This window comes from Tractidigestivibacter sp., from assembly GCF_050946515.1.
Taxonomy (GTDB): domain Bacteria; phylum Actinomycetota; class Coriobacteriia; order Coriobacteriales; family Atopobiaceae; genus Tractidigestivibacter.
On the sequence record NZ_JBMNUX010000007.1, the window covers coordinates 57,672 to 115,342 of the forward strand.

Annotated in this window: 49 protein-coding genes and 1 tRNA gene (2 of these 50 cut by a window edge); 17 read left to right on the forward strand and 33 right to left on the reverse strand. The window is 60.1% G+C overall.

Going from position 1 to position 57,671, the window contains the following annotated elements; translation table 11 throughout:
- The 13 genes from ACOYJL_RS05750 to ACOYJL_RS05810 all read right to left on the reverse strand — a co-directional run.
- Positions 1-51, reverse strand: partial view of a MalY/PatB family protein gene (locus ACOYJL_RS05750; RefSeq protein WP_433569269.1) — the 5' portion only. The gene continues 1,158 nt to the left of window position 1, outside the view; 51 of the gene's 1,209 nt are visible here — the first part of the coding sequence; the start codon lies at positions 49-51; its stop codon lies beyond the left edge, outside the window.
- 62 nt (positions 52-113) lie between these two features.
- Complete coding sequence (locus ACOYJL_RS05755) at positions 114-1,808, reverse strand: ammonium transporter (RefSeq protein ID WP_433569270.1); 1,695 nt, start codon at positions 1,806-1,808, stop codon at positions 114-116.
- A gap of 9 nt (positions 1,809-1,817) precedes the next feature.
- Positions 1,818-2,600: an amino acid ABC transporter ATP-binding protein gene (locus tag ACOYJL_RS05760; RefSeq protein WP_433569271.1), complete on the reverse strand. Its 783-nt coding sequence runs from the start codon at positions 2,598-2,600 to the stop codon at positions 1,818-1,820.
- A 12-nt stretch (positions 2,601-2,612) separates the two neighbouring features.
- The gene (locus ACOYJL_RS05765; protein WP_433569272.1) at positions 2,613-3,383 is read right to left on the reverse strand and encodes an amino acid ABC transporter permease; all 771 of its coding nucleotides are present in this window, start codon (positions 3,381-3,383) and stop codon (positions 2,613-2,615) included.
- 10 nt (positions 3,384-3,393) lie between these two features.
- Positions 3,394-4,095 carry an amino acid ABC transporter permease gene (locus tag ACOYJL_RS05770; protein ID WP_433569273.1) on the reverse strand — a complete coding sequence of 234 codons (702 nt, stop codon included), beginning with the start codon at positions 4,093-4,095 and terminating at the stop codon, positions 3,394-3,396.
- 12 nt (positions 4,096-4,107) lie between these two features.
- Entirely contained in the window at positions 4,108-5,013 is a 906-nt protein-coding gene (locus ACOYJL_RS05775; RefSeq protein WP_433569274.1) for a transporter substrate-binding domain-containing protein, read from the reverse strand.
- 300 nt (positions 5,014-5,313) lie between these two features.
- Positions 5,314-6,099 (reverse strand): Cof-type HAD-IIB family hydrolase, encoded by a 786-nt coding sequence (locus tag ACOYJL_RS05780; protein ID WP_433569275.1) that lies wholly within the window; start codon positions 6,097-6,099, stop codon positions 5,314-5,316.
- 98 nt (positions 6,100-6,197) lie between these two features.
- A complete protein-coding gene (gene leuB / locus ACOYJL_RS05785) occupies positions 6,198-7,331 on the reverse strand; it encodes a 3-isopropylmalate dehydrogenase (RefSeq protein ID WP_433569276.1) in 1,134 nt (377 codons plus the stop codon).
- A 4-nt stretch (positions 7,332-7,335) separates the two neighbouring features.
- Complete coding sequence (gene leuD, locus ACOYJL_RS05790; protein WP_433569277.1) at positions 7,336-7,845, reverse strand: 3-isopropylmalate dehydratase small subunit; 510 nt, start codon at positions 7,843-7,845, stop codon at positions 7,336-7,338.
- Between the two features lie 355 nt (positions 7,846-8,200).
- Entirely contained in the window at positions 8,201-9,463 is a 1,263-nt protein-coding gene (leuC, locus tag ACOYJL_RS05795; protein WP_433569278.1) for a 3-isopropylmalate dehydratase large subunit, read from the reverse strand.
- A complete protein-coding gene (locus tag ACOYJL_RS05800) occupies positions 9,463-10,998 on the reverse strand; it encodes a 2-isopropylmalate synthase (protein ID WP_433569279.1) in 1,536 nt (511 codons plus the stop codon). Before ACOYJL_RS05800 ends, leuC begins: the two co-directional genes overlap by 1 nt.
- A gap of 407 nt (positions 10,999-11,405) precedes the next feature.
- The gene (gene nudC / locus ACOYJL_RS05805; RefSeq protein WP_433569280.1) at positions 11,406-12,284 is read right to left on the reverse strand and encodes an NAD(+) diphosphatase; all 879 of its coding nucleotides are present in this window, start codon (positions 12,282-12,284) and stop codon (positions 11,406-11,408) included.
- A gap of 147 nt (positions 12,285-12,431) precedes the next feature.
- Positions 12,432-13,349, reverse strand: coding sequence for a DMT family transporter (locus tag ACOYJL_RS05810; protein ID WP_433569281.1), 918 nt, complete (start codon positions 13,347-13,349; stop codon positions 12,432-12,434).
- Positions 13,350-13,570: 221 nt separating this feature from the next.
- Here ACOYJL_RS05810 and ACOYJL_RS05815 point away from each other — a divergent pair, with 221 nt between their 5' ends.
- Positions 13,571-14,263, forward strand: coding sequence for an iron-sulfur cluster assembly scaffold protein (locus ACOYJL_RS05815; protein WP_433569282.1), 693 nt, complete (start codon positions 13,571-13,573; stop codon positions 14,261-14,263).
- 21 nt (positions 14,264-14,284) lie between these two features.
- Positions 14,285-15,289: a GGGtGRT protein gene (locus ACOYJL_RS05820; RefSeq protein ID WP_433569283.1), complete on the forward strand. Its 1,005-nt coding sequence runs from the start codon at positions 14,285-14,287 to the stop codon at positions 15,287-15,289.
- Positions 15,290-15,787: 498 nt separating this feature from the next.
- Here ACOYJL_RS05820 and murI read toward each other — a convergent pair whose 3' ends face one another.
- On the reverse strand, positions 15,788-16,558 hold the full coding sequence (gene murI, locus ACOYJL_RS05825; protein WP_433569284.1) for a glutamate racemase: 771 nt from the start codon (positions 16,556-16,558) through the stop codon (positions 15,788-15,790).
- 322 nt (positions 16,559-16,880) lie between these two features.
- On the opposite strand from murI, the gene ACOYJL_RS05830 reads away from it, so the two are divergent.
- Complete coding sequence (locus tag ACOYJL_RS05830; protein WP_433569285.1) at positions 16,881-17,309, forward strand: FKBP-type peptidyl-prolyl cis-trans isomerase; 429 nt, start codon at positions 16,881-16,883, stop codon at positions 17,307-17,309.
- 160 nt (positions 17,310-17,469) lie between these two features.
- On the opposite strand, the gene ACOYJL_RS05835 is transcribed toward ACOYJL_RS05830, so the two are convergent.
- The 5 genes from ACOYJL_RS05835 to ACOYJL_RS05855 form a co-directional block, all read right to left on the reverse strand.
- A complete protein-coding gene (locus tag ACOYJL_RS05835) occupies positions 17,470-18,870 on the reverse strand; it encodes a TrpB-like pyridoxal phosphate-dependent enzyme (protein WP_433569286.1) in 1,401 nt (466 codons plus the stop codon).
- A 363-nt stretch (positions 18,871-19,233) separates the two neighbouring features.
- Complete coding sequence (locus ACOYJL_RS05840) at positions 19,234-20,871, reverse strand: FMN-binding protein (protein ID WP_433569287.1); 1,638 nt, start codon at positions 20,869-20,871, stop codon at positions 19,234-19,236.
- Positions 20,868-21,830, reverse strand: a complete 963-nt coding sequence (locus ACOYJL_RS05845) for an FAD:protein FMN transferase (RefSeq protein ID WP_433569288.1) — start codon at positions 21,828-21,830, stop codon at positions 20,868-20,870. The genes ACOYJL_RS05840 and ACOYJL_RS05845 overlap by 4 nt, the downstream gene beginning before the upstream one ends.
- A gap of 586 nt (positions 21,831-22,416) precedes the next feature.
- Positions 22,417-23,169 carry a BglG family transcription antiterminator gene (locus ACOYJL_RS05850; RefSeq protein WP_433569289.1) on the reverse strand — a complete coding sequence of 251 codons (753 nt, stop codon included), beginning with the start codon at positions 23,167-23,169 and terminating at the stop codon, positions 22,417-22,419.
- Positions 23,144-23,425, reverse strand: a complete 282-nt coding sequence (locus tag ACOYJL_RS05855; protein WP_433569290.1) for an HTH domain-containing protein — start codon at positions 23,423-23,425, stop codon at positions 23,144-23,146. The genes ACOYJL_RS05850 and ACOYJL_RS05855 overlap by 26 nt, the downstream gene beginning before the upstream one ends.
- A gap of 214 nt (positions 23,426-23,639) precedes the next feature.
- On the opposite strand from ACOYJL_RS05855, the gene galE reads away from it, so the two are divergent.
- From galE to ACOYJL_RS05895, 8 genes are all read left to right on the forward strand, one after another.
- Positions 23,640-24,695 carry a UDP-glucose 4-epimerase GalE gene (galE, locus tag ACOYJL_RS05860; protein ID WP_433569291.1) on the forward strand — a complete coding sequence of 352 codons (1,056 nt, stop codon included), beginning with the start codon at positions 23,640-23,642 and terminating at the stop codon, positions 24,693-24,695.
- 3 nt (positions 24,696-24,698) lie between these two features.
- Complete coding sequence (locus tag ACOYJL_RS05865; protein ID WP_433569292.1) at positions 24,699-25,760, forward strand: polyprenyl synthetase family protein; 1,062 nt, start codon at positions 24,699-24,701, stop codon at positions 25,758-25,760.
- A 42-nt stretch (positions 25,761-25,802) separates the two neighbouring features.
- Positions 25,803-26,732, forward strand: a complete 930-nt coding sequence (locus ACOYJL_RS05870; protein ID WP_433569293.1) for a peptidoglycan-binding domain-containing protein — start codon at positions 25,803-25,805, stop codon at positions 26,730-26,732.
- A gap of 123 nt (positions 26,733-26,855) precedes the next feature.
- A tRNA-Gln gene (locus ACOYJL_RS05875) sits at positions 26,856-26,930 on the forward strand.
- Between the two features lie 366 nt (positions 26,931-27,296).
- On the forward strand, positions 27,297-28,292 hold the full coding sequence (locus tag ACOYJL_RS05880; protein WP_433569294.1) for a ribose-phosphate diphosphokinase: 996 nt from the start codon (positions 27,297-27,299) through the stop codon (positions 28,290-28,292).
- Positions 28,293-29,579 carry a chloride channel protein gene (locus ACOYJL_RS05885; RefSeq protein WP_433569295.1) on the forward strand — a complete coding sequence of 429 codons (1,287 nt, stop codon included), beginning with the start codon at positions 28,293-28,295 and terminating at the stop codon, positions 29,577-29,579.
- Between the two features lie 557 nt (positions 29,580-30,136).
- Entirely contained in the window at positions 30,137-31,528 is a 1,392-nt protein-coding gene (gene glmU, locus ACOYJL_RS05890) for a bifunctional UDP-N-acetylglucosamine diphosphorylase/glucosamine-1-phosphate N-acetyltransferase GlmU (protein ID WP_433569296.1), read from the forward strand.
- A 34-nt stretch (positions 31,529-31,562) separates the two neighbouring features.
- A complete protein-coding gene (locus tag ACOYJL_RS05895) occupies positions 31,563-32,618 on the forward strand; it encodes an asparaginase (protein WP_433569297.1) in 1,056 nt (351 codons plus the stop codon).
- A gap of 502 nt (positions 32,619-33,120) precedes the next feature.
- Here the strand turns inward: ACOYJL_RS05895 and ACOYJL_RS05900 are convergent.
- The 3 genes from ACOYJL_RS05900 to ACOYJL_RS05910 are packed head-to-tail and all read right to left on the reverse strand — an operon-like array spanning position 33,121 to position 36,512.
- Entirely contained in the window at positions 33,121-34,512 is a 1,392-nt protein-coding gene (locus ACOYJL_RS05900; protein ID WP_433569298.1) for a transglutaminase-like domain-containing protein, read from the reverse strand.
- 26 nt (positions 34,513-34,538) lie between these two features.
- Positions 34,539-35,465, reverse strand: coding sequence for an alpha/beta hydrolase (locus tag ACOYJL_RS05905; RefSeq protein WP_433569299.1), 927 nt, complete (start codon positions 35,463-35,465; stop codon positions 34,539-34,541).
- 57 nt (positions 35,466-35,522) lie between these two features.
- Entirely contained in the window at positions 35,523-36,512 is a 990-nt protein-coding gene (locus tag ACOYJL_RS05910) for an AraC family transcriptional regulator (protein WP_433569300.1), read from the reverse strand.
- Positions 36,513-36,655: 143 nt separating this feature from the next.
- Here ACOYJL_RS05910 and ACOYJL_RS05915 point away from each other — a divergent pair, with 143 nt between their 5' ends.
- Entirely contained in the window at positions 36,656-38,959 is a 2,304-nt protein-coding gene (locus ACOYJL_RS05915) for a family 78 glycoside hydrolase catalytic domain (RefSeq protein WP_433569301.1), read from the forward strand.
- A gap of 155 nt (positions 38,960-39,114) precedes the next feature.
- The gene (locus ACOYJL_RS05920; RefSeq protein WP_433569302.1) at positions 39,115-40,515 is read left to right on the forward strand and encodes a PTS transporter subunit EIIC; all 1,401 of its coding nucleotides are present in this window, start codon (positions 39,115-39,117) and stop codon (positions 40,513-40,515) included.
- An 89-nt stretch (positions 40,516-40,604) separates the two neighbouring features.
- Here the strand turns inward: ACOYJL_RS05920 and dcm are convergent, their stop codons facing one another.
- From dcm to ACOYJL_RS05945, 5 genes are all read right to left on the reverse strand, one after another.
- Positions 40,605-41,885 (reverse strand): DNA (cytosine-5-)-methyltransferase, encoded by a 1,281-nt coding sequence (dcm, locus tag ACOYJL_RS05925; protein ID WP_433569303.1) that lies wholly within the window; start codon positions 41,883-41,885, stop codon positions 40,605-40,607.
- Positions 41,886-42,683: 798 nt separating this feature from the next.
- Positions 42,684-43,811 (reverse strand): hypothetical protein, encoded by a 1,128-nt coding sequence (locus ACOYJL_RS05930; protein ID WP_433569304.1) that lies wholly within the window; start codon positions 43,809-43,811, stop codon positions 42,684-42,686.
- Complete coding sequence (locus ACOYJL_RS05935; protein ID WP_433569305.1) at positions 43,811-45,172, reverse strand: Sau3AI family type II restriction endonuclease; 1,362 nt, start codon at positions 45,170-45,172, stop codon at positions 43,811-43,813. Before ACOYJL_RS05935 ends, ACOYJL_RS05930 begins: the two co-directional genes overlap by 1 nt.
- Before the next feature lie 231 nt (positions 45,173-45,403).
- Positions 45,404-46,582, reverse strand: coding sequence for a 5-methyltetrahydropteroyltriglutamate--homocysteine S-methyltransferase (locus ACOYJL_RS05940; protein WP_433569306.1), 1,179 nt, complete (start codon positions 46,580-46,582; stop codon positions 45,404-45,406).
- A gap of 77 nt (positions 46,583-46,659) precedes the next feature.
- Entirely contained in the window at positions 46,660-47,589 is a 930-nt protein-coding gene (locus tag ACOYJL_RS05945; protein ID WP_433569307.1) for a LysR family transcriptional regulator, read from the reverse strand.
- 185 nt (positions 47,590-47,774) lie between these two features.
- Between ACOYJL_RS05945 and pth the strand changes: the two genes are divergently transcribed.
- From pth to gltA, 3 genes are all read left to right on the forward strand, one after another.
- Complete coding sequence (gene pth / locus ACOYJL_RS05950) at positions 47,775-48,347, forward strand: aminoacyl-tRNA hydrolase (protein ID WP_433569308.1); 573 nt, start codon at positions 47,775-47,777, stop codon at positions 48,345-48,347.
- A gap of 163 nt (positions 48,348-48,510) precedes the next feature.
- Complete coding sequence (locus ACOYJL_RS05955; RefSeq protein ID WP_433569309.1) at positions 48,511-49,353, forward strand: sulfide/dihydroorotate dehydrogenase-like FAD/NAD-binding protein; 843 nt, start codon at positions 48,511-48,513, stop codon at positions 49,351-49,353.
- Complete coding sequence (gene gltA, locus ACOYJL_RS05960; protein ID WP_433569310.1) at positions 49,341-50,738, forward strand: NADPH-dependent glutamate synthase; 1,398 nt, start codon at positions 49,341-49,343, stop codon at positions 50,736-50,738. Before ACOYJL_RS05955 ends, gltA begins: the two co-directional genes overlap by 13 nt.
- 735 nt (positions 50,739-51,473) lie before the next feature.
- Here the strand turns inward: gltA and ACOYJL_RS05965 are convergent.
- Both ACOYJL_RS05965 and ACOYJL_RS05970 read right to left on the reverse strand, forming a co-directional pair.
- Complete coding sequence (locus ACOYJL_RS05965) at positions 51,474-51,665, reverse strand: hypothetical protein (protein WP_433569311.1); 192 nt, start codon at positions 51,663-51,665, stop codon at positions 51,474-51,476.
- A gap of 139 nt (positions 51,666-51,804) precedes the next feature.
- Positions 51,805-52,800 carry a glycosyltransferase gene (locus tag ACOYJL_RS05970; RefSeq protein WP_433569312.1) on the reverse strand — a complete coding sequence of 332 codons (996 nt, stop codon included), beginning with the start codon at positions 52,798-52,800 and terminating at the stop codon, positions 51,805-51,807.
- Between the two features lie 123 nt (positions 52,801-52,923).
- Here ACOYJL_RS05970 and ACOYJL_RS05975 point away from each other — a divergent pair, with 123 nt between their 5' ends.
- The gene (locus tag ACOYJL_RS05975; protein WP_433569313.1) at positions 52,924-54,060 is read left to right on the forward strand and encodes a glycosyltransferase family 2 protein; all 1,137 of its coding nucleotides are present in this window, start codon (positions 52,924-52,926) and stop codon (positions 54,058-54,060) included.
- Between the two features lie 128 nt (positions 54,061-54,188).
- On the opposite strand, the gene ACOYJL_RS05980 is transcribed toward ACOYJL_RS05975, so the two are convergent.
- The 4 genes from ACOYJL_RS05980 to truA form a co-directional block, all read right to left on the reverse strand.
- Positions 54,189-55,259, reverse strand: coding sequence for a glycosyltransferase family 2 protein (locus ACOYJL_RS05980; RefSeq protein WP_433569314.1), 1,071 nt, complete (start codon positions 55,257-55,259; stop codon positions 54,189-54,191).
- Between the two features lie 220 nt (positions 55,260-55,479).
- Positions 55,480-56,253, reverse strand: a complete 774-nt coding sequence (locus ACOYJL_RS05985; protein ID WP_433569315.1) for a hypothetical protein — start codon at positions 56,251-56,253, stop codon at positions 55,480-55,482.
- A 57-nt stretch (positions 56,254-56,310) separates the two neighbouring features.
- Positions 56,311-57,249, reverse strand: a complete 939-nt coding sequence (locus tag ACOYJL_RS05990) for a putative manganese transporter (RefSeq protein WP_433569316.1) — start codon at positions 57,247-57,249, stop codon at positions 56,311-56,313.
- Between the two features lie 39 nt (positions 57,250-57,288).
- On the reverse strand, positions 57,289-57,671 hold the final stretch of the coding sequence (truA, locus tag ACOYJL_RS05995; protein WP_433569333.1) for a tRNA pseudouridine(38-40) synthase TruA. Its footprint extends 430 nt past the window's final position; only the last 383 of its 813 coding nucleotides appear in the window; the start codon falls outside the window, past its right edge — the gene reads right to left on this strand; it ends in the stop codon at positions 57,289-57,291.

Below are 57,671 nucleotides of genomic sequence, written 5' to 3' on the forward strand. Positions count from 1 at the left end.
AATGGCGTCCATGCCATGCCGTTCCATAATTGATGTGAAGTCGTACTTCATAATGTGCCCCGCCCTTTCCTAATTGCTGTGTCTACCAGCGTCGCGTTTAGATGTGGCGCTTGCTAGGAAGTAACCTCGTCCACGCTTTGAACTGCATCAAAGCCATGCTCGCCAGTACGGACCTTAACCGCCTCGGCAACGCCAAAGACAAAGATCTTGCCATCGCCAATGTGACCAGTGTAAAGCGCCCGGCGCGCTGCAGTGACAACATCGGCAACAGGCACCTTTGAAACTACGACATCAACCCTAACCTTGGGCACAAGCTTCACGTCCACGGGAACTCCTCGGTACGTTTCGCGAGCCCCTTGCTGCTCGCCGCAGCCGCTCACTTCGCTCACCGTCATTCCCGTTACGCCAACCTCGCTCAAGCGCTCTCGAAGCGCAGAAAGCCGAGCTGGTCGACAGACAATTTGGACAAGCTTCAAGCTGCAACCGTTAGCCCCGCCTTCAAGCACCAAAGGGACCGCCTGGTCTACCGGCAAGTCAGGGACACGCCGAGAAGCGCCGCCACGAGAGCCGCCAACCGCCGGCATGTACGCGACAAAGGCGTTGTTCAACGTAGTGCCTGAAAGCCCAAGGCCTCCTGTCTCCTCGTCGTCCAAGACGCGCAAGTCATGCGATGAACGTACGGCGTAAAGCACCACCCAAGCAAGCGCCGCAGACCAAGCGCAGATGGCTAGGGCGCCGAGAAGCTCCACTCCCAAAAAGCCGGGATTTCCCCAGAAGAGCCCTCCCTCGCCAAAGACTCCAGTAGCGGCAAGACCAAGAAGGCCGCAAAGCCCATGCGTAGCGATGGCGCCAACGGGGTCATCAACGCGAAGGATGCGCTCGATCCACTCGGAGCCAAACACCACGACCAGCCCCGCAAAGACGCCTACCAAAACCGCCTCAAGAGGAAAGATTATGTCTGCTCCGCTTGATACGGCAACGAGCCCGCCAATAAGACCGTTAAGCGACATGGGCACGTCAATGCAGCCATAGCGAAGCTGCGAGACAGCCATAGCCATAAGCGTCGACACGCTTGCCGACACAAGCATGACCAAGTACGCATTGCCCAGCGAGTCATATGAGCTCGTGCCAAAGACAACAAGCGACACTCCCATAAGGCCGAACCAGCCGACAAATACAAGAAGCGTCCCCTCTAGACACAGCGTCATGCTTTGACCGGGAAGGGCGCTGACGCCTCCTTTCTTCTCGGCATCGTACTTTCCGGCACGAGGCCCCATGAGGGCGCAAGCCACCAAGGCGACAACGCCAGCCACAACATTCAGTGACGCGGAGCCGGCAAAGTCATGAAACCCCAGCTGGGCAAGCCATCCCGTCCCCCAGGTCCACCTGCTTACAAACGGATAGACAAGAAGGCCGACAACAATCCCAACGGCAACCATGCACCCCAGGTTGGAACGCTCTGACAAAGCGCCGCAGACCACGTTTGCCAGGACAGCCACGATCACCGCTTCAGAAGCGACAAAGAGCGAGAAGGACACTCCCTCGGGAAGGTCCGGGCCGTAGTTGCCCAGCGTGAAGAAGTCCAGGACGCCAAAGAAGCCTCCTTTGCCACCAAAGAAGAGGCCAAATCCCATAAAAAGAAACGAAAGCACTGCCACAAACGTCACCAGCAAGTGCCGCACAATGGTTCCCGAAGTGTTCTTGCGCCTAACGGACCCAAGGTCAAAGAGGGCATATCCAGGGACCATGAGGGCGGCAAGCGCAGCCATGGCAACCGTCCATACAGTTGCAGAAGTTATCTCTGGCATGGCTACCTCCTAGGACAGCGGCGCCGCGCCGACGCCCATAGGATGCGTAACGCGCTCAAGGAACTTCTGCGTGCGAGCTTCCTTTGGGTGCACCAGAATCTCCGAGGGGGCGCCTTGCTCGACAATCACGCCGCCTTCCATGAAGATCACGCGCGACGCAACCTCGCGAGCAAACGCGATCTCGTGCGTCACGATCACCATCGTGATGCCGGTCATGGCAACGTCTTTGATGGTCGAAAGAACTTCTCCCACAAGCTCCGGGTCAAGGGCGCTGGTAGGCTCGTCGAACAAGATAACGTCAGGGTCCAAGATCAGCGCCCTCGCAATGCCGGCTCGCTGCTGCTGACCACCGGAAAGCTGAATGGGATAGTAGTCGCAGCGCTCGGACAGTCCGACCTTCTCAAGCACTTCTCGAGCTGCCGTCTCGGCGTCTGCCTTGGGCACTTTCTTTACTGTGACAAGACCTTCCATCACGTTCTGAAGGATTGTCTTGTTCTTGAAGAGGTTGTAGTTCTGGAAGACCATAGCGGTCTTTCGTCGCAGCTCAATGACCTCGCGCTTGCGATGGCTCTTTGCGTCAACCGTAAAGCCGTTGATCGAGACGGTTCCCTCGTCAGCGGGGTCAAGAAAGTTGATGGTGCGAAGAAACGTCGTCTTGCCCGATCCGGATGGACCCAGAATGACAACGATCTCGCCTTTCTTGACGCTCAGGTCAACGCCACGAAGAACGTGGTTGTCGCCAAACGACTTGTGAATTCCCTTTAGCTCAAGCATGTACTCTGAATCAGACATAGGACAGACCCCCTACTCCCCAGCTCCAGCAACGGCCGCCGCGGCAGCGCCTGAGCCCGCGTCGGGCTTGGACGTGCCAACGCTTCTGTCCAAGTGACGAGAAGCGCGGCGCTCGATGGAGCGGAAGATCCGGTTGAAGATGTAGCTCAGCACCTCATAGATGATCGTCGCCATGATGTAGGCCTCGATATATGCATAGCTGCTGTTGGCAAGAAGCGTTGAGGTTGCCATGACCTCATAAACGCCAACGAAGTAGGCAAGCGACGTGCCTTGGACAAGGCCGACGAAAAGACCGTTCAAGTTGGGAAGGGCGCTTGTGAATGCTTGCGGCAGGACGATGCGCAAATATGCCGTAGTTGTGGTCATCCCGACGGATTCCGCAGCCTCAAGCTGCCCCTTGTCAACAGCCAAGATGGAAGAGCGAAAGACCTCGGAAGAGTACGCAGCTTGCTCGAGGACAAATGCGGCAATTGCGTAGACCTCGGAGGGAACCCCGCTCACATCAACGGTGCGACCGATAGAGCTTGCGTAGCTGTAGATGACAAGCGGAAGCGTGTAATACGAGGCAAACAGAATCACGATCATGGGCACGGAGCGCATGAACGAGACGAAGACGGTGCAGAGCTGGCTCAGCACCGGAACGCGAGCATTCTTTGCCAGCGCAATCAGAAGCCCCAAGGCCCATCCAATGGGGATTGAGATAAATACGAGAAGCAAAGTCACGGGAACAGAAGCCAATACCTGCGGAAACGCCTGGGCGATAAACGACCAATCAATGCTCATGGCTGCCTCCTTATGCCACCGCTGCGCGACCGTGAGAGCTGGCGCGCTCGATAATCGTTGTCAGCAGCTGCAGAAGCAGGCAGACGGCCCAATAGATAAGAGCGACGGCAACGTAAATCTCAAGGCGGGTAGTGCCGTAATTCGCAGAGGCAAGCGCTTGCGCACGACCCATCAAGTCAAGGGTGCCGATAGTAAAGGCAAGCGACGTCTCTTTGAAGATCGAGATGATGTTGTTTCCCAAGTTAGGAATCGCGATGGCAACAGCTTGCGGAAGGATGATGCGCCAAAGCGCTTGGCGCTCCGTCATGCCTACTGAAAGAGCCGCCTCAGTTTGCCCGTGGTCGACGGCCAAGTAGCTTGAGCGCATCATCTCTCCCAAGTTCGCAGACGAGATAAGCGTCATTGCCGTCACGATGAAGGCGCTCTTAGGCAAGCTTGCCAAACTGGGAAATATTTGCGGCAAGCCCATATACAGCAAAAAGATAAGAACCAGAGACGGCACGCCACGCATCAGCGAGATATAGCCATGCGCAATTTTTGCAAGGGCGGGACCGCCCTTTACCTGGGCAATCGTAAGGAGAAGCCCAATGATGATCCCATACAGAAGCGAGTACACCAGAAGATAGACGGTAACGGGCATTGCCGAGAGGATGCTGACAATGTATCCCGGCACCAGTTCTGGCGAGAACGTAAAGGTATACGAGGTGCCCATCGAACCACCTCGCTACTCATTCATGAGCTCGTTGTCCGAAAGCGAATCGGCGTACGTGGTGAAGACGTCGGTTCCAAGGTCCTGCTCGGCAATCTTGCCAAGAGAGCCGTCAGACTTCATGTCCACAAGCGCATCGTTCACGGCGTTGCAAAGGTCAGTTTGAGACTGATTGAACATGAAGTATGTCGACTCGCACATCACGACATCGGTCTTGTAAAGGCCGGTCTGTGCCTCTTCGTTTACGGTGTCAAAGTTGCCGTCATAGCAAAGGTACGAGTCGCCTTGACCCGTCGCGACCATCTTGAAGGCGTCTGCCGGCGTCAAGTTTGAGACGGTCTGCAGAACCAAGGCCTTGTCTGGGTACTTCTCGTTGTAATTCTCGAGCATGCCGTACTCATAGTTTTGCGGGCTGGTGAGGACGGAGTGTCCGGCCATATCGTCAAGCGTCTTGATGTTGGGGTCAGCAACGGCAAAGACGAGAGGCGACAGCGTGAAGGGCTCTTTGCAGAAGATGAACTTGCTGCGACGCTCGTCGTTGGGGACAAGCTGGCAGGAGACAAGCGGGGCGGAGCCAGACTCGCAAGCGGTGATCATCGCCGAGAAGTCCATTGCCTCAATGCTGAAGCTGTAGTCATCAAGGCGCTCGTCGACTGCCTTCAGGACGTCGACGTCGTAGCCAATGGGCTGCCCGTTGTCATCAACGTAGCAATATGGCGGGTTGCTGTTAGCAACCACGACGCTGATTTGCGTGCCGGAAGAGTCCGAGGCTGTGGTGGAATCGGAGCTTGTCTCGTCAGGCGCGGAGCAGCCAGCTAAGCCGAACCCCAAGAACGTAGCTCCCGCAAAACCAAAGGCGCCACGTACAAAGTCCCTCCTGCTGAAAGAGCGTGCAGCATTTCTCGTAGTCTTCTCGTTCATGGCAGCCTCCTTGTGGATGTCATCTTTGGGGAATAGACCCCGGAATTGACCGCGCATCCCAAGGCAGCAAGCAGCTGCGCCTTGGTCTTGGATGCGTGGCATGACATCATCTTGCGGAGGCTTTATTGCAATAACATGTCGGACAGCAACGCATAACGTAACGTCACTAGCAAACTTACGTGAAAAGAAATAGCAGGTAAATGGCTTCAACGTTACAAAACGATGTCTCGCCACGTCAGCGGCGAGACATCAATTGCCATCATATTGGTGTTTATTTATGCAATAAAAATTGCATCTATCCTAGATAAGCCCCAGCTTCACGCAAGCGTTCCAGATGCCGTCGTTGTCGACGTCGTCGGTCACGATGTCGGCAATCTGCTTCAAGGAGTCCATGCCGTTGCCCATGGCCACGCCCAGGCCGACGCTCCTCAGCATCCCCTCGTCGTTTCCGCCGTCGCCAAAGGCAATTGCTTGCTCGGGGCTCAAGCCCAGCATGCTCAACATGCGCTTGACGGCAGGCTCCTTGCCGCCGCCCTTGGGGATCACGTCGCAGAAGGCGTCCGTCCAGCGAGCAAGCTCCACGTTGTCGGTGGCGTCCGTCAAGATGTGGTCGTCTTTGGGCGGGAAGAACGAGTTGAAGAGATAGATGTCGTTGTCAAGCGCCTGCTCGGGATCGCCAATCTCAAAGAACATGTCAACGCGCTTCTCGTGGTTGGTCACGATGTCGTTCTTGTACGAGATGTAGCAGCGGTCCTTCTCGATGAAAAGACAGGGGTACAGGCCAGCCTCGGTCTGGCGAACGGCAATCTCGACGTCGCGCTTGTCATGCGGATGGCTGTAAAGGACCTCGTCGTGCGTGTAGCAAAGCGCCCCGTTGAACGTGATGAAGACCGAGAAGGGCTTCAAGTCAAGCGAGCCCAGCATGTACGGGGCACGGCCGGTTGCAAGAACGGGCATGATGCCGTTTGCCGCCAGCGCGCGAACTGCTCGCTTTGTTGACTCTGGCTCGCCCTTCTCCTTGAACGAGAAGAGCGTTCCGTCCACGTCGAAGAACGCCACTTTGATGTCTTTGGGGTCAGCAGCCACGCGCAATTCCTTTCTCATAGAAAGCGAGCGCCCCGCCAAGCGGCAGGGCGCTCACAAGACTAGCATTTTGCAGCAGCGCATCAGGGCAGGTAGCAGCCCTACGACAGGGCCTCCACGACCTTATCGCCCATCGCGGCGGTGCCAAGCACGTGGTCGGCAGGAGTTGCGTCGTCTGCGATGTCGGCCGTGCGCCATCCCTCGTCCAGAACGCGCGTGACGGCTGCGGCAACCTCGTCGGCAGCGTCGTCCATCTGGAAGCTGTAGCGAAGCATCAGCTCGACGGAGAGGATCTGCGCAAGCGGGTTGGCAATGCCCTTGCCGGCGATGTCGGGCGCCGAGCCGTGGCTGGGCTCATAGAGGGCCGTGCCAGCGCCAAGGCTTGCGGAGGCAAGCATGCCAAGCGAGCCCGTAAGCATGGAGGCCTCGTCGGACAGGATGTCGCCAAAGGTGTTCTCGGTCACGAGGACGTCAAACTGGGCAGGGTTGGCAACAAGCTGCATGGCGCAGTTGTCCACCAGCATGTCGGAGAAGTCGACGCTGGGGTACTCGGCGGCAACGCGGTGCGCAACCTCGCGCCAAAGGCGAGAGGTCTCAAGCACGTTTGCCTTGTCGACGGAGGTCACGCGATGCTTGGGGCGGCGCTCGGCAGCCTCAAAGGCCCAGCGAACCACGCGCTCGATCTCTGCCTCGGTGTACTCCATGGAGTCGACGGCCTTCTGGCCAGCGCCGCCGTCTGCAGCCGCTCCGGCAACGTCCTTCTGGCGGTCATGCGTGCCAAAGTAAAGGCCGCCGGTGAGCTCGCGAACAATCACCAGGTCAACGCCGTCAAGCAAGTCGCGGCGAAGCGGCGAGGCGTCCAGAAGCGCCGGGTACATGCGCACCGGGCGCAGGTTGAGGTAAAGCCCCAGCTGCTTTCTGATGGCAAGAAGGCCTTGCTCGGGGCGAGGCTTGTCGGGGTCGGTGGTCGTCCACTTAGGGCCGCCAACAGCGGCGAGAAGAACGGCGTCGGAGGCGCGAGCGGCATCGAGCGTCGAGTCGGGAAGCGCCGTGGGCTTCTCGCCGGCCTCGGTCGTCGCGTCGATGGCCGAGCCGCCAATCAGATGGTCCTCGCAGGCAAACTCAACGTCGTGCTTGGAGCCAAGCGCCGCCAGGACCTTCTTGGCCTCGGCCATGATCTCGGGACCGATGCCGTCGCCGGGAAGCGTGCAGATGCGATAAACCTTTGATGCCATTGCCTTACTCCTTTGCAGCCTTCTCGGCCATCACGCGCTTCGTGCGCGCCACAAGGCCGCCGTCGTTGATGATCTCCTGGATGAAGGGCGGGAAGGGCTGCGCCTTGAACGTCTTGCCCGTGGTCTCGTCGGTGATGGTGCCGGAGTCGGCGTCCACCGAGACGATGTCGCCGTCCTTGATGGCGTCGGCGGCCTCGGGGCACTCAAGGATTGGCAGGCCCATGTTGATCGAGTTGCGATAGAAGATGCGCGCGAAGCTCTTGGCGATGACGCAGCTGACGCCCGCAGCCTTGATGGCCACCGGCGCGTGCTCGCGGCTCGAGCCGCAGCCGAAGTTCTCGTCGGCAACGATGATGTCCCCCGGCTTGACGCGCTTCACGAACGTGGAGTCAAGGTCCTCCAAGCAGTGCTTGGCGAGCTCCGCCGGATCGGAGGTGTTGAGGTAGCGCGCAGGAATAATCACGTCGGTATCGATGTCCCTGCCATATCGAAATACGGTTCCTCGGAACTGCATTGTCATCCTTTCTTTCTGGGGGGGGCGATGGCCCTTATCGCCCAGCTGCGAACAGTCCTCGCCGCAAAATACGCGGCTGCGGAACTTGCTGGGCGATAAGGGCCATCGCCCACGCGAGAAACGCTTGCTTGCAGGTGCGTAGAACCGTCTTTCGAGCAGCTCCATCGACGCACCTCCACCATCTCACAAAAAGAGAGCGAGGGGTAAAAGACCATGCTCGGGACGACCGCCCGTAGACGGCCTGTCGCCTAGGCCCGGTCTCTACCTGAAAGGGGTGTGCCTCTTGCTCCGGCGCGAGTTTTTCGCCTCCTGCGAAACTGTCTGAGCGCAGAAGCAAGCGGCCGCCCCCTTCCGCCTAGAGATCCGACGGCAGCGCGATGTGGCCGGCCACGGCAGATGCGGCGGCGACGGCTGGGCTCGCCAGGTAGACCTCGGAGGTGGGGTCTCCCATGCGACCGACGAAGTTGCGGTTGGTGGAGCTCACGCACTTCTCGCCAGCGGCAAGGATGCCCATGTAGCCGCCCAGGCAGGGACCGCAGGTGGGCGTCGACACCACGCAGTGGGCGTTGATGAAGACGTCCATGAGCCCCTCGTGGACGCACTGCAGCCACACGCCCTGCGTCGCGGGAATCACGATGCAGCGGACGTTGGGGTCGACGGTGCGACCGCGCAGCACGTCGGCGGCGGCGCGCATGTCCTCGATGCGCCCGTTGGTGCAGCTGCCAATGACAGCCTGGTCGATCTTCACGTCGCGGCTCTCGGCCACGGGGCGGGTGTTGCTCGGCAGGTGCGGCCAGGCGACCATCGGCACGATGTCCGCGGCGTCGATGTGGATGACCTGCTTGTAGGTGGCGTCCGGGTCGGGGTGGTACTCGCGCGGCTCGCGCTCGGCGCGCTGTCTCACGTACTCGCGGCACTTGTCGTCCACCTCGAAGAGACCTGCCTTGCCGCCGGCCTCGATGGCCATGTTGGCGATGGTCAGGCGACCCTCGACGGAGAGGTTCTCGATCGTGGACCCGCCGAACTCCAGCGCGCAGTAGAGGGCACCGTCCACGCCGATCTTGCCGATCAGGTAGAGGATGATGTCCTTTGCGCTTGAGCCCGCGGGCAGCTCGCCGTCCACGATCACGCGGATGGACTCGGGCACCTTGAACCAGGCGCGGCCAGTCGCCATGCCAACGCCTGCGTCCGTAGAGCCCACGCCCGTGGAGAAGGCTCCGATGCCGCCGTAGGTGCAGGTGTGGGAGTCGGCGCCGATCACGAGGTCGCCGGGCACGACGATGCCCTGCTCGGGAAGCAGCGCATGCTCGATGCCCATGCAGCCCTGCTCGAAGTAGTGCGTGATGCCGTACTCGTGGGCGAAGTCGCGCGTGACCTTGGTCTGCTCGGCGCTCTTGATGTCCTTGTTGGGGCTGTAGTGGTCGGGCACGAGGGCGATCTTGGTGTTGTCAAAGACGCCCGCGCCTATCTCGCGCACGGTCTTGATCGCGATGGGGGCGGTGATGTCGTTGGCAAGCACCAGGTCGAGGTCGCACTCGATCAGCTGGCCAGGGGTCACCTCGTCGAGCCCGGCATGGGCGGCAAGGATCTTCTCGGCCATAGTCATGGGACGGGGCATTACTTTCCTTCCTTCGAGCGGGTGGTCTGGATCATGCGGTTGATGGCGTTGACGTAGGCCTTTGCGCTGGACACGATGATGTCGTTGTCGGCACCGCGGCCGGTATAGATCTTGCCGTCGTCGGCCGTGATGCGCACCGTGACCTCGCCGATGGCGTCGATGCCGCGCGTGACGGCCTTGACGGAGAACTCCGCGAGGTCGCCGTGGACGGCGACGACCTGGTCGATGGCCTTGTAGGCCGCGTCGACAGGGCCGGTGCCCGTAGCGGCAACCACATGCTTGGCGCCAATTTCGTCTGTGATCGTGGCAACGGCGGTCGGCACGAGCGGGTCGCCGCACTGGATCTGCAGCGCGTTCAGCGTGTAGACGGCCGTGACGTCACGCTGGCGCTCCTGGACGATGGACTCGAGGTCCTCGTCGTAGACTTCCTTCTTCTGGTCGGCAATCTCGAGGAAGCGCTGGTAGATCTCGTCGAACTCGTCGTCGGCAAAGGTGTAGCCCAGCTCGCCCAGGCGATGGCGCAGCGCGGCGTGGCCGCTGCGGGCGGAGAGGATGATCTCAGAGCCGGCGGCGCCGACGTCGGCGGGGTCGATGATCTCGTAGGTGTCGCGGGCCTTCAGCACGCCGTCCTGGTGGATGCCCGAGGAGTGGGCGAAGGCGTTGGCGCCCACGATCGCCTTGTTTGCCTGCACGTTCATGCCCGTGATGCGGCTGACCAGGTGCGACGCGCGCGTGAGCTCGGGCGTTACGATGTCGGTGTGCGCGTCCAGCTCGTCGCCGTGCATCTTGATGGCCATGACCACCTCTTCGAGCGCCGTGTTGCCCGCGCGCTCGCCCAGGCCATTGATGGTGCACTCGACCTGCGTGGCGCCGTTCTTGACGCCCGCCAGCGCCAGCGCGGTGGCCATGCCAAGGTCGTTGTGGGTGTGGACGGCGATGGTGACGTTCTCGATGCCGCGGACGTTGTCGCAAAGGCCCTTGATGCGCGCGCCGAAGTCGTCCGGCATCTGGTAGCCAGTGGTGTCGGGGATGTTCACGACGGTGGCGCCTGCATCGACGACGGCCTGAATCACGCGCTCCAGGAACTTCTGGTCGGAGCGGCCGGCGTCCTCGGCGTAGAACTCGACGTCGTCGACATACTTCTTTGCATACTTCACGCAGTGGATGGCGCGCTCGACGCACTCGTCCTCGGAGATGCGCAGCTTCTCGCGCAGGTGCTGGGGAGAGACGCCCAGGCCGGTGTGGATGCGCGGGCGCTTGGCGGTAGAGAGGGCCTCAGCGGCGCGGTCGATGTCCTTGTCAACGGCACGCGTCAGACCGACAACCACGGCGTCGTCCCCTGCCAGCCGACCGATCTCCTGCACCGAGCGGAAGTCGCCCGGGCTTGAGATGGGGAACCCGGCCTCGATGACGTCCACGTGCATGCGCAGCAGCTCCTGGGCGATGACGAGCTTCTCCTCGGTGTTCATCGACGCTCCCGGCGACTGCTCGCCGTCGCGCAGCGTGGTGTCAAAGATGTCGATCTTTCTGGTCATAGCTACCTCCGTCGGACTTGGGACCCTCTGGTTACCCGGATACCCACTTTTGCCTTGGGATGGTGGCACGACACACGACAAGACCCAGCTGCCGCTGTCCCAAGGCGGGACGCGAACGCAAGCTGGGTCTGCTGAAACGAAACCTGCTGTCTCTCGGACCTAGCGTGCGCTCGCGCACGTAAGCTCTAGGGCGAGTAGGTTGAGAGCGAGAAGGTCCATAGGCACGGTCAGCATTTGATGCGAGCTGTATGTCATGCGAACGTCCCCTCCCTATCTAGCCATGGCTGCACCGCGCAGCCGCTGAAGTTAACTTTCGCACACGTGCTGGCTCGCGGCGCGACTTTTTTGCGAGCGGTAGCCTAACGGAAACATTGCGGCTGGCGCTAGCAGCCCCGCCGCGCGGGAGCCTACAGCCCCAGCCCGGCCGCGCCCTTCTGCCGGAACAGCTCTATCATCTCGCCCGTCAGGCTCGCGTGGTCGTTGGAGCGCTCCAGCGGAATCTCGTCCGGTGCAAACCAGCGAGCCTCCGCGAGCTCCTCGTGGTCAGTGTGGATGCGCTTGCTCCCGTCGACATGGCACCAGAACCCAACGAGCAGCGTGTCCGAGAAGGGCCAGGGCTGGCTCTTGTAGAAGCGCAGGTCGCGAACCTTGAGTCCGACCTCCTCCATGACCTCGCGGCGCACCGTGTCCTCGATTGACTCGCCAATCTCGGTGAAGCCGGCGATGAGCGCCCACAGCTTGAGGGCGCGCCCGCGATAGCGTGTGAGCACGATCCTCTCGCCATCCGTCACCCCCGCGATGATGCCCGGCTGGATCTTGGGATAGACGATGCGCGCGCACTCCGGGCACACGATCTCGCGGCTCTTGGGGGCGAGCTGCATCTCGTGACCGCAGCGAGAGCAGTACCGATTGTCACGGTACCAACAGGACAGCTGGCAGCCGACGGCCGCAGCGAACGAAAGGTCCGCGGGGCCCACGCCTCGAAGCCACCCCACGCGCTCGTAGGTATAGCCAGCAGGAGCGTCAACCTCGTCGTCCAACGCGAGGAAGAAGCTGTCGTCGCCGATGCGGAAGAGGTAAATCATGTGATTTGGGGGCGTCGGATAGTCTGCGAGGCGCGGCAAGTCGACCATCTCGCCAGAGGCAAATTCCTCGGCGCTGCGCTTGCCTGCTGCAGTCACGCGCACCAAGCCGGAACGGTCACGATAGTGCAGCACATAGCTTTCGGGCGTGGGCTCCTTGGGCTCAAAGTGGTTGTCGTAGACCTTGCCGATGTCCTGAATCATGGGGCCTCCTTACGAGGTTGTGCCGTCTCTCTGCGCTCAGCACCACTGTACACAGTATGGACAGAGCCTCGCAGAGGAGCGGTCGCAGCGGCCAAAGGATTCTTGCCGAAAGGCTAAGGGGGATGCGCGCCCGCTCCCGAGTCTGCCCTAGCCCTGCTCGAGCGCGCGGCGACGCGCAAGCAGCATGGGACCCAGCTCGCTTACCAGCACGCCGGCAAATACCAGCGCGAACCCTGTAACAAGCTGGACCGTGAGCTGCTCGCCCATAAAGAGCACGCTCGCAATCACGGCAAAGACGCTTTCGAGAGACAGCAGCAGAGCCGACTGCGCGGGCGGCACCACGGTTTGCCCCACGTTTTGAATCAATGTGGTCACAATGGACGAAAGTATTGCCAGATACGCCAGCGACGCCCAGAACGACGGTCCCAACGTAGCGAGGTCTGGCGCTTGCTCGCCCAGCGCCAGCGAGAAGGCCCAGCAGGTCAGTGACATGAACGCCAGCTGGACAATCGAGAGCGTGATCATGTCATGGGCGCGAGCAAACCGGTCGACAAACACAATCTGTATTGAGAAGAACACCGAAGAGAGCAGCGACAGCCACTCGCCTAGCCCAAGAGAGGGACGCAGGTCGTCTCCCAGCGAGATGAACGCGATGCCCACGATGCAGAGAAATGCAGCAACTACGCTGGTCGGTCCCGGTCGCTTTCTCGAGATCGCCCAGTTGGCAAACGGTACGAGCACGCAGTAGGTGGCCGTCAGAAAGGCGTTTCTGCCGGGCGTCGTGTAGGTGAGACCGACGTTCTGCACAGAAAACCCGGCGCCGTAGAGAATGCCAATCAGAGCGCCCGAAAGAAGGTGGCTTCCGTCAAAGTTCTCGCGAAGGCGCTTTCGAAAGATGATGCACATCACAACGGTGGCAATGAGGAAGCGCACGGTCATCAGCCAGCATGCCGGAGCCACGTCGAGCGACCCCTTGATGATGACGAACGATCCGCCCCAAATGATGGCACAGGACAGCATGCCCAGCTGCCAGACCCACATCGGAATGTCGCGAGGATTTTTCATGGGGCCGATTATACGACCATTGCCGAGGACATCGACCTTCTCGATACGTTGGTGAAAAAATCCTTGGCAGGATTTTCTCGCAGTCATGCGGAGAGGGCCTCATCTGACATAAACTAGGGGGTGCTGGAATCGTTCCGGCAAGTATGTCTCTGACCGGCTTTGCCGGCAACTATCGATCTGGCGCAAGGGGCGCCAGCGAGAGAGTTTGGAGAGGAGAACACATGCAGTATTCGGCAGAAGTGGAGCGCATGTGCCCCGTCGCCAAGGGCGCATACCACGGCCCTGCTCCTATCCCCGAGGAGGGCAAGTGGGTACAGGCCAAGGAGATTTCTGATATCTCCGGTTACACGCACGGTGTCGGTTGGTGCGCCCCGCAGCAGGGTGCCTGCAAGCTCAGCCTCAACATCAAGAACGGCGTCATCGAGGAGTGCCTCGTCGAGACCATCGGCTGCTCGGGCATGACTCACTCCGCCGCCATGGCCGCTGAGATCCTTCCGAAGAAGACCATCCTCGAGGCCCTGAACACCGACCTCGTCTGCGACGCAATCAACGTCGCCATGAGGGAGCTCTTCCTCCAGATCGTCTACGGCCGCAGCCAGACCGCATTCTCCGAGGGTGGCCTGCCCATTGGCACTGGCCTCGACGACCTCGGCAAGGGCATGCGCTCCATGGTCGGCACCACCTACGGCACCGCTGCCAAGGGCGCCCGTTACCTCGAGCTCACCCAGGGCTACATCACGCACATGGCTCTGAACGACAAAGACGAAATCATCGGCTTTGAGTTCCTGAACCTCGGCAAGTTCACCGATGCCATCAAGGCCGGAGTCGATCCCAAGGAGGCCGTCGAGAAGGCTATGGGCCGCTACGGCCAGTGGGACAACCCCGCCAAGGTCATCGATCCTCGTACTGAGTAAATGGAAAGGAGCTGAGCATACATGGCAGTTACGTTCGAAGGCTATGAGCGCCGCATCGCCCAAATCGACAAGGCATGCGAGAAGTACGGCATTGCCGACCTCGAAGACGCTCTGAAGATTTGCACCGACCTCGGGTTCAACCCGTATGACATCACCACGGGCATCCAGTCCATCGCGTTCGAGAACGCGAAGTGGGCCTACACGCTCGGCTGCGCTATCGCAGTGAAGAAGGGCTGCAAGACCGCGGCTGAGGCCGCTTCCGCCATTGGCGAGGGCCTGCAGGCATTCTGCGTCCCCGGCTCCGTCGCTGACGACCGCAAGGTCGGTCTTGGCCACGGCAACCTGGGTGCCATGCTTCTTGGCGAGGACACCGAGTGCTTCTGCTTCCTCGCTGGTCACGAGTCCTTCGCAGCCGCTGAGGGCGCTATCGGCATTGCCAACAACGCCAACAAGGCTCGCAAGAAGCCGCTCCGCGTTATCCTGAACGGTCTTGGCAAGGATGCCGCCCAGATCATCTCTCGTATCAACGGCTTCACCTATGTGAAGACCCAGTTTGATTACTACACTGGCGAGCTCAAGGTCGTCGAGACCATCCCGTACTCCGATGGTCCGCGCGCCAAGGTCAACTGCTACGGCGCCGATGACGTCCGCGAGGGCGTTGCCATCATGTGGCACGAGAACGTTGATATCTCCATCACCGGCAACTCCACCAACCCGACGCGCTTCCAGCACCCCGTTGCTGGCACCTACAAGAAGGAGCGCCTGGCGGCCGGCAAGAAGTACTTCTCCGTCGCTTCTGGTGGCGGCACTGGTCGTACCCTGCACCCGGACAACATGGCCGCTGGTCCCGCTTCCTACGGCATGACCGACACCATGGGCCGCATGCACTCCGACGCCCAGTTTGCTGGCTCTTCGTCCGTGCCTGCGCACGTTGACATGATGGGCCTTATCGGCATGGGCAACAACCCGATGGTCGGCTGCACCGTTGCATGCGCAGTCGCCGTCGAGGAGGCCATGAACAAGTAGGTCCATGTGACCCTGCCCGTTCATAGCGCCACAAGCAAGTAACAGTGCCGCCGCCCTTCGGGCGGCGGCACTTGTTTTGAATGAAGCCAGCATGCCCAGACCCAAAACCATGCGCCCATCCCGAAAACTATTGGAGCGAATCAGCCTTTATTGCTGCCGATTTCTCTGAAATGCACCATTTTTGGGAGGACGCGCTCGAGCCCTGCAAAAATTTTTCGATTGTAGGTCTTTTTGCACGGTGGGCTTAAGTATCACCTTCAGAGTGACATTTTTCTACCTGCAGTTTCTTTCTTTTATAGCCTCTGGCTACTTTAGGGGTACCGTCAAAAAGACCTACAATCGAAATTTTTCAACAGGCACCGAGCGCGCGTCGCCCGGAAAGAGTTCCAAAAGCACCCACTGCGCGCAATTTCAATGCGAACACTTCGATTTACCTGCTGGTTTTTTTCAGGCGCCATTCCCCTCGGGTGAAGCTCTGTAGCCCATGCGTTGGCGATCCTACACCTCAAGGTCAAAAAGGCGCTCGTACAGTTTGAGCTCCTCCGGCGTGTTGATGCTCGAGCGAAACTCAACAGAGCCTTCCTGGGCTGCCGGCGCAAGAAGCCCCTCTTCTGTTAGACGGCGACGGGTCTCTCGAGCGGTTCCCTCTCCACCGTCATACAGAGGAACGTCGCCGACGACCTCGCGAATCTGCTTGCGAATGAAAGGGTAATGCGTGCATCCAAGCACGACAGAATCGACCTTCCCGCGCCATTGAGCCAGGTATTTGACCAAAAGCTCGTGTATCTGGGGAAGCGAGGGGTCACCCTTCTCGATAAGCTCGGCAAGGCCCACGCAGGCGACCTCAATGACCTCCGAGTCAGAGCCCCATCGGTCCTCAAGTCGCTGGAACTTGTCGAGAGACAGCGTGGCGGCCGTTGCCATAACCAAAATGCGATGATGATGAGGCGCGAGCGTAGCAGGTTTCAGTGCCGGCTCGACGCCGATTATAGGAACGTCTGGGTACTCAGCGCGAAGGGTTTGCGCAGCTGCAGACGTTGCCGTATTGCAGGCAATCACAATTGCCTTGGCGCCGTCAGCCAGAAGCTCCTGCACAATGTGACGAGAAAGGGACAGGACCTCGCTCGGGTCTTTGTCACCATATGGCGCGTTCGCAGAGTCGCCAAAATAGACGAAGCGCTCATGAGGAAGCTCGCGCACGAGGGGGCGCAAGATGGAAATGCCACCGACGCCAGAGTCGAAGACCCCAACGAATCCGTCAGTCGCCACCGCGCTCCTTCCGCCAAAATCACCATTCCTCGCTAGTATGCCACCGCCCGCCTCGTCCGGCAGGCAACACGGCCCGCAAGTGCAATTCCCCACACGATGGCGCAGGGAATCTTTTTCTAGTTCGTGCGACCATTGACGCGCACGCGATGGTGGCGCTGCACGCTGCCAAGTTGCGCGAGTTCTGATGCTCAACCTGGCAGCTGGACAATATGTGGGAATGGCGAAAAATGACATTGTCCATCGTGTGGGACGCACGGGACGCAACTTGGGTACAGTAAGAGGACGGTGCGCACGAGGCGCGCCTCTACATGAAGGAGAATCAATGAGCAACGCAGGCAAGAAGGTAAAGGTCCATTACGTGGGGACTCTGGACGACGGAACCAAGTTCGACTCCTCGCGCGACCGCAACCAGCCGCTTGAGTTTACTTGCATGGCAGGTCAGATGATCAAGGGCTTCGATGCGGCCGTCAACGAGATGGCCGTCGGCGAGATTCGCAACGTCCACATCCCCGCTGCCGAGGCCTATGGCGAGCACCGCGACGACCTCGTCCAGACCGTCGCAATTAAGGACATGCCCGGGTCCGCCAACCTTGAGGTGGGTCAGCAGGTCTACCTGCAGTCCTCCAACGGTCGCCCCTTCCCCGCCAAAGTGGTTGCAAAGGACCAGGGCAAGATTACCTTCGACCTCAACCATGAGATGGCGGGCAAGGACCTCAACTTCGAGATTGAGCTCCTCGAGATCGAGGACTAGCCGGCTCCAAGCAGCCATCCACACGCACAGAAAAGGGCGAGCAGGACTTCTCCCGCTCGCCCTCTTTCTTTCTCCGGCTGCGTTTGACCTGCTTGATGTGGGCCCGACCAGACGATGCCTGTTGCGTAGGATCGCCGCCACGACCCCCCGCGCCGCGCGCTTACTGCAGTCCGGGGATGTGCGGAATGGTGTCAAACCCAGCCTGAAGCTCCTCGTCAGAGGGGATGTGGTCCTCAAGCTCGCCCTTGTTGTACTTGTCGTAGGCAACCATGTCGAAGTAGCCCGTGCCGGTAAGGCCAAACAGAATCGTCTTTGCTTCGCCCGTCTCGCGGCACTTCTCGGCCTCGCGGATGGTCTGGAGGATGGCGTGCGCGCTCTCGGGCGCGGGCAGGATGGTCTCGAGCTTGGCGAACTGCTCGGCCGCGCCGAAGACGTCGGTCTGCTTGACGGCCACAGCTTCCATATAGCCGTCGTGCTTGAGCTTTGAGACGATGGGGCTCATGCCGTGATAGCGCAGGCCGCCGGCGTGATCGGGGCTGGGAATGAAGCCGTTGCCCAGCGTGTACATCTTGCACAGCGGGCAAGTCTGGCCCGTGTCGGCATAGTCGTATGCGTAGACGCCGCGCGTAAGCGAGGGGCAGCTTGCGGGCTCAACGCCAATGAAGCGCGTGTCAGGATGGGTGCCGTTCAGCTTGTCGCGCATAAAGGGAGCAATCAATCCGCCAAAGTTGGACCCGCCGCCGCAGCAGCCGATCACGATGTCGGGATACTCGCCCAGCTCGGAGAGGGCCTCGTAGGACTCCAGGCCGATGATCGACTGGTGCAGCACCACCTGGTTGAGCACGCTTCCCAGCTGGTAGCGGCCCTTGTTGCCTGGCACGTTGAGCGCGCGCTCGACGGCCTCGGAGATCGCGGTGCCAAGCGAGCCCGTGCACTCAGGATCGTCCGCGAGAATCTTGCGACCGGCCTCGGTAGTGCTGGACGGCGACGGCGTGATGGTGGCTCCGAAGGTCTGCATGACGCTGCGGCGGAACGGCTTCTGCTCGTAGGAGCACTTGACCATGAAGACGTCCAGGTCAAGACCGAAGTGTGCTGCGGCCTCGGATAGCGCAGTGCCCCACTGACCGGCGCCCGTCTCGGTCGTGATGTTGGTGATGCCCTGCGCGTAGGCGTAGTAGGCCTGCGCGAGCGCGGAGTTCAGCTTGTGAGAGCCAGAGGTGTTGTTGCCCTCAAACTTGTAGTAGATCTTGGCCGGAGTGCCCAGCGCCCGCTCCAAGTTGTACGCGCGACAAAGGGGGCTCGGACGGTACACGCGATACATCTCCATGACCGGCTCGGGAATCTCAAAGTAGGCGGTGTCGTCGTCCAGCTCCTGCTCGCAGAGGGCGCGCGCGAACACAGGTGCGATGTCATCCACCGTCGCAATCTTGCCATTGGGCAGTCGCATAGGGTCGGGCTTCTCGGGCATGTCGGCGCGCAGGTTGTACCAAGCGGTTGGAATCTGGTCCTCACGCAGGTAGACGCGATAGGGATCCTTGGTTGCAGTTTCGGTCGCGGTCATTGTCTCTTCCTTTCCCTTGTGTCTCTTGTCCAGTTGCCCAACAGTTGATTTCCGCCTCGTGGCATAAAAAATGGCCCCCGGAACATGTCCGAGGGCCAAATATGTGCGCGAGTGAGCGGCCGTCGTCAGTCCGGAATGGTTTCAGTCCTTGTCCACCACCACGCGCCAGCGCATGCGTGCACGCTGAGAAGAGCGTTGTTGTTGGCGAGACGGGACATCCGGAGAGCCTTTCTGTTGCTGACGAACGTTGCCGATAACCATAACAGAACTTTCCCGCGGATTGCCTGAGAAATTCTCGATTGCCGCTCTTTGAGTACTACTTTCCTCATTCGGCGACCAGACCAGACGGAACAATCACCCTATTTAGTGAGACCCTCCCCCATGGCTGGACGTCGGCTGAGTCGTCGGCTCGAAGCTGACCCCGAGCGCGTCGGCAACCGCCTCGAGGATGCTATTGCTGGAATACGTTGCCCCGCTCACCGTGTCGACGTCGAGGGACTGCTCCTCGATGATCTCCGAGATGACCGTCGACTCTGCCCGCGAGAAGTACTGGTCGTCGTCCTCGTAGGAGTCGACCGTAATGTCCGTGATCTGTCCGCCCTCAACCGTCACGGAGACGGTCGTCGTCCCCCTAAGGCCGGTCCCCGAGCCCTGGTACACGCCATCCGCCACGGAAGAGAGGTCAAGGTCGCCCGAAGTGTCGCTCGTTGACTCCGTGTCGCTCGTTGACTCCGTGTCGCTCGTTGACTCCGTGTCGCTCGTTGACTCCGTCTCCTCGGTCGTCGTAGTTGTCGTGGTCGTCTCGTCCGACGTGCCAAGCGCACTCGCCACAGCCTCGATGATCCCCTCGCTCGAGTAGGTGGCCCCGCTGACGGTCGCAACATCGGTGGACTGCGTGGAGAGAATCTCCTCTGTCACGCCGGCAAGGGCCTTGTCAAAGAACTCGTCGTCATCCTCGTAGGAAATCGCCGTGATGTCCGTGATGTAGCCGTTCTCGACGGTCACCTCGACCTCGGTCGTTCCCGAAAAGCCAGTTCCACTGCCTGTATACACGCCGTCGACATAGCTCCCCTGCGTGGAGGTCGCAGCCTGGGTCGTCGAAGAGGCCGATGCGGTCGCAGCCGAAAGCGCATCGCTCGCAACGTTGCCGACCGTAACCAGCCCGCAGATGGCGCCCGCCGCCGCAACCCCCACGACCGACGGCGCGGGGTCGGCCCCAAGGCTGTCGAAGCGGCAGGCGTCCAGGCACTCCATGCAGTCGACGCACTCCCCCGAGTCAACCTCCGCGTCCTCGTGAACATGGATTCCCATGCTGCAGCGAACTGTGCAGCGGCGGCATCCCGTGCAGGAGCGCTTGTCCCTGCGAATCTTGAAGAGCCTATGAGCGGATGTGGCAGCAAAGATCGCGCCAAGCGGGCAGAGGTAGCGGCAGAAGAACCGATTGACCGCCAGCGACGCCACCACAATGGCGATGAGCAGCGCGAATCCCAAGGTGGGAACCGCGGCCGCCATGACCTCGAGGTTGCCCGACACGAGCATCCCAAAGACGCCCCACGGATTGAGCGACTCGTCAATAGGCAGCTGGAGCACCCACAAGAAGATGGCGAGAAGGGCAAGCACTACGTACTTCACATACTTGAGCGCAGCGTCGACGGCGTCTGGAAGCCGCCTCCTCCTGAACATCGCCCTGCGTGCAACCCAAGAGAGAAGGTCTTGCATGGCTCCAAAGGAGCAGAGGTAGCCACAGAAGAACCTGCCCCATACGGCGCTCACAACCAACACAGCCGCTACCGTGATCAGCTGCGAGGAGAGCCCAGCGAACGAGAAGGACCCCGTCACGAGCGCCGTCACGATGTCCCCCAAAGACGCTAGCGTCGTCACGAACAGGCTAGGGAAGAGCAAAAACGCAACTAGCTGCGTGACGTGGCGAACCAGCTGCCTCGTCGACGCTCTGCCCCTCCCGGGCTGCGCGGCATGCGCGCGATACCCACGCGCGCTCATGCGACCATCCCCTCTTCTGCACGAACCGTTCCTCCGCACATCGACAGCCGCCCTGCAATCCCTGGCGTAGCCCTGACGGCTCCATCGGACGAGACGAACACCGCCTCGAGTCCCCGCGCCTGAAGCACGGGCAGCGCCCTCTCCTCGCCAAGGACCAGCGCCGCCGTCGCAATCGCGTCGGCGATGGCTGCGCTCTGCCCGACCACCGTAACCTGCACAACCCCGGATTGCGCAGGCCGCCCGGTCCGCGGGTCGATGATGTGGTGGCAGCGCCTTCCCCCAACGAGGGCAAAGCGCTCGTTGACGCCGCTTGTGACGACGCATTCGTCGCGGACAGCGAAGGAGGCGAGATAGGACCCCGTGGGCCTGAAGGGGTTCTGGATTCCAACGCGCGCCTCGCGCCCAACGGTCGCAACCGTTCCCCCGAAGTTCATGAGCCCCGAGCGCGCCCCGCCCTCACTGACAAGCTCTCGCGCGCAGTCAAGCGCCCAGCCCTTCGCAATGCCACCGAGGTCAAGGCCCATGCCGCCTCGCTCAAGAAACGCTGTCGAGCTGCCGGGGTCAAGCTCAAGCCGCTGCATCCCGCAGAGACCGCGAGCCCGTGCGACGCTCTTCTCCGATGGCTCCTTTCCGGAGCGCATCGCCACGCGCCAGACCCGGCACAGGGGACCCGCCGTCACGTCAAACGAGCCGCCGGTCAGAGTCCAGCACTCCCGGGATAGGGCGAGTATGGAGATCGTCTCGTCCGACACGCGCGCTGGAGCGATGCCAGCGCGGCGGCCAATCAGCGAGACCTCGCTGCCCTCCTCAAAGGCCGACCACATGTTATGAAGGCCGACGACGCGCATGCGCACCATCTCGGCGAGCTCGGCGACCCCTGCCCCAGGCTCTCCGGCGAGCTCGACCTTGTTGACGGTCCCCAAGGACGGAAAGCATTTTCTCACGACCTCCATGCTCATGGCGTCTCCCTCAAATCGGCTTGGGCAATGATACGAGCCCAGACCTAAAGAAATCCTCTGGACCATTGAGCCCAGAGGATTGATGCTTCAGGATTGACCGCGGTCCGATGCCAGGGCCCAGCAAAGATGTCTTCCTCGCTAGGAAGCCATTATCGTCATCCCTTTAGTCCCCCAATGCGTGAGGAGAGAGTGGAGAGCAAACGCTTTGGACCAAGCGCTCCGTCCAAGCCCTTGGAGGCTGCGGGGCGACCAAACCCCGCAGACGGAATTCCGACTGCAAATGCGTTTTCAGGTAGCGTGCCCTCGCGATGTGCAGGCGATGCCGCCTCTTGGGCGAGAGCCGCCAGCTCGTTTGACATGTTTCCCAAGAAAAGCGCTTCGGACAGAGCTCCTTTGGCAGGCGCCCCACCAACGTAGTCCCTGGAAAGCTCGACCTTGCAGCCTGCGCCGTCTCGCTCGAACGAGTACGAGGTAACGACCTCGATGGCAGGTGACTTCACCTTCCACTCAAAAAGCCTGTTGCGCTCAAAGGCAGCGAGACGGACGGACAGAAGAAGGCTGGCGTCTTCGTATCCGGAGCCAACCGTCAGCTCCTCAAAAGCCTCGCCATGCTCGGCACACTCCCTGAGAACTGTCCAAACTCCTTCTCGTAGAGGTGCTTCAGCAGTTTTGCCGTCCCGACGCCGCTTGCGCAGACAATCAGGATGCTCTTCCCCGCTTCGTGGGTCTTCTCCCTTTCGAGCGCTAGGGCGAAAGACATCGCAAGGTAGCCGATTTCGTCATCGGAAGGAGCCCGACCATATGCCTCCACAAGTGACACAGACGACTCCACAGCCATGGACCAAGCGAGGGGATAGCGTTGCTTCATCTCGTCGACCAGCGGGTTCTTCAGGTTCATGTTGTACGTGAGCCGATACGAGAGCGGAACGATGTGCCTAGCCAAGTTCATGCGCAATTCCAGGTTTTCGCGAAAGTCGAAGTGGAAGGAAGAATTGACGCGCTCGAGCATGTCAGAGACGATATTCCAGACCTCATCGCTGATAACGAGGCCTTCGTCTCCTGGGGTAGATGGCACCATCCGCTTGCTGGCAAGGTGGATTGCGATGTACTCGACCTCTTCAGGGGGCATCTTTACGGAGAATTCCTGCTCAAGCGCCAGAGCAATGTCACAGGCGACGGCATATTCGCGCGATGAGCTGATGTCCGAAGCCCCACCCCCATGCGGGACATAATGACCTCCTTTGATGCGGAACAGCGCCACGGTCAGATGGACAAGGAGGTTGCGGTAGGCCAGAGCGCTCATCGAGAACCCGTCACGCTTGACAACCTCGTCCAGCAATGAGCGACGCGCTCGAGAGTTGCCCTCCCGTCATCTCCGTTGGCATCCAGACCCTTGAGAATTCGCTCCAGTTCTCGCATGCAAGGTGATAGCCTCCGCGCTTGAGAGAAATGTGCGCAATGGACCCGAGGAAGCCGTTCAGCCTCCGCACATACTTGCGGATGGTCCGTTCGCTCACCCCTAGATAAGAGGAGAGCGTTTCCGGCGTAACTCCCTGGTGATCTCGAATGTATACCGCAAGCTCAGCGCCCTTCACGGTCCATGACCTCCTCCCGACTCGAATATAAGGAAGCGTTCACAAGGACTCCATCACCATTGCGACCAATAATTTGGAAGCTAGAATGTGCGATTCTTGGGCGAGAGCGCTGTCTTGCAGACCCCGAGCCGGGCAGAGCCCGACCGACGAAAAATCTCGACGTATACTCTTCTAGTTAGGACGTCTAACTCATCAACACACCGAAAGGACTCCCATGAGCCAGAAGAAGGAACCCAAGGATACTTGCGTGCTCGTCACCGGCGGCGCAGGGTTCATTGGCAGCCATACCGTGGTCGAGCTGCTGCAGAACGGCTACAAGGCCGTCATCGCCGACGACCTCTCAAACGCCTCCGAGAAGGTCATCGACCGCATCAAGACGATCGTTGGTCCTGAGGCAGCCTCTAACCTGCGCTTCTACAAGGCCGATGTGAACGACCGCGCGGCGCTCGAGCAGATCTTCTCCGAGAACCCCATCGACCGCGTAATCCACTTTGCCGGCTTCAAGGCCGTGGGAGAGTCCGTCTCCAAGCCCATCGAGTACTACTCCAACAACCTCGGCAACACCCTCACCCTCGTGGACGTCATGCGCAACCACGGTTGCAAGTCCATCATCTTCTCAAGCTCCGCGACCGTCTATGGCAAGCCCGACAGTCTTCCGCTGACCGAGGAGAGCCCCAAGAAGCCGGCCACCAACCCCTATGGCTGGACCAAGTGGATGATCGAGCAGATCCTGACCGACCTTCATACGGCCGACCCCGAGTGGAACGTCGTGCTGCTTCGCTACTTCAACCCCATCGGCGCGCACCCCTCTGGACTCATGGGCGAGGACCCCAAGGGCATCCCCAACAACCTGCTGCCCTACGTGGCGCAGACCGCCATCGGCAAGCGCGAGTACGTCCACGTCTTTGGCAATGACTACGACACCCCCGACGGCACCGGCGTTCGCGACTACATCCACGTCTGCGACCTGGCAACCGGCCACGTGGCGGCTCTCAAGTGGATGAACGGCCGCGAGGGCGTCGAGATCTTCAACCTCGGCACCGGCAAGGGCACCTCGGTGCTCGAAATCATCAAGGCCTTCTCCAAGGCCTGTGGCCACGAGGTTCCCTACAAGATCGAGGCGCGCCGCCCGGGCGACGTCGATGCCAACTACGCTGACTGCTCCAAGGCCAAGCGCGAGATGGGCTGGGAAGCCAAGTTCGACATCAACGACATGTGCCGCGACAGCTGGAACTGGCAGTCCAAGAACCCCAACGGCTACGAGGGCTAAGCCATGACAGAAGCCAGCGGTCGAACAGACACCAAGGGCGCAGCGTTTACGGCATATCTAGCCGAGAAGCGCCCCCTGATTGATGACTACCTCACGAGTCACCTCCCCTCAGCAGGCGAAGGCGAGCCCGCACGGGCAGACCTTGCCCGCTATCTGTACGATCCGCTGGCGCGCTTTACCCGCTCTGGCGGAAAGCGCACGCGTCCGGCGCTGGTCCTTTTGGGCTGCGAGGCCGTGGGCGGCGACGCGAGCCGCGCGCTCGCGCCCGCGACGGCCATCGAAGACTTCCAGTCTGCTGCGCTCATCCATGACGACATCGCCGACGAGGGAGAGATGCGCCGCGGCCAGCCCTGCGTGCACCGCACCGAGGGCGTGGGCGTGGCCATCAACGTCGGCGACCTCGCGCTGGTGGAGGTTATCGAAAAGGTGCTGGCTACCAGCGCCTTTGATGGCGAGCGCCGCCTGCGGGTGCTGCGCGCGCTCGTGAGCATGGAGCGCCGCACCCTTGAGGGGCAGGCGCTCGACCTCGGCTGGGCGCGCGACGAGCGCTGGGACATCACCGTTGCGAGCTACCTCACGATGGCAAGCCACAAGACCGCGTTCTACTCGGCAGCGACTCCCCTTGCCGTGGGCGCCATCGTGGGAGGAGGCAATGACGCACAGGTAGAGGGCCTGCGGGCCTTCGGCATGAGCACGGGCCTTGCGTTCCAGCTCCAAGACGACCTTCTCAACCTCGTGGGAGACGAGAGCAAGCAGGGCAAGGACTTCAGAAGCGACATCACCGAGGGCAAGCGCACCATGATGGTGTGCTGGGCCCTCGAGCATCTTGACGTCGCAAAGCGCGACGAGCTTATCAGCATCCTTTCATCGCATGCGACGGATCGGCAGAGGCTGGCTCGTGCCGTCGAGCTTATGGAGACCGCAGGCGCAATCGATGCGGTTCGAGACTACGCGCACAAGACCGCTGAAGACGCAAAGCGCGAGCTTGCCGACGTGAACCTTGCACAGAGCACGCGTGATGTGCTCGAATCAATGGCAGACTTCTTCGTGGAGCGCGCGGGATAGGATCTCCGCCGCCGCTTTACGGCATCGATAGGAGAAACAGGCATGGATCCGATTAATGAGGGCGCCGAGGGCGTTGCGGTAGAGGATATCCAGGATCGATTGAGCTCTCTGGGCTATGCAATCGAGAAGGACGAGCTGGACGAAAAGCGCTACGGCAAATCGACCGCGTCGGCCGTTGCGCGCTTTAGGCTCGACCATGACCTGCTTCTGGGCGACGAAGTTGACACTGCCACCTGGGCCGCCCTTGTCGACGAGTGCTACCAGCTAGGTGACAGAACGCTCTACCTGCGCCTCCCGAACTTCCACGGCAATGACGTCCGCCAGCTGCAGGAGCGTCTGAACGTGCTGGGCTTCTCTTGCGGCGAGGTGGACGGGCAGTACGGCGCGCACACTGAGGCGGCCGTCAAGCAGTTCCAGGAGAGCATGGGCCTGCTCGCAGATGGCATGGCCTTCCAGGACACCTTTGACGCCATCGATCGCCTGCACCACGTGTGGGAGAGCAAGAACGCCGCGGGGCCACATCCCCAGAGCGGCATTGGCTTTGCTCGAGCGCTCAACGTGCTTGAAAACGTGCGCCTGTGCATCACCGGCGACGACCCCATCTCGAGAAACGTTGCTGGTCGCATCTGGAACCTTGCAAGCGCCACCACCGCGCAGTCCGGCATCGAGCTCGTTGACTCCGCTGACACCGTCGAGCAGGAATCCCCCGATGCCCAAGCGGTCTTCCTGCTTTCCACCTCGCCCCTCCCCGAGGGTTCCACGGTTTCGAACGTGGTGATGGACGACGTCGACAGCCTGCCGCTTCGTCTTCGCGCCGCCGTCGAGGGCTCGAGAGAAGAGCGCCCCCTTGTTCGCATCGAGCTTCCGGTTGGTCCCAACTTTGATGGCACCTTCACGATTGCTGACGCTCAGACCTACGCTGTGCTGCTTCTTGACGCCATCTGCTCAGCGTTCGAGCAGATCATCCCGTAAGCGGTCTGGCGAAGCAGAGACGAGCCAGACCGAAGCATTTTGGACTTATTTAAGTCGTCGCGCTCGCTGAATGGTTCTGATACACTTTTACACGCTGGCAGCGCATCTGTCAGAGCGAGGCACTGGGGTATCGTCCAATGGCTAGGACACGGGTTTTTGGTGCCTGTAATGGGGGTTCGAATCCCTCTGCCCCAGCCAGTTACATAAAGTAGCCGTTGGTCCGGCTTTTGTGATTGACTTCCTTATCGATTTCCCGCACAAAACCCCAGTTGGTGATTTCGCACCTCTCCCCAAATAGTGCTCGGAGTAGTGCACGAATAGTGCTGGCATGACGACGTATCTCAATCAGCCCTTCCAGCAGCTTCCCACGCCACTAGCACGGCACCGCGCCCAAAATCCTTCCTGTAATGCTCCTTAAAAGATGAAATCATGACGCGCGCGAGCAAAGCATGTGCTTAGACAAAGGTCTGAGGTATAGTTTTCCATTGGTTTTGTCAGGCATCGCGAGAGCGGAACAGCGCTGCAGGATTCGCATCAAGCGCACCAGAAGGAAGGACCAACCGGATGTACGAAAACCTGAGCAAGCCCACCACCTACGAGAAGGAAATCAAGCTCTACACGGGGACCGGCAACCCCGACCTGGCGCAGAAGATCGCTGACATCCTCCACCTGCAGCTGCAGGGCCTGAAGCTCGAGAAGTTCGCCAACGGCGAGATCTACGCGCGCTTCGAGGAGTCCGTCCGCGGCGACGAGGTCTTCTTCATCCAGTCCATCGCCGGCAGGAACGTGAACGACCTGCTGATGGAGACCCTGATCGTGGCCGACGCGGCGACCCGCGCCTCCTGCAAGAGCTTCACCGCCGTCATCCCCCACTACGGCTACGCCCGCCAGGACCGCAAGGCCGCATCGCGCGAGCCCATCACCGCGCGCCTCGTCGCCAACCTGCTCGAGGCGGCCGGCGTCGACCGCGTGATCACCCTCGACCTGCACTCCGGCCAGATCCAGGGCTTCTTCGACATCCCCGTCACGCACCTGACGGCGCTCTACCTCTTCGGCGACTACTTCAAGACCAAGGGCTTCGACTGGGAGAACACCGTCGTGGTCTCCCCCGACATGGGCCGCGCGAAGGTCGCCAAGAAGCTCTCCGACTACCTCGGCTGCGAGGTCGCCATCGCCCACAAGAGCCGCCCGAAGCACAACGCGGCCGAGGTCATGGGCATCATCGGCGACATCGTGGGCAAGACCTGCATCATCAACGACGACATGATCGACACCGGCGGCACCCTGGTGGGCTCCATCAACAAGCTCAAGGAGATGGGCGCGGGCGACATCTACGTGTCCGCCACGCACGGCATCTTCTCCGGCGAGGCGGTCCAGCGCCTCGAGGCCGCCCCCATCGAGGAGTGCGTCGTCACCGACGCCATCCCCTGCGCCGTCGCCAACAGGCCCGGCTCCAAGATCAGGCAGATCTCCGTCGCCCAGGAGCTCGCCGACGCCATCTACTGCGTGTACGTGAACAAGTCGGTCAGCAACGTCTTCGGCGGCAACTCGGAGATGTAGTTGAGCGCCGAGAAGGACGACTCGAAACTCGTTATTGACGCCGTGGAGGAGAAGCCCCGCGGCGTCTCCCTATTTCGGGTCACGCTGACAATAATCATTCTTGCGCTTATCGCTGGCTTCGTCGTAGGCGTGGCATGCCTTGCCGTGCTGCGCGGCGTCGACCTCCTGCAGGAGCTCGTGTGGAGCGAGCTTCGCGGCGCGTTTCCCGAGCCGCTGCGCACGATAGCCCCTGTGCTTTTGTGCGTCGTTGGCGGCTTCGCCGTTGGCGCCTGCACCAAGTGGGCTGGGTTTAGCCTCGACACGCTGGGCGTCGTTATCAAGCGTTGCAAAACGGAGGGCGGCTATAGGCTGAAGAGCGTGCCCAAGGCTCTCCTGCTGTTTGCGCTGCCTATCGCCTTTGGCGGATCCGTTGGTCCCGAGGCGGGCGTCTCGGGCTTTACCGCCGCGCTGGTCAGCTCTGCGATGAGGGCCATGCGGCGCGGCGGCGTCGCGGCAGTGTGCGACCCGAATCGTCCGTTCGCCGCCGCCATGGAAGAGATTATGCCGTCACGACCCGGCAGCCCAAACGATGGCGAGACCGCTACCGCAAGCACCGACAGGCACTACAGGAAGAGCGTCCGATCAGCGCTCTGGGGCGTTGCGGGCATTGGCTTTGTGCTGGGCATCATGTGGCTTTCGAGCGTATTGGGCCCTGGGTCTGGCCTTCCCCGCTTTGAGGCCATCAGCTACCTGTCTTCCAACTGGCTTGTTGGCGCTCTCGCCCTGGTAATTGGCTACGCACTGGCCAGGATGTCTCTTGCCGCCGCCAGGCTTGCTAGGCGCCTTGCCCTCGGAAAGGACCATGTCGCGCGAGCCGTTGTATGCGGCCTTCTCCTGGGCGTCGTCGCCATCTTTCTTCCCGACGTGCTGTTTTCCGGACAAGCGGGAACCCGTGAGGTAATCGTTGACTGGCAGCAGCAGGGCGCGCTCATGCTTGCGGCAACCTGCGTCGCCAAGCTCGTGCTTACGCAGGTCTGCGTAGCTTGCGACTGGATTGGCGGAGAGTTCTTCCCGATGATTTTCTGCGGCGTCTGCGCTGGGTACGCAATTTCCCTTGTTACGGGCGTTGACCCGATGCTTCCCGTTGCCGTCGCAACCGCTGCCTTGGTTGCCGGCTGCATTGGCAAGCCGGTGCTCACCACCTGCGTGCTTGCGCTCTGCTTCCCGCTTAAGAGCCTGCCGGTTGTGGCAGCTGCCGCGTTCGTAGCTGCAAAGCTTCACGACCGTGCTGCCTCGCAGCGCACGTAGCGAAGCTTCTCTTTCTATCCGCCTTTTCCAGGGGTCGCTTGGTGATGTTCGCGATTTTATGGTTGCGTATCCGCCGCCAAGCGACCTTTTTCTCTACGATTTGCATTTGGCGCCACGAAAAAGCCGAGTTGGCACGCAAATTGCACTCAACCGCTCTTAGTTACACAATTCGCGAGATTTTTGCACCGAAGTGGGCTTAGTTACACTGAGAAACAGAGCTGCGGAAAGTATCGAATCTATATCTAGATGATATTTTTGATTATCACCACAATATATTGTGGTTGCCCAAGTCCATCTACTTACTGCACTCTTGAATGCCAGTGTAACTAAGACCACTTCGGTGCATTTTCTCAGAAAATAGTGTAACTAAGGCGAGTTTGGTGCAGATTGATGGCTCCGAAGGGGACTTCACCCGCTCCGAAGCCTCCGTAAGTGCTTCTCTGATGACCGCACCCCCCTCCAGCGACGCCATTCCGAGCGTTCGGGATACCGTCACCAGCCCAACACGCTCATAGGCTATCATTTTGCCGCCCAATAACCGAAATCCAGGAGGCACCATGCCCACTACCGCAATCGTCCTTGCCGCCGGCGAGGGAACCCGCATGAAGTCCAAGCATCCCAAGGTCATGCACAAGCTGCTCGATCGCCCGCTGGTCCGTTGGGCTGTTGACTCTGTCCGCAAGGCCGGAGCCGAGCGCGTCGTGGTGGTTGTGGGAAAGGGCGCCGACGAGGTTCGCGCTGAGCTAGCCGACATCCCTGGCCTTGAGTTCGTTGAGCAGAAGGAGCGCTTGGGCACCGGTCACGCCGTTCGCTGCGTGCGCGACGCGCTTGGCGCCTTCGAGGGTCCCGTCGTCGTGACCTACGGCGACTCGCCGCTCGTACGCCCCGAGACCATCAAGGCGCTCATCGACGCAAACGTCTCGGCGCACAACGCCTGCACCGTGCTCACTATGACGCCGCCCGACCCCACCGGCTACGGTCGCATCATCCAGGAGAACGGCCAAGTCACGGCCATCGTCGAGGAGAAGGACTGCACCCCCGAGCAGCGCGCCATTACTGAGTGCAACTCTGGCGTCTACTGCTTCTGCGGGCGTCGTCTCTCCGAGAACCTCGACAAGATCGGCAATGACAACGCCAATGGCGAGTACTACCTCACCGACATGGTGGGCATCTACCACCAGATGGGCGAGCCCGTGGCCGCGCAGCACTGCGACGATTACACCGAGCTTTTGGGCGTCAACTCTCGCACTCAGCTTGCCGACGCAACCAAGCTCATGCAGCGCCGCATCAACGAGCGCCTGATGAGCGAGGGCGTCACGATGCTCGACCCGTCTCTTGTTTGGGTCGGGCCCGACGTTACCGTCGGTCAGGACACCACGCTTCTCCCGATGACGATGCTGTATGGCAAGACCACCGTGGGCGAGGATTGCGTCATCGGTCCAAACAGCCGCCTGACCAACGCCACCGTGGGCAATGGCTGCACCGTGGACGAGACCGTCATCGTCGAGTCCGAGATCGACGACGACGTCAACTGCGGCCCGCGCGCGTACCTGCGCGGCCACACTCACCTGCTGAAGGGCGCCAAGGCCGGCACCCACGTTGAGCTCAAGAACTCCGTCGTGGGCGAGGGCTCCAAGGTCCCCCACCTCTCCTACATCGGCGACACGCAGATGGGCGCAGGCGTCAACATCGGCGGCGGCTCCATTACCTGCAACTACGACGGCGTGCACAAGAACCACACCACCATCGGCGACGGCGCCTTCATCGGGTCCGACACCATGATGGTGGCCCCGGTGAACATTGGCGCAGGCGCCATCACGGGCGCAAGCTCTTGCATCACGGGCGACGTTCCCGCCGACGCGCTTGCCATTGAGCGCAGCAAGCAGGCCAACATCGAGGGCTACGCTGCGAAGCGCCGCGAGCGGCTTGGCATCAAGCCCCGCAAGTAATCGCAGCTCAAAGGGCTAGGACTAGGACGGCAGCGTGAAGAAAATCCTTATCGTGGCTACCGGCGGAACGATTGCCTCGTCCGCCGGCTCCCACGGGCTCACCCCCACGCTTACGGGCGAGGAGCTTGTTGGCTACGTGCCGCAGGTGCGCGATCTGTGCAACTTCGAAATCGTGCAGGCTATGAATATCGACAGTACCAATATGCAGCCCAACGACTGGCTGCGCATTGCCGACACGATAATGGCCGCCTATGACGACTTCGATGGCTTCGTGATCCTGCATGGCACCGACACCATGGCCTACACCGCTGCCGCCCTCTCCTACCTCATTCAGGACAGCCCCAAGCCCATTGTGCTGACAGGCTCCCAGCAGCCGATGTCGAATCCCTTTACCGACGCGAAGCTGAATCTGTACCAGTCGCTGCTCTACGCCTGCCAGGATGACAGCAGCGACGTGTCAGTTGTCTTCGATGGCCGCGTTATTGTGGGAACGCGCGCGCACAAGCAGCGCACTATGAGCTTCAATGCATTTACCAGCGTGAATTATCCACTGCCGGCCATCATCAGAAACGACCGCGTGATTCGCGAGAGCCACATGGGAATGTCCATCGAGAAGGACAACCCTCCTCGCAAAGAGTCTCACCTGCACAGCATCTTGCGACCGCGCCGGCCGCGTGTTTACCACGAGCTCGATGATCACGTGGTCGTGCTTCGCCTCACGCCCGGCCTTGGCCCCGAGGTTCTCGACGCATTGTTCGCTGAGTTTGACGCCGTCATTCTCGAGGTCTTCGGAATCGGAGGCATCCCCGAGACGGACGACGCCCATTTTGAGAAGGCCATCCTCGGCTGGACTTCTGTCGGAAAATACGTTGTCATGACTACCCAAGTCTCGGAAGAGGGGCTTGACCTAGGAGTTTATGAGGTTGGAAGCACGTATCTCAACCGACCTCGCATCCTTTTGGGCGGCGACATGACCACCGAGGCCTTGGTTGCAAAAACCATGTGGGTGCTGGGTCAGTCAAACGATCCGAGGAAGGCCGCGCAGCTCTTCTATCAGCCAATCAACCACGACCGCGCAAGCGACGACTAGCGGCAACCAGGCCGCGGCAATAACAAACACCGCAGCGAGATTCGAAGTCGGCAGCTACCGCTTTGGCGCTGGCGTGTTTATTAAATGAGGGAGCCCCGAAGGGGGTTGAGCCGCTCGCCAGCCGGATCTGGCACGCTCTGTTGCAGTGGTGCCTCACGCAACGAAAACGTCAGCACAATTAATAAACACCGCAGCGGGATATCGGGCTGAAGCCTGCTATTAGCGTGGCGCCGTGTTTGTTGGTCGGCATGGCGCTGGAAGCGAGGCCGAGGCAGGCGGAGCCAAGCGAGAAGAGCGGCAATCGGTGCGACCGTGCGCCACGCAATAGGTACCGGTCGAATTAATAAACACGACGGCGAGATTTGGGGATGTCAGTAACCGTTTTGGCTCTGTCGTGTTTATTAATTGAAGCCGGAGCACCGGACGGGCCTGCAGCACCGGGAATCAACAGTACCGGGGATCAACAGCACCGGCGGGACTCAGCAACGCCGGTCGGCACAGCCTAGTGACCCCGCGCGACCGGCTCAAGGCGCTCCATCGAGACAAGCCCGACCGTGCGCTCCATCTGGTGGCGAGTCAGCCCCACGCCATCCACGCTCATCTCGCCAAGCTGGTTGTCAAACGGGTCCTCGCGCAGAGCTAGGTCAGGCGGATCTAGCTGCGCAAACAGCTGGCAATTGGCCACCATGCGCCACGGGTCGAGGTTGCCAAAGTAGAACTCGCGCCGGTCCTCGTCGCCCTCGCGTCGTGCTGCGGAGCCAAACGAGCAATCCGCCCACAGCCAGCCATGCGGCGCGATGTAAAACATCGCCCAGTCATGGCAGCCAACGCCGTCCGGACGCACAGAAAGGCCGCTCTGCCAGCGCGCGGGAATGCCCGCGATGCGACACATCGTGATGAACAGCGTCGCGAAAACTCCGCAATCGGCGCGCAGGCTCTTAGCAGCACTGTCAGCAAGCGAGTCAAGCAGCAGGTAAGGCGGCTGGAAGCGGTAGTCGACATTTTCGCAAATCCAGTCGTAAATTGCGCGAGCCCGCTCGAGGGGCGTGGAGCAGCCGCTGGTCACGCGCTCCGTGAGCCGGCGCAAGTAAGGCGTAAAGACGATGTGCGGCTCTTCTTCGCCCAAGTCAAACGTGGGCTGCTCGCCCGAGCACGCAATCTGGTCCGGAGAAACGTACTGCGCCCGAATGTCGTAGCGATAGGTCACCTCGAAGCCGCGGCGCCCGGCTCCGCGGCTCTCCCAATGAGCCGTGCGCTGCGGCGCATCTTCCGGAGCGACTCGGACACCCGGAGTTGCATCCAAAATCTCAATCCGCGACTGTTGCGGACAGCTCGCCGGCACGGGCAGCCACGCACGAACGACTCCGTTCCTCTCGACGTCTACCAGCGGCCTTATGTGGGCTCGAAGCGTAATCCTGCGCGCGGCGACGCCGTTTTCGCGCATCTCGGCGAGCAGCGCATCGCGCGCGGCAAGGTTGCGAGACTCAGGCGAATGAATGCCTGGCACCTCCGCAGGATAAAAGCGCAGCGAGTCCATCCAGCTGGGAAGAAAGCGCATCTCCCCGTCGACCATGCGCCAGTCGATCCTCCCCCGATTGACAAGAGCGTCCAGCTCGTCGGTCGAGAAGGACGCAATCTCCTTGCGCATGGCAGCGAGCGCCTGGTCGCGCGTTATGCAGTATTCCTGTGGGGTTCTCATAATGCGGCAGCGCTCGGCACGCAGCAATGGAGCAAGCTCCGCCCGAGCGTCATCGGCAAGCGCCGCGTCTATCAACCGCAGCGCACGCTTCAGATCGCCTGCCTGCTTGGCGCGCTCAATCTCCGGAGGAAGACCGTCGCGAAGATGCAGAAAGTCGGCATTCAAGTCGCAAGCCGTTGAAGTCGTAGATGGCATGACAGCTCCTCTCGACACGAACTAGCCTACCGCAAGCTGGCGTCGCTCACCACTCCTGCAGAGGCATCCCCCACAGCGCGCATCCATTGGTCAGCGAGAGGAACCCACGTGGCCACGTGCGGGTCGACCTTCTCGCCTGCCGCCGAGGATGACTCGTCCGCAAGCGCCATGCCGTGGACGCCCTCGCGATACAGGTGCAGCTCGCAGCTTACGCCCGCACCAAGCAGAAGCCGTGCGAACTCCAGCGTGTCAGACGGGCTGCACGTTGCGTCAGTCGAGGTCTGCCACATGAAGGTCGGCGGCATGCCTGGGCGCACGCCGCGGAGAAGGTCAACCGACGCGCGCTGCTGCGGAGTGGGGCACTCGGTGCCGAAGAGCGCGACGTTGCTCAGCGCCTGCTCGCGAAGCCTCTGCTCATCCCCGCGCAGCTCAAGCGCGCGCAGCATCGGGTAGCACGCGACGATTCCCGCAGGCAGAACCGAGCGCGCCTCCCCCTCTGAAAGGCCCGCGTCGCGGAGAAGGGTCGCGTCATCAAAGCGCTCCGCGAGCGACAGCGCAACGTGGGCGCCTGCCGAGAAGGCGACCACGAACACACGCGACGCGTCAACCAGCAGTTCGTCCGCATGCGAGCGCACATACGCGATGGCCTCCATGAGCTCGGAGACCTGATGGGGATAGCCCTGTGCGCCGGAAAGCAGAGGCGCGCCGTCGCCGGCGCAGTCCACGTTTTCGAAGTACGTCGAGTAGCGCAGCACAAACGCGTCGTAGCCGAGACCCAGAAAACGAGCCGCAACAGGGTCGCCCTCTCGGTGCGCACGGCGCAGGTATGCCCCGCCAGCAAGCACGATGACCGCAGGCCGCGGCTTTGCGCAGCCCGTGGCAACGAGCTTGTCGTGCAGGCAGCACTCCAGCTCGATGCCAGTCTTAGAAAGCGTTGCAACTTCAAACCTCATGAGGTCCTTCCTTCTACGTAGCCCCTAGTGCCGCTGCCGTCTCGTGCGCCCACATCGTCACGCTCGACCGTAGGACGCCTTCTCTCGAAACTCCTTGGGGGTGCAGCCGGCGAATTCTCGAAATCGCTTGTAGAACTGCGTCAGGTTCGAGATGCCGACCGCCCCAGCGACCTCGTTTGCCGGCATGCTCGTCATCTGCAGAAGCACGGTCGCGTGCTGCATGCGCTCCTCGTTCACAAGCTGCTTGAAGGAGCAGCCCGTCCCCTGCCTGATCAGCGAGCTCAGATACGTGCTGTCATACCCGAGGTCTTGGGCCATCTTCTTCAAGCTTCCCTCCGCATAATGCTGGGCGATATATTCACGCATTACGCCCACAAGCTCCGAGCGCCTCTCGTCCTGCTCGAATGCCTCCGAATCGGACTCGAACGTGCGGAACAAGTACGTGAGAAGCGCGGCGACAAAGTCGTCGATGATGTCCGCAGAGCCCACGGTATAGTCAAGGTGCTCGCACAAAATCCTGTCCACGCAGTCGCGAGCGAACTCGTCCCCGTGCGTGCGATAGATGCCAAATCGCCGATGCGGGGCGCCCGCCGTTGCAAGCTCGGTGGCAAAGCGCGTATGCAGCCGCGCGATATCCGACATCATTCGCCGCTCAAAGAATCGGTTGCTCAGAACGATGTTGACCGCCAGCGTGTCAGGGTCGGTCGCCTCAACCTTATGAGGCACATTTCTGTCCATGACCACGCAGTCGCCGGAATCAAGCGTCACGGGGCTGCCATCGATGACCAGCGGAAACACTCCTTTGTAGCAATACGTCACCACAACGTACTGGTAGATGTGCTCGGGAATCTTTGGGCTGCCGCCAAGGTGAAAGCTCACGATGTGCTTCCCCTCGCCAAACTCCCGCTGGTTCGTGAACAGAAAGACCTCGCGGTTGTCATAGGGAACCTGCTGGTACTTCTCTTTAAAATGGGCAAGGACCTCGTCCTCTGAGTAGGTGGCAGCGCCAATGGCATCGAGGGCGCTGGACAGCTCGGAAAGTTTCATCGTCGTCTCCAACTTTTGTTAGTAATAATCCAATACTTAATTATTGTCGCATGTAGATTAAGGTATTTATCATTCAGTTAATAAATAATTATAGTCTAATGCTTCAAGAGCTGCACGCACGCTCTGCTCGCTATGGAGGAACGATGGCTGACAATCTCGAAGACGTGCTCTGGATGAGCGGTCCAGACTATGGCTACGGCGCCGACGGCTCGGGGTATTACTCCGACCATAGAAATCACGTGCTGGAGAGAGACTTTGACATCAACGACCCCTCCGAGCTTGAAGGGGCAACCCTTACGATTGCCGTCCTTGGGTCATGCCGCGTGTTCGTGAACAACGAGCCGGCCGATGGCGGGGCGCCTCTGGGCATCTGGACCAACTACACAAAACGGGTCTACAGCTTTTCTCTTGATGTCTTGCCGCTGCTTCACGAGGGCAGAAACACCCTGCGCGTCGAGCTAGGAAACGGCTGGTACAACCCCTCGCCGCTTCGGCTGTTTGGAAAATACAACCTACGCGAGCGCCTCGCCGAGGTTGGGACCCCGCGCGTGGCGCTGCGCCTTTGCGCAGCTGACTCGGAGCAAACGCCCCACACGCTCGTGGAAAGCGACCGCTCTTGGAGCTGCCGAGAAGGACAGCTCCTCTTCAACAACATCTACCTCGGCGAGCGCCGCGACCTTTCCACCCCTGGTGGAAAGGTCCTTCCTTTGGTCGTGCGCCAAGAGAGCAGGGACGTCAAGCCCTGTCCCTCCCCCCGCTTCGTGCTGGGGCCTCGCGTCACGCCGTCTTCCGTGAAGCAGCGTGAGGACGGGTCGGTCTTCCTTGATTTTGGTCGCATAATAAGCGGATATTTCGACCTTTCCATGCTTGCATCGCAAGGCGACGTGATTACCCTGACCTTTGCCGAGGCGATGGACAAATCTGGCAACCTTTCGTGCGACTCCAACCTCGCCGGGCTGGTGGGCATGGTCACGCCAGAGGGCCTCACGATCACGGGCGGCCCCGACGCGCCCAAGCGCGCCATGGAGCGAGACCAGATTATCTGCGCGGAGGGCGAGAACCGCTTCGTCAACGAATTTACGGTGCACTCCTTCCGCTACGTCCTGCTCGAAGGCGCCCCAGCAAGCGCCATCATCCAAGCAGCCGCAATCTACATGCACGCAGACCTGAAGCGCGTTGGCAGCTTTGAGTGCGACAACCCCGACCTTCAGGCTCTCTACGACGCCGCCCTCGCGACGAAGCTGAACAACGTGCGCGACACCTGGGAGGACTGCTCCCGCGAGCGCTTTGGCTACGGGGGAGACATGGTCGCCCTCGCAATATCAAACCTTTTGACCTTTGATTGCGAGGGGCTCATCGCCAAGGTGGTTGGAGACTTCTCTCGCGACCAGACGGAACGCGGTGGCGTGCCCGAGACGGCGCCGTACATGGGCATCCAGTCAAACGGCACCGGAGCCGGCGAGGGGCCGCTGCTCTGGCAGCTCGCCTTCCCCTACCTCACGCTCAAGTCGTGGCAGCACTATGGCTCAAAGAATCTGCTCTCAGAGGAGTGGCCAGCACTGAAGCGCCAGGCCGACTACCTGCTGTCACAGGACCCGGCATCGCTCAGCACGCGCTGCCTCGGGGACCATGGCTCTGTGGAGACGGGCGACAGCTTCAAGACCGGCACGCCCGACAAGAGCCTCGTGGGCTGGTGCACGATCCTCGCCTTCGCAGACTGCGCCGCCCGCATAGCCCATGCGCTTGGCAAGCCAGAAGAGGAGCGCTACCGCACGACCGCCAACAGCCTGCGAGCCCAGATTGTCGAGCGCTTCAAAAACCCGGACGGCAGCTTTGGGGACGGAACCCAGACCGGCCTTGCCTTTGCCGCGGCATTCGAGCTCGAAAATCCCCAGCGCCTGGCAGACCAGCTCGCGGCCAAGGTGCAGGAAGACGGAGGAGTGCTGGCCACTGGCATCTTTGGCACCACGCTCGCCTTTGAGGTGCTCCACCGCTACGACCACGACAACGTGGTGGAGAGCTGGCTTCTTCGCCGCACGAAGCCAAGCCTGCTTGACATGCTGGCAAGCGGGAACGGAGTGCTGGCAGAGCAGTTCCACACCAACCTCTCGTCGCTCAACCATGCGATGTTCTCGAGCTACGTGGGCTGGCTGATGGAGGCCCCAGGAGGCATCCGCGTCGAGCAAGAGGCCGTCTCCGCGGACAGCATCCAAATAAAGCCGTACTTCGCCGAGAGCTGCAACCACGTGCGCGCGACGCTTGCCACAAAGGCGGGGACGGTCATGGTCGAGTGGTCACGCAGGGGCGGCAGCGTAGAGCTGCGTGCGAGCTACCCCGCCTCCGCGCACGTAAGCGTCGAGGTCCCAGCTGGCTATTGCGCTCTCAGCCGCAAGGCCACAGAGACCTCGCTTGCGCTCACTTGCCGCCGCACTAGAGGCGCAGCTTGAGGCCGCATTGTGCCCATGAGCTAACAACTTTTGTTAGCGATTACTCATTATATTGACATTGTAACAGGTATTTGACCTAATTATTTTGATATTAAAGCGCTTTAAGATAGTTTCCTACAACAGCTATTGAGAGCAAGAGAGGGAAGGTTCCCGCAATGGCAGACAACAAGCAGATTGCCACTGACGTCCTTCAAGCAGTAGGTGGCCCCGAGAACGTCAGCGCAGTGTTTCACTGCATGACCAGGCTCCGCTTTGAGCTGAAGGATCGCTCGGCCGTGAGCGACGACACCGTCAAGGCCGTCGACGGCGTGCTCGGCGTTCAGGAGAAGGGCGGCCAGTACCAGATCATCATTGGCACCAATGTGCCCGAGGTCTATGACGAACTTTGCAAGCAGGGCGGCTTTGAGGCAAAGGAGGCCGTCGACGAGAACCTCGACGCACCCAAGGAGAAGCTCACCTGGAAGAAGGTCGGCAGCAACATCCTTGACTACCTTTCCGGCTCCGTCGTCCCGCTCATCCCAGTGCTTATCACCGGCGCGCTCTTCAAGACGCTCTCCGCTATCTTTGGCTCGACCCTGCTCGGCATCGTCTCCGACGACAGCGACTTCATCTTCATCTGCAACATGGTCTATAACGCAGCGTTCTACTTCCTGCCAATCATGGCTGGCTACTCCGCTGCAAAGAAGCTCGGCGCCAACGCGTTTCTCGGCGCGCTCATGGGCGCAATCCTGATTGAGCCCTCCTTCGTGCAGCTCGCAGCCGACGGCGGCTCGCTCAGCGTCTACGGCATCCCCGCTTCCGTCATGTCCTACGCACAGACCCTGATCCCCGTTCTTCTCTGCGTCTGGGTCATGAGCTACGTCGAGAAGTTCTTCGAGAAGCACATGCCGCAGTCCGTGCGCACCGTGTTTGCTCCCTTCCTGACCTTCGTGGTCATGCTGCCTGTCGCCCTTTGCGCGCTCGCGCCCCTTGGCGGATATCTGGGCACCGGTCTCGCCGCGTTCTTCGAGTGGCTTGCGGCCACTCCGCTTGGCTGGCTGGCGACGGTCCTCATCGCTGCTACCTGGCCAATCCTGGTTCTTACCGGCATGCACGTGGGTATCGCTGCCATCGCCCTTGCGCAGTATGCGCAGGTTGGCACCGATAACCTGGTGCTTCTTGCCGCCACCGTCCAAGCGTTCACCGCGTCCGGCGTCGGCCTTGCCGTGTGGCTGCGCCTGAAGGACCCCGAGCAGAAGTCACTCGCCCTTGGCTACTTCATCACGCAGTTCATCGGCGGCGTCGGCGAGCCCCTTCTCTACGGCGTGTTCCTTCGCTACAAGCGTCCTTGGATCGCATCGATCATCGGCGGCGCCGCGGCTGGCCTGTACGCCTGCATCACCGGCCTGACGCTCTACGTCCCCACGCAGGGTCTGTTCTCGCCCCTGAGCTTTGCCGGAGGCAGCCAGGCGAACCTGATCAACGGCTTCATCGCCTGCGGAATCGGCATGCTCGTCTCCTTCATCGTCGCTTGGTTCGTCGCGCTTACGCCCGAGCAGATTGAAGGAAAGGAGTAGCGCAAAGCATTTGCCCCCTCACGTCGGCGCCACGGACCCCAACCGTGGCGCCGTTTTGTGTGGAGGGGCACTGCGCGGATGCGCGCAACTTAATTGCAAGAATGATGCTCGGCAGCAATCTCCTTGCCAATGCGATAAGGAATTCCGACCACCAATGCGTTGCCCATGCAAAAGGCTCGCTGACCGTCGGTCATCCCCGTATTCGTCCAGCCCTTCGGAAAGCACTGCAGCTGGTCAAGCTCATCGGGAACCAAGCGACGCAAGCGACCATCTGGGCATTTAACGACGTGCTTGAAGCGAGAAGCGCCACGTCCTCCCTCGCCAGTCAGAATGGTGCGAGAAGGACGGTCCGTCGCATCGGGAAATGACATTGCGCCCTCAGAATATCGATACGAGAAGCCCGTCGTCTTATTGACTCGCTCCTCGCTTTTTGAGCCCTTGAGATACTCCCACTTTGAAATCTGCGATTCTGGAACGAAGAACTCTTCTGACACTTCTTCCTCTGGAACAAGAACATCGCCCAGCGTGGAGCGCTCTCCCTCGTAAGCTTCGACAACGCGGCAGGTCAAAGCATTATGTCCCACCATTACGCCGGCATCCGCGAAAGGAGAGAGCTTGCCTCCCAAGTTAAAGCTCTGCGATGTCTCGTAGATGTCTTCTGGAATCGTTACCGACCAGACGGCTTCCGGCTCCTCAATCGGGAACGCTCGAGCAATAACTCCACCAGTCAGGCGTTCCTCCAAATCCCAGTCGGCTCCCCTCTCGGCATATATGTATACGCGTTTCCTACGCTGCGGAAATCCGTACTCGGCACTATTAATCACGCGCCATTCAACGGAATAGCCAAGTGAAGCCAAGCATGAGAGAATGATTGCGAAGTCACGACCACGCTGCTTCGCAGGGCTCTTCAGCAACCGGTCAACGTTCTCGAAAAGGCAGTACTTAGCGTTGTTCTCTGACTTAGCAAGCTGCAAGCGAAGAAAACGATAGATGTCCCACCAGAGAACACCCTTCTTGCCCTCAATTCCGGCAGCCTGTGAAAGCGGTCTTGCCACGGAATAGTCCTGGCAAGGAAAACCTCCGACTACCATATCGACATCTGGTATCCGACGCTCACCCGCATCGTACTCATTGAGAACTGCTTCGATGTCCTCGTTTACAACGGACCCCTTGCCGAAGCGAGCCTCGTAGCAGCGCGCAGCAAACTGTCGCTTGTCAGAGCCTGGCTCCCATTGGTTTGCCCAAACAGTACGAAACGGACCTGCCTTGGGCAAATCCCATCCATTTTCCGAATCGCTGTAGCCTTCAAGCCCCAGCCGAAATCCGCCGACCCCTGCAAAGAGCTCGGCAACTGTAATCTCGTCGTCCACGTTTCTCCGATCGCTGTCTGTGGACCGTTGTCGCAGATCATGATAACCGATCGAGCGGACAGGATTTGAGGAAACACTGTCGCGTCACTTGCCCGACCGAAGTCAAAATCAGCCTGTTCGGGAAATTGAGCTGAAAACGAGAACCAATTGGAAGAACCTGCAGCAATGTCGGTCGCTGAAGGGGCTTCATGGCGAGAAACTACTGGTCTTTTGAAGAGACATCGATAGCGTTTCTTCTCTATCTGACGATTCCCCGCAAGGACTGTGACGACAAGAACATCAGATTCAGAAACATGGCAAAGGCAATCAAGAGAAGTCCCAGTTCTGTTGCTCTCAAGATTTGAAACATCGCGACGCACGATGAAAATCCCCTTCGTGAGGGCAACGTTGGTATGACGAACGGAAACCGACTGGATTCCGAGGGCTGGGACCACTACAGCAGAAGGCGATAACTATCTAAGGCAAGCCATTGCCTGGCTCGAAGAAGCATTAACGCCCATAGAAGAAGTCCTTGAGGAAGAATCTCCCCCCTGCCGATAGGCTTCTCCTCAACGCACAGCATGATAGGACCTTTTACCAAGATCGTATTACGATTGATGAGCAGCACCGGATTCATGTCTCAAAGCTTGTTCACCACAACGAAGCCAACGACAAGTTGATCTGGAGCTTTGCAAGAGCGCCAATCAACGAGCCCAAGTGTTTCCCGCCATCGCCCAATTTCATCGAGAATCACAACGGCGTGATTCTCAAGCCGTCGTAAGAATAAGAATCGTGGCTATCCAAGCACAGAAACCCTAGTCAGCATCCCGGCAATGCTTTCTTCTTGAATGAGATGTGTCCCGACTCATCTGCCGAATACTCAACAAATGTTAGATTGTTCCAGACCCGAGACTCAAGCGGTCTACCTCTTACGTATTCTCTTTTTACCGCTGCCGCGCTATTACCAATTACTGAATCAGGTATTTTTGAGGAGACCAAATAGGCTGTAATCAGCGAATAGTCCCCACTTGCATACTCCGTCGAAATCCATTCGACATACCTCATTACCTGCAAGACGTTTTCGTACTTGAGTGTGTCCTTCTTCAACTCTGCAACTAAGTAGCTGTCGATAATTGGCTTATAGCCCTTTATCCAGCGATACCCAAACACGTCCATCTTGTCCATGTAATCAACTGGCTTAAACGGCGACGCGGGAACCTGATGACTCAAGAAATCCCACCTTCCAAATACCTCAATAGTCTCTGGGTCCTCAATGGTAAGCTGGTGAAGTAGCCCAACTTCAAGAGTCATTTCACTTCTCAGTTCCCTATTGGAATTGCGACGCTGCCTAACAAGACCCGTAATATTTGGACCATCGAATTCGGAATTCACGATAGTTGCATCCTCAATGCGGGGAAGAACATTTGATGCTTCATCGCGATTTGCATGCAATAGTGCGGCATCAAACGCAAGCTGCTCTTCATCATCAAGTTTGATAAAGGACCTTTTCCAGAAAACACGCAGAGAACGAAACGCGGATGGGTTTGATTCAAGCATCTCGTCCATGTCAACACATTTACTGAAGTACCTTGGACACGGATAGAAGGATATCTCCCATCGTTGAATGCGCGGATTATCCTTATTGCTCCGGTCGACCACGAGATTCGGATGAGACATAACGTCAAGATATTTCCCATTAGTAGCTTCTGGAAAGACTTCACGTACGCAGGTTATTCCATCTCCCCAATCGAGAATTCTGCCAATGCCGTAAATCTTTCGCTTTGTAAAAAAGTAAACCTTATCGCCAGGCTTCATGGTTACAAAATCACCGAGGGTTGATTCCGTTGCACTCGACCATTTCGGGCTCATTAGTGGAGAGTACCTGCCCTCCTTCATTGCCTTCTTGCACGAAGCCTCATCCTTGAACGTAATGAGATAGCCGGCCATTATTGAACCTCCGAATCCGAAAGTTTTCGTGCAATCTCTTCCTTTAGATAGCCCTGATTTAGCCAGAAGCACTTCTTAGTAACGGGCTCGCCATGCGGCTGCGGACTAACATCGGCAGCATTTTGCCCATGCGGACGAACGTGGCAACAGCGATTCTCGGTGGATTTCACCGAGATGTCCGCGCGACCATATCGAACGTTTTTCTGCATCTGGTCATAGCAACGCTTCGCCTCGGGAATGTCGCGCTCGGGCATCTGCCAAAGGCAGAGATCCGAAAGACGATACTCGCCATCATTCCCCTCGCGATAAATCACGAAGAGCCACATTTGCTGAAGGTAGCTATAGAAGTCAGACTCGTAAAAAGGTGTCACCTCAAGCTCGAAGTAGTCAAAAGCCGGAAATGACACCGCCTCCTTGGGACGCCCGTTCCGTGTCAGCCGGATGGTCTTCGGCTTGATGCCAGCCTTAACGAATTCATCAATCTCTGCGTCCTTGTCCACGCCCAAAATCCTCTTGGTAACCAAGGCGCAAGCATTTTTTGGAAGTCGCTCCCCAGACTTTCCAACATGGAATCTAGAACACAGCTGCTCTTGAGTGAGACCAATGTAGGGCTCAAAGCGCTTTCTAACCAGCGAAAGCAAATCAAGCTCGCGCTCGCTCTTATCACGCTTGATAGCTTGGCGATTTTGCAGCAGCTTATTCTCCGCTGCCGTCATGTACGATGCCTTCAATGCCCAAGCACGCGGCTTTGCAAGAACATCCGAATAAGGCTGATTTCTGCGAACTGTTGAGTCGGCAGCTTTGGTACATGCTTCCAAGTAAAGCGTGTCAGAGCCAGAGATGTCCTCCGCATGACCAGCTCGCACCTTGTTTACGACAGTCTCCCAGTCTGCCTTGAACTGAGGCATGTCCTCTTTCGGAAGCCCCCAAAGCTCAGCAAGAATTACCTCATAGTCAAGAGGGTCCTTGTTCTTCTCCCAGAGATAGGAGATGAGAAGAACCTTCGATGCCTTGTCCAAGAGGTGGCTGGTCTCAAACGTTTCGTTTACCACGGTCATGTAGTCAATCATGGTAATGACCAGGCGTTCCTTGGCAACCAGGCTCTTGTGGGCACCGCGCTTCATCGGGGTTGTTTTGAGTTCGAGGCCGACCTTGGGAAAGTCGGGTTCAGAATCGCTATTCGGCTTGTACTCGAAGTAGTACTCCTCAATCGCGTTACCAAAGGACCCTCGGCGCTTTTTGGGGCTCTGCAGCTCAGGGGCGTCAGTCTTCTCGCGAAGAGTATGTCCGACGAGCTCTTGCGCGTACTCAACAATTGAATCAATTTTCGAATCATCGTATGGGAGCGATTGGTCAGGCATTGCCCCTCCTCTATTATCTGGGATCAATATAGCCTAACCAATCTGAAAGCCGGATGCCTTGCATGCGTACCTTGGACGTCTTGGCTTGCTATTTGAACGGAAGATGCGACGCACGAGCCTTGAGCAATCAATTCGCTCCCGCACTGTTGCCGCAGTAATAGAAACGGCACTCGCCACAGATTTTCTCCGTGACGAGCGCCTTGATAATAATGAGCCGGACGATTCTTCTAGCTACGCTCCCCAGACGCGCTCAGCGATTCGACGCACCAGCGCAATCTTTGCCCACTGGTCATCCTCCGTCAGGACGTTGCCTTCTTCCGTGGACGAAAAGCCGCACTGCGTGGAGAGCCGCAGGTGGTCGAGTGGAACGTAGCGCTCGGCCTCGTGGATGCGTGCGATGACGTCCTTCTCGTCCTCAAGCTCGCCAGACTTGGACGTGACTAGGCCCAGCACCACAACGCGGTCATGCTCGGCCGCATGGGCAAGCGGCTCGAAGCCGCCGGCGCGGTCGGAGTCGTACTCCAAAAAGAAGCCGTCGTAGTTGGCGCGGAAGAGCTCGGGCGCAACGGGGTCGTATCCGCCTGAGCTGAACCAGGTGCTGCGGAAGTTGCCGCGGCACACGTGCGTGGTGATTGCCATGTCCGCGGGCTTGGCCTCAAGCGCAAGGTTGATGGTGTCGACGTAGCGCCGCTCCAGCGCGTCGAGGTCAATGCCGCGGGCCTGGTAGGCGGCGCGCTTCTCGGCATCGCAGAGCTCTCCCCAGCTGGTGTCATCAAACTGCAGGTAGCGGCAGCCAAGCTCGTAGAAGGCCCTGATGGCGTGCTGATAGGCGATGGCGATGTCGTGAGAGAGGGCATCCTCACCATCCGCGCCGGCGTAGCGTTCAATGGGCTGGTAGGTCTCGCTGCCACGCACGCAGGGGATGAGGTGGAGCATCGACGGCGAGGGAATCGTCAGCTTGGTGGGGTAGCCATCGGCAATGCGTTGCAGGCGAGCGAATGCGTCGAGGAACGGATGGTCCTTGGGAAAGTCGACCTTGCCAGTAAATCGCAGCTGCGCGCCCTTGGGCTTGAGACCCTTGAACTCGACGGACCAAGCGCTTGCGTCCACGCGCTCGACGCCAGACAAGGCCTCGAGAAAGTCAAGGTGCCACATCGCGCGGCGGAACTCGCCGTCGGTCACGGCCTTAAGGCCGGCTTCGCGCTCGCGGGCGACGAGCTCGGCCACGCACTCGTCCTCGACCTGCGTGAGCGCCGCCTTGTCGATGCGACCTGCGGCAAAGTCCGCGCGGGCGGCCTTGAGCCTGTTGGGCCTCAGGAAGCTGCCGACGATGTCGTAGGTGTAGGGCGGCTGCCGAAGTTCGGCAACCTGAGAGCTGGAAGCGGCAGAAGTAGCGTCTCTCTGGGTCATAGTTGGTCTCCTTCGTTGCGTCTTTTGACAACAACGAATGGTGACGCTTCTCTCGTCCCCTCGGTACTACCTATGTTCTATTGATTGCCATAGCCTGCGGCTATGTAATGCGAGACATAGTCAGACAGCAGCTCGAGGTAGCGAGCTCCCAAGTGCGAAAGGGGGCGGCGCGGCTGGTGGATGTAGCCCAGCTCCATTGTCCCTCCGTCAGCAAGCGGCACGGCCACGATTTCCGTCCCGTTGAGGTCGGCGGAGAGGATGCCGCTTGATATGGTGTAGCCATCCAGCCCGATGAGCAGGTTGAAGAGCGTAGCGCGGTCCGTGACAACGATGGACTTGTCGGCGGGCTCTGTGATGTGCGGCTCCTCGGCGAAGAAGAACGAGTTGCGAGAGCCTTGGTCGTAGCTAAGGCGTGGATAGGGAGCAAGGTCGGCAAGCGTGACCGAGGCGCGGGCGGCAAGCGGGCTGGTGCGGCTGACAAAGATGTGCTCGCGTGCGGTGAAAAGCGGCTCGAAGCGCAGCTCCGCGTCGCGCAGGGCGCTTGCGAGGACCTCGCGGTTGAAGTCGTTTCGATAAATGACGCCCAGCTCAGAGCGCTGCAGGCGCACGTCCTCGATTGTGCCGTAGGTGGTTCCCTCGCGCAGCGAGAACTCGTAGCGGTCGGCGCCGTACTCGCGCACTAGGCTCGCGAACGCGTTCACGACGAACGCGTAGTGCTGGCTGGAGACGGCAAAGACGCGGCGCGGCGGCTCGCCGTGCTTGTACTGCTGCTCCAAGATGTCTGCTTGCTCTATCACCTGCCGGGCATACGAGAGGAAGCGGGTTCCGTCCTCGGTGGGCGTGACCCCTCGGCTGGAGCGCTCGAAAATCGTGATGCCCATCTCGGCCTCGAGCTCAGAAATTGCCTTCGAGAGCGACGGCTGCGCAATGAAGAGGCTCGCCGCTGCCGCGGTGATCGAGCCGCTGTCGGCCACTTGGATGGCATATCTCAGCTGTTGAAGCGTCATGGTTCCCCTGTCATCGCACGAGCCATAGCCCAAGGATTTCTCATCTTGATTACCATAGATTAACGCTCTGGTCTACGGCCCGTGCCGGGCAGCCTCGCCGCGATACCCCATTTGGGATACCCTAGGTGGCAGACGCCACTCCAGCAAGAGGAGGAGCCTACCCAATAGACGAAGCGGAGAAAGCCATGCCACAAGCCAACAAGCCCCAGCCCATTGCCCTTATTTGCGGGCTCGGAAACCCTGGCGAGGAGTATGCGCACACGCGGCACAACATAGGCTTCGCAACCGTCGACGTGCTCGCTCGGCGCGCTGGGGTGAGCTACTGGAAGAGCGAGGCGGGATGCATGGTAGCGCACGCCGTCATTGGCGGTCGCCAAGTGCTTCTCGCAAAGCCACAAGATTTTATGAACACCTCAGGCGGTCCGCTTTCAAAGCTGATGCGTCAGGAGCACCTTGCGCCTGCGCAGATCCTCGTCGTGCACGACGAGGTCGACCTTCCCGCCGGACAGGTACGCGCAAAATGGGGAGGCGGCCTCAATGCTCACAACGGACTGAGATCCATTGCCAACAAGCTGGGCACGCGCGACTTCTCGCGCATCCGCTGCGGCATCGGCCGGCCTCCCGGAAAGATGCAAGTCGCAGACTACGTGCTGCGCGAGCTAAAGGGCGGCTTTCTCGAAGAGTTCCAAATCTTGGCGCAAGACGCCGCGAGCCTCTGCGAGCAGGTCGTACGCGATGGGATGCCCACAAACTCATAACAAAATGTGAGCTCCAGCGAGCGTCTGGCAACGTTTGGCATGAAAGCTCTGTTCAACATAATTACTTACGACTTCTAACAGTTAGAATACTGGAGTTGGTAGGTTGTGGGCAGATTGCCCGCAGCCACATTCCGAAGCGGCTTTAGGAGAGGAGTTCGTCTTCATGTACAAGATCCTCGAAAAGACGCAGTTCTCGGAGAAGGTGTTCAAGTTCCGCATCGAGGCACCAGAGATGGCAAAGCATGCTCATGCCGGCCAGTTCCTGATGGTTCGAGCCAACGAGACGGGAGAGCGCGTCCCGTTCACGTTTGCGGATTGGAACCCCGAAGAGGGCTGGGTCGAGTTCATCTTCATGGTGATTGGCAAGACCACCAAGATGCTCTCAACGTACGAGGTTGGTGACTCAATCCTGGACGTCACCGGTCCGCTGGGTCAGCCTACCGAGATGGGCGAGGGCAGCTATGCCGTCATCGGCGGCGGCGTTGGCCTGGCCATCGCCTACCCCGTTGCCCGCGCGCTGGTCAACACCGGCCACGAGGTCCACGCCATCATGGGCGCCCGCACCAAGGAGCTGCTGCTTCTTGAGGACCAGTTCCGTGAGCTGCTCCCCGAGGACCACATCCACATCACCACGGACGATGGCTCCTACTGCGAGAAGGGCGTCGTCACCGCGCCGCTGGAGCGCCTGCTCCAGGCAAAGGCCGTCGACCAAATCTTCTGCGTCGGCCCCGTGCCGATGATGAAGTTCTCGACCCTCACCGCCGAGAAGTACGGCACCCCCATCACCGCGTCGCTCAACCCCATCATGGTCGACGGCACTGGCATGTGCGGTTGCTGCCGCGTCGAGATCGACGGCCAGACGAAGTTCGCCTGCGTCGACGGTCCTGACTTTGACGCAACCAAGGTCAACTGGAACGACCTTCGCGTTCGCCAGGCGGCCTATCGCACCGAGGAGGGCCAGGCCCTCAAGGCCTATGAGGAGGCGAACTGCGCATGCCACAAGTAAACGGTCGTTTCGTTCCTGACATGAAGTCACCGCGCACCCCTGACAACGAGGAGCCGCCAGAGGAGCGTGCGAAGGACTTCCGTCCTGTCGACAAGGGCTTTACCAAGGAGATGGCCATCGCAGAGGCCAATCGTTGCATGAACTGCAAGAAGCCGCTCTGCGTAGAGGGCTGCCCCGTCAACATCAAGATCCCTCAGTTCATCGAGAAGATCCGCGAGGAAGACTTCGGAGGGGCTCTGGACATCATCCACGAGGACTCGATGCTTCCCGCAATCTGCGGCCGCGTCTGCCCGCAGGAGAACCAGTGCGAGGGCAGGTGCGTCCGTGGCAAGAAGGGCGAGCCTGTTGCCATCGGCCAGCTGGAGCGCTTTGTTGGCGACCAGCCCGAGCTTGCCTCCAAGCCCAAGATGGCCCCCAAGAACGGCAAGAAGGTTGCCATCGTTGGCTCCGGCCCGTCCGGAATCACCTGCGCTGGCGAGCTTGCCCGCAAGGGCTTTGACGTCACCGTCTTCGAGGCCTTCTTCCGTGGCGGCGGCGTGCTCGTCTACGGCATCCCCGAGTTCCGTCTGCCCAAGGCAGTCGTCAAGCGCGAGATCGACGGTCTGGAGGACCTCGGCGTCAAGTTTGAGTACAACGCCGTCGTCGGCCGCATCACCGACGCGCAGGAGCTCTTCGACAAGGGCTTCGACGCCATCTATGTCGCTACCGGCGCAGGACTCCCCAAGTTCCTGAACGTCCCCGGCGAGAACCTGCCCAACGTCTTCTTCGCGAACGAGTACCTCACCCGCGTGAACCTGATGAAGGCCAACAAGTTCCCCGAGTATGACACCCCCACCAAGCACGGTAAGAACGTTATCGTCTTCGGCGGCGGCAACGTTGCTATGGACGCTGTTCGTACCGCTAAGCGCCTGGGCGCCGAGCGCGCAATCATCGCGTATCGTCGTACCGAGGCCGAGATGCCCGCCCGTCGCGCTGAGCTTCACCACGCCAAGGCCGAGGGCGTCGAGGTCATGCCGCTCGTCTCGCCCGTCGAGTTCCTCGCCGGCGAGGACGGCAACGTCTGCGCTGTCCGCGTCCAGAAGATGGAGCTTGGCGAGCCCGACGCCTCCGGGCGCCGTCGCCCGATTCCCATCGAGGGCGCCATCGAGGAGATTCCTTGCGACGTCGCAATCTCCGCTATCGGCACCAACGCCAACCCCTTCGCCAAGATGATTGGCGACATCAAGCTCAACAAGTGGGGCTACATTGAGGCCGACGAGGAGGGTCGCACCTCCAACCCGCGCATCTGGGCCGGCGGCGACATCGTCACTGGTTCCGCCACGGTCATCCTGGCCATGGGCGCAGGCAAGACCGCCGCTGCAAGCATCGCAAAGACGCTCGCGTAGCTGGGCTGCTTTCACGCGCTGAGCAAGGCCCCGGAGCTTCGGCTTCGGGGCCTTTTTATGCCGCGACCTTCTCGTCCCCTCGGCGCTTTCCTTTCGGTCCCGCCGCTCGGCCGGCTAGTCCCACACGACGAGGCGCCATTCTGTTGTGTGGGCCCGCCTTGGCCGGGCCGCCCGGAGGGTCCCGCACGACGCGTCGCGCGACCTGCGGGCTCTCCATGGACCCCCGCACGACGGCTGGGCCGCCCCCCGTTGTGTGGGAGTCGCGCGGCGGCCGAGCCCGGCTGCCCCACACGACGGTCTCCCATACCTGCGCGTTCCCGCCACAGCCTCGCACAACGGAGAGGGGCCGGCGCCGCCGGTCCCACACAATGGGGCGGGCCTTTCGAGAAGCCCCTCAAGACCCGCACGACGGGGCTCGCGACCAGGGCAAACGCGCTCGACCCCCACACATCAGCAGCGAGCTAAACCCACACAATGAAAGAGGGCCCTAGAGGAAAGAGGGTCCTAGAGGAAAGAGGGTCCTAGAGGAGACGCAGTCACGTGGAGAGCTCTCGCAACAATGGAGGTCCTAGCCCAAAATCCGTCCCAAGAAGCCCTGAAACCTCCCCCAGCCAACGGAAGACCAAGGAATCTTCTGTGACCGGAGGAGGTTTCCATGGGGCGAGGTGGCTCGCGATCGAGAGGGGGAAGCGACCGCGAGATGGTCACGCTGAAAGACGGGCAGGGCGAGAAGACCTAGAACAGGTGGTAATGCACGGGCGGCTTTGTAAACATGTGACCCACGCACACGGCAAACATGGCTGCGAAGGTCACAATTCCGAGGGCGTAGAGACCCGTCCCCTCCTCGGACATGACAACGACCCATACCATCAGCAGCACCGCGAACAGGACGGCAAGTATAACGCTGACGATGCTCTTGGCACTCATGGCAGCCTCCTTACCGAGAACCCTTCAACTTGATAATCCCCAAGTTAGATAAAGAATCGGTAAAGCAAGCGTCACGATTCGGGCAACTTTTCGCATAAAAACCTGCCGCGCGCCAGCACTAGCCGCCGCGCGCCCCGCACTACTCCAGCGGGGGCATCGGCTTCCAGCTGGGATCATGCAGTACGCGCTTGGAATCGCGATATCCGGCCCAAAGCCTCTTCCAGCCGCTGCCAAAGTTCTTGCGGTCAACCATCAGCAGGCGAAGGACTTCCTTCGCAAACGAGAGGAACGTTCCAAAGCCATAGCCCACAGGGTTGTAGTCGCCGTAAAGCTTGAAGTAACGCGCCATGCACCCACGATTTCGCATGATGTAGAACCGCGTCATGTCAGAGGTCGACGAAATCTGGCGCACGCCAGAAGCCCCTACCTCTTGGTGGCGCACTTCTCGCGTGCGGCGCAAGATGAAGTCAGGGACCAAGACGGGCTGCGTCACCTTGCTGGCGAGATAGCCGTAGATTGCGTCGTCGTAGTAGATGAAGAAGCGGTAGTCGGGCAGGCCGATCTTCTGTACCACGCGGCGGCGGAAAAGCCCGCCTTCAAAGCACATCACGTTGACATCGATGTGGTCGGCGCCGTTGAAGCCCGCGCGCGAAAGCGGGTTGTAGATGCAGAGCGGCACCACAAAATGATGCTGCCAGAAGAAAGGGGTGCCGTCGTAGTCATAGCGCTGCCCTTGGATAACGTCGTAGCGGTCTGTCCAGGCGTCTAGCCGGTCAAGCGCCTCGGGGAGCACCGCAACGTCGTCGTCCATAAGCCAGAACCACTCGGCGCCGAGCTCGTAGGCACGGCGAACGCCCTCGGAAAAGCCGCCGGACCCGCCGGTGTTCTCCTTTTGCGGGTCGTAGCACACGCGAGAAGTGCCGCCATCAGAATCGACCTGGTCGACCGTGCTCCCCCACTGCCCATTCATGCGCTGGGCAAAATCTGAAACCATCTGGGCCGTCTTTGGAGAGTTCTCGTTGTCGACCACCACGACACGCCATGGCGCCTGGGTCAGCTGAAGAATCGAATTAAACAGGACTGAAAGGAGCTCCTGTCGCTTGAAGGTTACGATTACTATTGCAAGACGGTCCATAGGTCCAATCCATACGTTTGGTGCTCTTGCGCATGGCGACCCCGTGACGGGGCAGCCGCTCATTTCACTTATTATAGGGGAGGCCGCTGCCCCATAAGAGGAGCGGGCGGGCAAGGAGGGCATGTGAACACAAACACGAACGTCGTACACAAGGTATCGGTCATCGTTCCCGTCTGCAACGTGGAGCGCTATCTTGACCAGTGCCTCACAAGCATCGAGCTCCAGCCGTTCAAGAACTTGGAAATCATCTGCCTGAATGACGGCTCGAAGGACGGCTCCCTCAAGATCATGCAGCGTCACGCAGTCGCTGACCAGCGCGTTGTCGTGGTCGACAAGGAAAATGAGGGCTACGGCGCAACCTGCAACCGAGGCATCAACATGGCAACCGGAGACTACGTCTCCATCGTCGAGCCGGACGACTACCTGACGGGAGACATGTACGGCGACCTCTTGAGCTTTGCCGACTCCCTCGAAGGACCCGTGGACGTGATTGAGTCTTCCTATTGGCGCATCTTTGAGTCGGGCACCGCCAACGAGCTGCGCGTCCTTTGCCCCTATCATGACCGCGTGAACCCCCCGAGCCAGCCTTTCTCGATTGGGGACGGCCATCAGCTGCTTGAGCACCACCCCTCTATCTGGACGGCCCTCTACCGCAAGGCATGGCTGGACGAGAAGGGCATTCGCTTTAACGAATACCCCGGAGCTGGCTGGGCAGACAACCCGTTCCTGATTGAGACGCTCTGCCAGACCGACCGCATCGCGTACGTGAACAAGCCGTACTACAACTACCGAGAAGACACGGAAGAGAAGGCCATCGCCTACGCGAAGCGCAACCCGCTGATGCCGCTTGAGCGCTGGAACGACATGCAGGACATCGTGGAGCGCCTTGGGGTGACAGACCGCCGCGTGCTTGCCGCGCAAACCAAGCGAGCGATGACGTATTGCGGGACGACAATCGAGTCCGTCGGGCTTGACTACCCGGGCGTCCACGATGCGGTTACCCATATCTACCAGCGGCTCGATTACGACCTAGTGATGGAGCAGCCGCTGGTGACCGTCGAGCAGAAGAAGCTCTACTGCCGGCTCATCGGACGGCCCGAGCCAAACATCTCGAGACTGGGCATGGTCCCGACCCTTCTCAGCGAGGGAGTCTACCGGCTGTCGCACACTAACATGCGCTACACGTGGCTTTCCGTGAAGAGCTTCTTTGGCCACCGCAGGGCGCGCGCCGGGCAGCAAATCACGCAGATTGAGGATTAGCGACCGATAAGGGCGGTCACTTGTCGCAAGGAGCATGGGACGCCGCTCATATACGCCTAGTCGAGAGATCAAAGAGCCGCTGGTCAGACGCATGTCTGGTCAGCGGCTCTTCTCGTTTGCCTCTTGCCCTAGAGCATCGCGCAGAAGGGCGGAGCGGAAGGGCCGCGGCGAACGAGCGCCGCAAGATAACCTTCGGTATACGCAAGGTCAGCATTTCCAGATTTGATGGGCGCCTGCATCGCCTTGGCGCCAACGCCTCGCGGACGGGCAACGTTTGCAGCAAGCTGGGCTCGGTCAGAGGCCACGATCTCGCGAACCACGCGACGGCGCTCGGAGGGAGAAAGGCCCGACCTGTTTGAGCACACGTTCATGATGCAATCGACCAAGCACTCAAAATAACGACTCTGAATCATGCCCATGCTGGCAGCGTCGCCGTCCAGGCCCCAATGGTGATACAGGTCAACGAGTCGCCCGTAGCTGCGCTCAAGAGACTGGTAGTCGCTGGTGAAGAAGCCAAACTTGGCAAAAGCGGAGCTGTCCGCAACGTGATAGTGCACCTGCCCCGTAACTCCTACACGAGAGACGTCGTACAGGTATCCCAAAACGAACGGCAGCTTGTCTCCCTCTTCGGAAGAAAAACGGAGGGAGAGCTGCTCAACCCGATCGCGCAAAAACAGCTTCGCGCAGGGCACAGAGAGCTGATTTGCCTCAAAGAGCTGCCATGCCTCAGCACGGAAATCCTGCTGCGTGGCATACAGACGCTGAGGCTGGTTCACGGTCTTCTCTGAGACGCGGCGCTTATCTCCAGAATCCGAAACGATGGAGAAGCCCGACATCACAAGCTCGAGCTTGCTCTTCTCTGCAGGCTCAACAAGATCCGCCAGCATCGACGCATCCGACCAGCCATCAGCATCGAAGAACATCAGGTACTTGCCTCGCGCGTGGGAGATGCCCAAGTCCATGGCGGCTGCCACGCCTGCGCCATCCGTCCGATACAGCGAAATGGTAAGGTCGCGCTCCGCCATTGACTCAACGAGCCGCATAGTCCCATCGCGCGACCCGTCGTCCACGACGATCGTTTCGTGATCTTTGATGCTCTGGCTCTGGATGCTCTCAATCGCCCTACGAATAGTTGCGGCACTATTGTTCGAGACGATGATCACCGACACCAATGGAGATGTACGCCCATCATACGGCATGCTCGGCTGAAACTCCCCCCAGCAGTTCCCAATGGCAAGACCATGTCGCATTTAGAATATCAACCGTTCGTGGAGCGTCAGTGACGCTTTGACCTGACATGGATTTTACAAAAGAAAGACGCACTTTCCCCGCTCGACGTCCATTCCAGACCATTGAACGAACAAACCGCAGGTCAGACCCACAGTTTTTTGTTTGGTCGACGCAGGTTTGCCGCAGTTGCTAGCTTTGGACCAACGTGCCAACGGAGAGGCCCAGCGAAACTTGGTCAATCAGCTTTCTACCTGTTGATGCTCCGCTGTCATCTACCTCGTCTGTCGTCGGCGCGTCGATGCGCTGCAAATTGTCCGTCCCAGCGGAGTTGACCTTCTCGGCAAGGTCGAGGAGCCCCGTGGAGTCCATGTCGGTATAGATGGACGCCAAGAAATCGGAGGCACGGCTCACAAGCGAGCTCGCCCCCATGCCAGAAAGAGAGGCCACCTCGTCCCAGACGTCGCTTGTCGAGACTATCACGTGCGAGATGGAGATGTTGGTCGCAGACACGACGGGCGAGACGCATGCCTTTGCGCCGGACGCGTTGAAAAGCTCGCCCAGCGTTTGCTCGGTTCCGTTATAGGTAACCGCCGTCTCCACGGGAATCGAAACGAGCGATCCAGTATTTGTTGTCGCGTCAAAGACGAGCAGCTCGGCGGACACAAGCGTCGTTCCGCCGGAGTCGGTGCTGTTCAGAGTGTCGGAGGTCAAGAGGAGCACGTTCGTGAATGTGTCCGACGATGTTTGATAGCCAAGGTCGGAGACGGAGCTGGCCGAGTTGATAGACGAGCTGAGACCCGAGTCTCCAAGGTGGGATTCCGCCTGCGCGCGGCTCCACAGCGAGCTCACGATTATGGCCGTACCGATAAACACGGCCGCGATGACAGCAAGGGCGATCTGGGTGCGGTGCGGGTTTTCCTTTGGGACGTCGGTCCTTTCAAAACGCTCACGCTGATGCGGCATTGCGCTCCCCCTTCCATCTTTGTTGCGCCCGCAGCGAAAAAGGCAGGGAGCGCACTTCTAGAAGAGCATACCTGAAGCGCTCACAACAAGTCCGGCAAGCACGCTGACGGCGTATATCGCAAGGGTAATCGCTATGTTTTCTCGAGGATGAGGGTTCGTGCGATAGAGAACGAGAAGGCCGACGCCTCCGGCAGAGAGAAGCCCCGCCATCATCGGACCAGCCGCCAAGACGCCGTCAAGATAGAGCTCGGCGATGGTGACCGAGGCTCCGCAGTTGGGTATGAGCCCCACAAGCGCCGCGACCAGCGTTGCCCTAACGGGATGCTGTGACACGAGGCTTGCAACCGTGTCCTGCCCCACGCCCTCGATGAGAAGACCGAACAGGAGCGTGATCAGGAAAATGAAGCCGAGCACCTGGACGGTATGGATGGCTGCCGCGCGCACGATTGACAGCTTCCCATGCCCATGACCATGGTCATGGCCTGCGTGGCCCGCGCGGCCGGCTTCCTCTCGACCCTCGCCCTCCTCATCGCAATGGCAGTGAGAGCGCTCGCAGAGGTCGTGGATGTGAGGGTGGATTCCGTCGACCTTGCGCAGGGCGCGCAGGACAAGGTCCACCACAAGCCCCACGACGATGCCCATCACCATCTTGACCGCAAGGATCTTGAGCAGCTGAGGGACCGGCTCTTGGTGAGCGATGAAAACAGGAATCAACTCGTCAGACGTCGAAAGGATCACCGCCATGAGCGTGCCCACCGTCACAATGCCGGCCGAATAGAGCGTCGCCGCCATGGCCGAGAAGCCGCACTGCGGAAGCACGCCGAGAGCGCCGCCGATGAGGGGCCCGTAATGGCCCGCACGCGAAACAAGGCGTTCCATCTTGCCGCTGGTGGTGTGCTCGAGCGCCTCCATCGCCAGATAGGTAAGGAACAGAAATGGCACGAGCTCAAGCGTGTCTATTGCTGAGTCGATTAGAACGTCTACGAACAGGTTCAAGTGTGCATCCTCCGATAAGCGTGAATACTCTCCTCGTATCTATTCCCACGAGCGGAGCAGCCCTTCGGGGAATTCGACACCGACAAAGGTGAGCCCCTTAGCCGGGGCGCACGGACCCGCGGCGCGTCGATCACGTGCCGCGAGCGCAAGGGCTACCCAAGCCGCATCCCTGTGGCCTCGCCCCACCTCCACAAGGGTTCCCGCAATCGTGCGCACCATGTTGTGCAAGAACGCATTTCCACAGACGTCGATCGCAACGAGGGGCTCTCCCGCCTCTTCGACACGAGAGACGTCAACGGAGAGAAGGTCGCGAACGGTCGTCTTTCCCTCCGCAGAGGAAGCCTTGCAGAAGCTCTTGAAGTCATGCTCCCCTACCAAGCACCGAGCAGCTTCGTTCATTGCGTCGACGTCCAAGGAGCCCC

What these genes read in the sequence shown, in the direction of transcription:
- ACOYJL_RS05945 (WP_433569307.1), bottom strand. Translation starts at nt 47,589, where the DNA reads ATGACGCTTCAACAGCTGAGATATGCCATCCAAGTGGCCGACAGCGGC.
- leuC (WP_433569278.1), bottom strand. Translation starts at nt 9,463, where the DNA reads ATGCCCCGTCCCATGACTATGGCCGAGAAGATCCTTGCCGCCCATGCC.
- ACOYJL_RS05935 (WP_433569305.1), bottom strand. Translation starts at nt 45,172, where the DNA reads ATGCCTGACCAATCGCTCCCATACGATGATTCGAAAATTGATTCAATT.
- leuB (WP_433569276.1), bottom strand. Translation starts at nt 7,331, where the DNA reads ATGGCATCAAAGGTTTATCGCATCTGCACGCTTCCCGGCGACGGCATC.
- leuD (WP_433569277.1), bottom strand. Translation starts at nt 7,845, where the DNA reads ATGCAGTTCCGAGGAACCGTATTTCGATATGGCAGGGACATCGATACC.
- ACOYJL_RS05910 (WP_433569300.1), bottom strand. Translation starts at nt 36,512, where the DNA reads ATGAAACTTTCCGAGCTGTCCAGCGCCCTCGATGCCATTGGCGCTGCC.
- ACOYJL_RS05980 (WP_433569314.1), bottom strand. Translation starts at nt 55,259, where the DNA reads ATGCCGTATGATGGGCGTACATCTCCATTGGTGTCGGTGATCATCGTC.
- ACOYJL_RS05940 (WP_433569306.1), bottom strand. Translation starts at nt 46,582, where the DNA reads ATGACCCAGAGAGACGCTACTTCTGCCGCTTCCAGCTCTCAGGTTGCC.
- ACOYJL_RS05820 (WP_433569283.1), top strand. Translation starts at nt 14,285, where the DNA reads ATGGCAGTTACGTTCGAAGGCTATGAGCGCCGCATCGCCCAAATCGAC.
- ACOYJL_RS05985 (WP_433569315.1), bottom strand. Translation starts at nt 56,253, where the DNA reads ATGCCGCATCAGCGTGAGCGTTTTGAAAGGACCGACGTCCCAAAGGAA.
- ACOYJL_RS05930 (WP_433569304.1), bottom strand. Translation starts at nt 43,811, where the DNA reads ATGGCCGGCTATCTCATTACGTTCAAGGATGAGGCTTCGTGCAAGAAG.
- ACOYJL_RS05830 (WP_433569285.1), top strand. Translation starts at nt 16,881, where the DNA reads ATGAGCAACGCAGGCAAGAAGGTAAAGGTCCATTACGTGGGGACTCTG.
- ACOYJL_RS05965 (WP_433569311.1), bottom strand. Translation starts at nt 51,665, where the DNA reads ATGAGTGCCAAGAGCATCGTCAGCGTTATACTTGCCGTCCTGTTCGCG.
- ACOYJL_RS05815 (WP_433569282.1), top strand. Translation starts at nt 13,571, where the DNA reads ATGCAGTATTCGGCAGAAGTGGAGCGCATGTGCCCCGTCGCCAAGGGC.
- ACOYJL_RS05760 (WP_433569271.1), bottom strand. Translation starts at nt 2,600, where the DNA reads ATGTCTGATTCAGAGTACATGCTTGAGCTAAAGGGAATTCACAAGTCG.
- ACOYJL_RS05920 (WP_433569302.1), top strand. Translation starts at nt 39,115, where the DNA reads ATGGCAGACAACAAGCAGATTGCCACTGACGTCCTTCAAGCAGTAGGT.
- ACOYJL_RS05905 (WP_433569299.1), bottom strand. Translation starts at nt 35,465, where the DNA reads ATGAGGTTTGAAGTTGCAACGCTTTCTAAGACTGGCATCGAGCTGGAG.
- ACOYJL_RS05765 (WP_433569272.1), bottom strand. Translation starts at nt 3,383, where the DNA reads ATGAGCATTGATTGGTCGTTTATCGCCCAGGCGTTTCCGCAGGTATTG.
- ACOYJL_RS05880 (WP_433569294.1), top strand. Translation starts at nt 27,297, where the DNA reads ATGTACGAAAACCTGAGCAAGCCCACCACCTACGAGAAGGAAATCAAG.
- ACOYJL_RS05900 (WP_433569298.1), bottom strand. Translation starts at nt 34,512, where the DNA reads ATGCCATCTACGACTTCAACGGCTTGCGACTTGAATGCCGACTTTCTG.
- ACOYJL_RS05915 (WP_433569301.1), top strand. Translation starts at nt 36,656, where the DNA reads ATGGCTGACAATCTCGAAGACGTGCTCTGGATGAGCGGTCCAGACTAT.
- ACOYJL_RS05800 (WP_433569279.1), bottom strand. Translation starts at nt 10,998, where the DNA reads ATGACCAGAAAGATCGACATCTTTGACACCACGCTGCGCGACGGCGAG.
- pth (WP_433569308.1), top strand. Translation starts at nt 47,775, where the DNA reads ATGCCACAAGCCAACAAGCCCCAGCCCATTGCCCTTATTTGCGGGCTC.
- ACOYJL_RS05845 (WP_433569288.1), bottom strand. Translation starts at nt 21,830, where the DNA reads ATGAGCATGGAGGTCGTGAGAAAATGCTTTCCGTCCTTGGGGACCGTC.
- ACOYJL_RS05835 (WP_433569286.1), bottom strand. Translation starts at nt 18,870, where the DNA reads ATGACCGCGACCGAAACTGCAACCAAGGATCCCTATCGCGTCTACCTG.
- nudC (WP_433569280.1), bottom strand. Translation starts at nt 12,284, where the DNA reads ATGATTCAGGACATCGGCAAGGTCTACGACAACCACTTTGAGCCCAAG.
- galE (WP_433569291.1), top strand. Translation starts at nt 23,640, where the DNA reads ATGAGCCAGAAGAAGGAACCCAAGGATACTTGCGTGCTCGTCACCGGC.
- ACOYJL_RS05970 (WP_433569312.1), bottom strand. Translation starts at nt 52,800, where the DNA reads ATGGACCGTCTTGCAATAGTAATCGTAACCTTCAAGCGACAGGAGCTC.
- gltA (WP_433569310.1), top strand. Translation starts at nt 49,341, where the DNA reads ATGCCACAAGTAAACGGTCGTTTCGTTCCTGACATGAAGTCACCGCGC.
- ACOYJL_RS05775 (WP_433569274.1), bottom strand. Translation starts at nt 5,013, where the DNA reads ATGAACGAGAAGACTACGAGAAATGCTGCACGCTCTTTCAGCAGGAGG.
- ACOYJL_RS05755 (WP_433569270.1), bottom strand. Translation starts at nt 1,808, where the DNA reads ATGCCAGAGATAACTTCTGCAACTGTATGGACGGTTGCCATGGCTGCG.
- glmU (WP_433569296.1), top strand. Translation starts at nt 30,137, where the DNA reads ATGCCCACTACCGCAATCGTCCTTGCCGCCGGCGAGGGAACCCGCATG.
- ACOYJL_RS05810 (WP_433569281.1), bottom strand. Translation starts at nt 13,349, where the DNA reads ATGAAAAATCCTCGCGACATTCCGATGTGGGTCTGGCAGCTGGGCATG.
- ACOYJL_RS05770 (WP_433569273.1), bottom strand. Translation starts at nt 4,095, where the DNA reads ATGGGCACCTCGTATACCTTTACGTTCTCGCCAGAACTGGTGCCGGGA.
- ACOYJL_RS05955 (WP_433569309.1), top strand. Translation starts at nt 48,511, where the DNA reads ATGTACAAGATCCTCGAAAAGACGCAGTTCTCGGAGAAGGTGTTCAAG.
- ACOYJL_RS05865 (WP_433569292.1), top strand. Translation starts at nt 24,699, where the DNA reads ATGACAGAAGCCAGCGGTCGAACAGACACCAAGGGCGCAGCGTTTACG.
- ACOYJL_RS05840 (WP_433569287.1), bottom strand. Translation starts at nt 20,871, where the DNA reads ATGAGCGCGCGTGGGTATCGCGCGCATGCCGCGCAGCCCGGGAGGGGC.
- ACOYJL_RS05870 (WP_433569293.1), top strand. Translation starts at nt 25,803, where the DNA reads ATGGATCCGATTAATGAGGGCGCCGAGGGCGTTGCGGTAGAGGATATC.